50 protein-coding genes (2 of these 50 running past the window's edge) are annotated in these 57,671 nt (G+C 42.7%); 29 read left to right on the top strand and 21 right to left on the bottom strand.

Going from position 1 to position 57,671, the window contains the following annotated elements:
- A protein-coding gene (locus tag F0361_RS17385) for a GNAT family N-acetyltransferase (RefSeq protein WP_154920690.1) crosses the window boundary here: on the bottom strand, positions 1-359 show its 5' portion. The gene continues 118 nt to the left of window position 1, outside the view; only the first 359 of its 477 coding nucleotides appear in the window; its start codon is at positions 357-359; the stop codon falls past the left edge of the window.
- Between the two features lie 61 nt (positions 360-420).
- Between F0361_RS17385 and F0361_RS17380 the strand changes: the two genes are divergently transcribed.
- A complete protein-coding gene (locus F0361_RS17380; RefSeq protein WP_154920689.1) occupies positions 421-1,062 on the top strand; it encodes an O-methyltransferase in 642 nt (213 codons plus the stop codon).
- On the opposite strand, the gene F0361_RS17375 is transcribed toward F0361_RS17380, so the two are convergent.
- The 6 genes from F0361_RS17375 to F0361_RS17350 all read right to left on the bottom strand — a co-directional run bounded on the left by F0361_RS17375 (position 1,028) and on the right by F0361_RS17350 (position 6,551).
- Complete coding sequence (locus F0361_RS17375; RefSeq protein WP_154920688.1) at positions 1,028-1,600, bottom strand: phosphatase PAP2 family protein; 573 nt, start codon at positions 1,598-1,600, stop codon at positions 1,028-1,030. The genes F0361_RS17380 and F0361_RS17375 overlap by 35 nt on opposite strands.
- Before the next feature lie 8 nt (positions 1,601-1,608).
- Complete coding sequence (locus tag F0361_RS17370; protein ID WP_154920687.1) at positions 1,609-1,947, bottom strand: Sec-independent protein translocase subunit TatA/TatB; 339 nt, start codon at positions 1,945-1,947, stop codon at positions 1,609-1,611.
- Positions 1,948-2,027: 80 nt separating this feature from the next.
- Positions 2,028-4,337 carry a M1 family metallopeptidase gene (locus F0361_RS17365; protein ID WP_154920686.1) on the bottom strand — a complete coding sequence of 770 codons (2,310 nt, stop codon included), beginning with the start codon at positions 4,335-4,337 and terminating at the stop codon, positions 2,028-2,030.
- A 60-nt stretch (positions 4,338-4,397) separates the two neighbouring features.
- Positions 4,398-4,904: a DUF6702 family protein gene (locus tag F0361_RS17360; protein WP_154920685.1), complete on the bottom strand. Its 507-nt coding sequence runs from the start codon at positions 4,902-4,904 to the stop codon at positions 4,398-4,400.
- 140 nt (positions 4,905-5,044) lie between these two features.
- A complete protein-coding gene (locus tag F0361_RS17355) occupies positions 5,045-5,818 on the bottom strand; it encodes a hypothetical protein (protein ID WP_154920684.1) in 774 nt (257 codons plus the stop codon).
- Positions 5,808-6,551, bottom strand: a complete 744-nt coding sequence (locus tag F0361_RS17350; RefSeq protein WP_154920683.1) for a carboxypeptidase-like regulatory domain-containing protein — start codon at positions 6,549-6,551, stop codon at positions 5,808-5,810. The genes F0361_RS17355 and F0361_RS17350 overlap by 11 nt, the downstream gene beginning before the upstream one ends.
- A gap of 390 nt (positions 6,552-6,941) precedes the next feature.
- Between F0361_RS17350 and F0361_RS17345 the strand changes: the two genes are divergently transcribed.
- The 5 genes from F0361_RS17345 (at position 6,942) to F0361_RS18805 (ending at position 13,927) form a co-directional block, all read left to right on the top strand.
- Positions 6,942-10,736: a bZIP transcription factor gene (locus F0361_RS17345; RefSeq protein WP_154920682.1), complete on the top strand. Its 3,795-nt coding sequence runs from the start codon at positions 6,942-6,944 to the stop codon at positions 10,734-10,736.
- 3 nt (positions 10,737-10,739) lie between these two features.
- Entirely contained in the window at positions 10,740-11,900 is a 1,161-nt protein-coding gene (locus F0361_RS17340) for a gliding motility-associated C-terminal domain-containing protein (RefSeq protein ID WP_154920681.1), read from the top strand.
- A gap of 162 nt (positions 11,901-12,062) precedes the next feature.
- A complete protein-coding gene (locus tag F0361_RS17335; protein WP_154920680.1) occupies positions 12,063-12,791 on the top strand; it encodes a M15 family metallopeptidase in 729 nt (242 codons plus the stop codon).
- A 40-nt stretch (positions 12,792-12,831) separates the two neighbouring features.
- Positions 12,832-13,599: a M48 family metalloprotease gene (locus F0361_RS17330; RefSeq protein ID WP_154920679.1), complete on the top strand. Its 768-nt coding sequence runs from the start codon at positions 12,832-12,834 to the stop codon at positions 13,597-13,599.
- Between the two features lie 160 nt (positions 13,600-13,759).
- Positions 13,760-13,927, top strand: coding sequence for a DUF6747 family protein (locus F0361_RS18805; protein ID WP_162850219.1), 168 nt, complete (start codon positions 13,760-13,762; stop codon positions 13,925-13,927).
- A gap of 99 nt (positions 13,928-14,026) precedes the next feature.
- Here the strand turns inward: F0361_RS18805 and F0361_RS17325 are convergent, their stop codons facing one another.
- Both F0361_RS17325 and F0361_RS17320 read right to left on the bottom strand, forming a co-directional pair.
- Entirely contained in the window at positions 14,027-14,413 is a 387-nt protein-coding gene (locus F0361_RS17325; RefSeq protein ID WP_154920678.1) for an ankyrin repeat domain-containing protein, read from the bottom strand.
- Positions 14,414-14,697: 284 nt separating this feature from the next.
- Positions 14,698-15,090 (bottom strand): ankyrin repeat domain-containing protein, encoded by a 393-nt coding sequence (locus F0361_RS17320; protein ID WP_154920677.1) that lies wholly within the window; start codon positions 15,088-15,090, stop codon positions 14,698-14,700.
- 229 nt (positions 15,091-15,319) lie between these two features.
- On the opposite strand from F0361_RS17320, the gene gpmI reads away from it, so the two are divergent.
- From gpmI to F0361_RS17305, 3 genes are all read left to right on the top strand, one after another.
- Positions 15,320-16,840 (top strand): 2,3-bisphosphoglycerate-independent phosphoglycerate mutase, encoded by a 1,521-nt coding sequence (gene gpmI / locus F0361_RS17315; protein WP_154920676.1) that lies wholly within the window; start codon positions 15,320-15,322, stop codon positions 16,838-16,840.
- Positions 16,841-16,871: 31 nt separating this feature from the next.
- Complete coding sequence (gene map, locus F0361_RS17310) at positions 16,872-17,690, top strand: type I methionyl aminopeptidase (RefSeq protein WP_154920675.1); 819 nt, start codon at positions 16,872-16,874, stop codon at positions 17,688-17,690.
- A gap of 71 nt (positions 17,691-17,761) precedes the next feature.
- A complete protein-coding gene (locus F0361_RS17305) occupies positions 17,762-18,526 on the top strand; it encodes a class I SAM-dependent methyltransferase (protein WP_154920674.1) in 765 nt (254 codons plus the stop codon).
- Here F0361_RS17305 and F0361_RS17300 read toward each other — a convergent pair whose 3' ends face one another.
- The 8 genes from F0361_RS17300 to F0361_RS17265 form a co-directional block, all read right to left on the bottom strand.
- Positions 18,527-19,525 (bottom strand): FAD:protein FMN transferase, encoded by a 999-nt coding sequence (locus F0361_RS17300; RefSeq protein WP_154920673.1) that lies wholly within the window; start codon positions 19,523-19,525, stop codon positions 18,527-18,529.
- The gene (locus F0361_RS17295; RefSeq protein ID WP_138259381.1) at positions 19,525-19,890 is read right to left on the bottom strand and encodes a Na(+)-translocating NADH-quinone reductase subunit F; all 366 of its coding nucleotides are present in this window, start codon (positions 19,888-19,890) and stop codon (positions 19,525-19,527) included. The genes F0361_RS17300 and F0361_RS17295 overlap by 1 nt, the downstream gene beginning before the upstream one ends.
- A 164-nt stretch (positions 19,891-20,054) precedes the next feature.
- The gene (gene nqrF, locus F0361_RS17290) at positions 20,055-21,362 is read right to left on the bottom strand and encodes an NADH:ubiquinone reductase (Na(+)-transporting) subunit F (protein WP_138259380.1); all 1,308 of its coding nucleotides are present in this window, start codon (positions 21,360-21,362) and stop codon (positions 20,055-20,057) included.
- A gap of 5 nt (positions 21,363-21,367) precedes the next feature.
- Positions 21,368-22,129: an NADH:ubiquinone reductase (Na(+)-transporting) subunit E gene (gene nqrE, locus F0361_RS17285; protein ID WP_154920672.1), complete on the bottom strand. Its 762-nt coding sequence runs from the start codon at positions 22,127-22,129 to the stop codon at positions 21,368-21,370.
- 22 nt (positions 22,130-22,151) lie between these two features.
- Positions 22,152-22,799, bottom strand: coding sequence for an NADH:ubiquinone reductase (Na(+)-transporting) subunit D (locus F0361_RS17280; protein WP_138259378.1), 648 nt, complete (start codon positions 22,797-22,799; stop codon positions 22,152-22,154).
- 1 nt (position 22,800) lies between these two features.
- Complete coding sequence (locus tag F0361_RS17275) at positions 22,801-23,550, bottom strand: Na(+)-translocating NADH-quinone reductase subunit C (RefSeq protein ID WP_154920671.1); 750 nt, start codon at positions 23,548-23,550, stop codon at positions 22,801-22,803.
- Positions 23,551-23,552: 2 nt separating this feature from the next.
- Complete coding sequence (locus tag F0361_RS17270; RefSeq protein WP_138259376.1) at positions 23,553-24,815, bottom strand: NADH:ubiquinone reductase (Na(+)-transporting) subunit B; 1,263 nt, start codon at positions 24,813-24,815, stop codon at positions 23,553-23,555.
- 3 nt (positions 24,816-24,818) lie between these two features.
- Positions 24,819-26,171, bottom strand: coding sequence for a Na(+)-translocating NADH-quinone reductase subunit A (locus F0361_RS17265; protein WP_154920670.1), 1,353 nt, complete (start codon positions 26,169-26,171; stop codon positions 24,819-24,821).
- Positions 26,172-26,323: 152 nt separating this feature from the next.
- Here F0361_RS17265 and F0361_RS17260 point away from each other — a divergent pair, with 152 nt between their 5' ends.
- The 5 genes from F0361_RS17260 to F0361_RS17240 all read left to right on the top strand — a co-directional run bounded on the left by F0361_RS17260 (position 26,324) and on the right by F0361_RS17240 (position 31,467).
- On the top strand, positions 26,324-27,574 hold the full coding sequence (locus F0361_RS17260; RefSeq protein ID WP_138259374.1) for a type IX secretion system plug protein: 1,251 nt from the start codon (positions 26,324-26,326) through the stop codon (positions 27,572-27,574).
- A gap of 32 nt (positions 27,575-27,606) precedes the next feature.
- Positions 27,607-28,737, top strand: coding sequence for a DUF3667 domain-containing protein (locus tag F0361_RS17255; RefSeq protein WP_154920669.1), 1,131 nt, complete (start codon positions 27,607-27,609; stop codon positions 28,735-28,737).
- Positions 28,738-28,742: 5 nt separating this feature from the next.
- Positions 28,743-29,129, top strand: a complete 387-nt coding sequence (apaG, locus tag F0361_RS17250; protein WP_138259372.1) for a Co2+/Mg2+ efflux protein ApaG — start codon at positions 28,743-28,745, stop codon at positions 29,127-29,129.
- 86 nt (positions 29,130-29,215) lie between these two features.
- Positions 29,216-30,844, top strand: coding sequence for an L-glutamate gamma-semialdehyde dehydrogenase (gene pruA / locus F0361_RS17245; protein ID WP_154920668.1), 1,629 nt, complete (start codon positions 29,216-29,218; stop codon positions 30,842-30,844).
- 107 nt (positions 30,845-30,951) lie between these two features.
- Positions 30,952-31,467 carry a DinB family protein gene (locus F0361_RS17240; RefSeq protein ID WP_138259370.1) on the top strand — a complete coding sequence of 172 codons (516 nt, stop codon included), beginning with the start codon at positions 30,952-30,954 and terminating at the stop codon, positions 31,465-31,467.
- A gap of 264 nt (positions 31,468-31,731) precedes the next feature.
- Here the strand turns inward: F0361_RS17240 and rsmG are convergent, their stop codons facing one another.
- Positions 31,732-32,367, bottom strand: a complete 636-nt coding sequence (gene rsmG / locus F0361_RS17235; RefSeq protein ID WP_154920667.1) for a 16S rRNA (guanine(527)-N(7))-methyltransferase RsmG — start codon at positions 32,365-32,367, stop codon at positions 31,732-31,734.
- A gap of 119 nt (positions 32,368-32,486) precedes the next feature.
- On the opposite strand from rsmG, the gene F0361_RS17230 reads away from it, so the two are divergent.
- Both F0361_RS17230 and F0361_RS17225 read left to right on the top strand, forming a co-directional pair.
- Complete coding sequence (locus F0361_RS17230) at positions 32,487-33,587, top strand: fatty acid desaturase family protein (RefSeq protein WP_138259368.1); 1,101 nt, start codon at positions 32,487-32,489, stop codon at positions 33,585-33,587.
- A 13-nt stretch (positions 33,588-33,600) separates the two neighbouring features.
- Positions 33,601-34,791: a pyridoxal phosphate-dependent aminotransferase gene (locus F0361_RS17225; RefSeq protein ID WP_138259367.1), complete on the top strand. Its 1,191-nt coding sequence runs from the start codon at positions 33,601-33,603 to the stop codon at positions 34,789-34,791.
- 80 nt (positions 34,792-34,871) lie between these two features.
- Here the strand turns inward: F0361_RS17225 and F0361_RS17220 are convergent, their stop codons facing one another.
- Both F0361_RS17220 and trkA read right to left on the bottom strand, forming a co-directional pair.
- Positions 34,872-36,365 carry a TrkH family potassium uptake protein gene (locus tag F0361_RS17220; RefSeq protein WP_154920666.1) on the bottom strand — a complete coding sequence of 498 codons (1,494 nt, stop codon included), beginning with the start codon at positions 36,363-36,365 and terminating at the stop codon, positions 34,872-34,874.
- Position 36,366: 1 nt separating this feature from the next.
- Positions 36,367-37,716, bottom strand: coding sequence for a Trk system potassium transporter TrkA (gene trkA / locus F0361_RS17215; protein ID WP_154920665.1), 1,350 nt, complete (start codon positions 37,714-37,716; stop codon positions 36,367-36,369).
- Between the two features lie 327 nt (positions 37,717-38,043).
- On the opposite strand from trkA, the gene ubiE reads away from it, so the two are divergent.
- Positions 38,044-38,772, top strand: coding sequence for a bifunctional demethylmenaquinone methyltransferase/2-methoxy-6-polyprenyl-1,4-benzoquinol methylase UbiE (ubiE, locus tag F0361_RS17210; RefSeq protein WP_154920664.1), 729 nt, complete (start codon positions 38,044-38,046; stop codon positions 38,770-38,772).
- A 29-nt stretch (positions 38,773-38,801) separates the two neighbouring features.
- On the top strand, positions 38,802-39,530 hold the full coding sequence (gene porT / locus F0361_RS17205) for a type IX secretion/gliding motility protein PorT/SprT (RefSeq protein WP_154920663.1): 729 nt from the start codon (positions 38,802-38,804) through the stop codon (positions 39,528-39,530).
- A gap of 15 nt (positions 39,531-39,545) precedes the next feature.
- On the opposite strand, the gene F0361_RS17200 is transcribed toward porT, so the two are convergent.
- Positions 39,546-40,268 (bottom strand): TrmH family RNA methyltransferase, encoded by a 723-nt coding sequence (locus F0361_RS17200; RefSeq protein WP_154920662.1) that lies wholly within the window; start codon positions 40,266-40,268, stop codon positions 39,546-39,548.
- A 75-nt stretch (positions 40,269-40,343) separates the two neighbouring features.
- Between F0361_RS17200 and tamL the strand changes: the two genes are divergently transcribed.
- The 11 genes from tamL to F0361_RS17145 all read left to right on the top strand — a co-directional run.
- Complete coding sequence (tamL, locus tag F0361_RS17195) at positions 40,344-42,884, top strand: translocation and assembly module lipoprotein TamL (protein ID WP_317131747.1); 2,541 nt, start codon at positions 40,344-40,346, stop codon at positions 42,882-42,884.
- A gap of 61 nt (positions 42,885-42,945) precedes the next feature.
- Positions 42,946-44,013: a class II fructose-bisphosphate aldolase gene (fbaA, locus tag F0361_RS17190; RefSeq protein ID WP_154920660.1), complete on the top strand. Its 1,068-nt coding sequence runs from the start codon at positions 42,946-42,948 to the stop codon at positions 44,011-44,013.
- A gap of 30 nt (positions 44,014-44,043) precedes the next feature.
- Entirely contained in the window at positions 44,044-44,913 is an 870-nt protein-coding gene (gene accD / locus F0361_RS17185) for an acetyl-CoA carboxylase, carboxyltransferase subunit beta (RefSeq protein ID WP_138259394.1), read from the top strand.
- A 100-nt stretch (positions 44,914-45,013) separates the two neighbouring features.
- A complete protein-coding gene (rpsO, locus tag F0361_RS17180) occupies positions 45,014-45,283 on the top strand; it encodes a 30S ribosomal protein S15 (protein ID WP_138259359.1) in 270 nt (89 codons plus the stop codon).
- Positions 45,284-45,483: 200 nt separating this feature from the next.
- A complete protein-coding gene (locus F0361_RS17175; RefSeq protein ID WP_154920657.1) occupies positions 45,484-47,706 on the top strand; it encodes a polyribonucleotide nucleotidyltransferase in 2,223 nt (740 codons plus the stop codon).
- A 152-nt stretch (positions 47,707-47,858) separates the two neighbouring features.
- Positions 47,859-48,722 (top strand): sigma-70 family RNA polymerase sigma factor, encoded by an 864-nt coding sequence (locus F0361_RS17170; RefSeq protein WP_073180565.1) that lies wholly within the window; start codon positions 47,859-47,861, stop codon positions 48,720-48,722.
- Between the two features lie 209 nt (positions 48,723-48,931).
- Positions 48,932-50,914: a type I pullulanase gene (gene pulA, locus F0361_RS17165; protein WP_154920655.1), complete on the top strand. Its 1,983-nt coding sequence runs from the start codon at positions 48,932-48,934 to the stop codon at positions 50,912-50,914.
- 6 nt (positions 50,915-50,920) lie between these two features.
- Positions 50,921-51,133: a VF530 family protein gene (locus F0361_RS17160; protein WP_154920653.1), complete on the top strand. Its 213-nt coding sequence runs from the start codon at positions 50,921-50,923 to the stop codon at positions 51,131-51,133.
- A 159-nt stretch (positions 51,134-51,292) separates the two neighbouring features.
- Positions 51,293-53,935 (top strand): c-type cytochrome, encoded by a 2,643-nt coding sequence (locus F0361_RS17155; protein WP_246160926.1) that lies wholly within the window; start codon positions 51,293-51,295, stop codon positions 53,933-53,935.
- Positions 53,936-54,005: 70 nt separating this feature from the next.
- Entirely contained in the window at positions 54,006-57,128 is a 3,123-nt protein-coding gene (locus F0361_RS17150) for a WD40/YVTN/BNR-like repeat-containing protein (RefSeq protein ID WP_246160925.1), read from the top strand.
- 2 nt (positions 57,129-57,130) lie between these two features.
- A protein-coding gene (locus F0361_RS17145; protein WP_154920651.1) for a tetratricopeptide repeat protein crosses the window boundary here: on the top strand, positions 57,131-57,671 show its 5' portion. Its footprint extends 443 nt past the window's final position; only the first 541 of its 984 coding nucleotides appear in the window; the start codon lies at positions 57,131-57,133; its stop codon lies beyond the right edge, outside the window.

Below are 57,671 nucleotides of genomic sequence, written 5' to 3'. Positions count from 1 at the left end.
AGGCCCTTGGACAATACCCAGCTTTTAAGTCCCTCGATGATTTTTCCGTTGATACCTTTGCCCCTAAATTCGGGAAGCGTGTACATAAAACCCAAATAACCATAATGCGTATGGTCCAAATAATGTCGGGCCTCTTTGATAAGGGCATATCCACTGGCAACTACTTGTAATCCGAAACAGGCGACAAGCACTTGGGCATTATCGGAAGTTATCAGTTCTGCAAGATCGTAATAATTGACCTTGCCCTTTCGTATGGTTGAATCCATGGGACGTTCCGCCAAAATGATTTCCTGTTCGAATTTCAAAAGTATGGGCAGATCCTCAATTACCGCTTCGCGAATGACAATTCCGTTATCCATCTTACCGATTTACAAGGTTTAAAAATAATGCTTAAAAAGCTATTTTTGTAAAAAGAAATCCATGCATTTTTTATCGCAGATCCTGGAAGATTACTTGACCGAACACTCCCAGGAAGAACCCGAAATCCTACAAGAACTGACCCGTGAGACCCACCTCAAGGTCATACAACCCAGAATGTTGACGGGCCGCTTTCAGGGAAGGGTGCTAAGCGTGCTTTCCAAAATTATTAATCCCAAATATATTCTAGAAATAGGCACCTATACAGGATATTCCGCCCTATGTCTGGCCGAAGGTCTGCGGGAGAACGGCGAGTTACATACCATAGACATCAATCCTGAACTAGGGGAAATGCAGCGCACTTATTTCAATAAAAGCGGTTTTGGAGAACGTATTTACCCTCATATGGGCAATGCCTTGGAGATCATTCCCAAGTTGGACATTACCTTCGACCTGATATTCATTGATGCCGAGAAAAAACAATACGACAACTATTTGGAAGTGGTGTTGCCCAAAACAAGATCCGGCAGTGTCATTTTATCCGATAATGTACTTTGGTCCGGCAAAGTTGTGGAACCCCTTAAAAAATGGGACAAGGCCACCAAGGTTCTATTGGACTACAACGCAAAACTGAGCAATCACCCAAAATTGGATACGGTATTATTGCCCATCAGGGACGGCCTAACGCTAAGTAGGGTGAAATAAGCAGCAAGTACAATTTGTGAAAAAGTAACGCCGATAGTATTCCGAAGAAAGCCCCTGCAAGAACATCCGATGGATAATGCACGCCCAGGTAGATACGGCTGGAAAGGAATAAAATAGGCCAAAGATAAAAAAGGTAACTCCACCTAAAACGTACTCTAAGGATAGCATATACAAAGGTGGTTACGGAAAAGGATATGGCGGAATGGGCCGAAAAAAAGCTATAGCTCGAGGGATTTGCCAATACCCGGATCCATGGTTTTAAGTATGCATCATTATTGGGGCGTAGCCGTTCCACAACTACTTTGGTAAGGTTGGTACAGGTCTCCACAAAAAAGACCAAAATTCCCAGCATCAATAACAGAACCAAGGCTTCCTTCCAAGGTCTTGACTTGAAAATCAGGAAAAGAAAAAGGATAAAAAGGGGTATCCAGGTTGGATATTTTGTGATGATCCGCCAAAAACCATCAAAGGAGGTTGACCCTAAATTATTGAGGAATATCAGTATTTCTTGGTCCCATTGCAGCAATTGGTCCCACATAGACGCGGCTACTTTCTTTTAACGGTTCCAGAAACGTCGCCTATTTTCTTACCGACCTCACCAAACTCCTTTTTAATGTCCTTGGTAATGCCAGTGTCGATACTTTTTTTGACATCGTTAATATCCTTTTGGATATCCGTAATGACGTTGGTATCTATTCCTTGTTTATCCGCACTGCGTTGGATCTCCCTTTTGATATCATCCGTGGCGTCCCTAAGCTGTCGCATACCCTTGCCCAATCCCTTGGCAATGCCCGGAATCTTATCGGCTCCAAAAACCATCACCACAATAAATAGGATGAAGAATATTTCGGCACCACTAATGAATAAAAAATACGTTGAAATCATACTACAAATATAATCAAGTTTGGATGCGCAATAAAAAAGCCCTGTTAAAGAACAGGGCTTTTTTTCAAAATTATAGTGGATTATTTTCCCTTGATATTTTCCTTGAACTGATCAAAGTCGTTTTGTTCTTCTTTTTTCGGCCAGGAATTGTTAGTGGTATCGATATCCGCCGTTTCCATTTTTGGGTCTACCACGATACCTGTCAGTTCGGTGGAAGAAGAGACAACTATGCTCACCTCGTCATCGTTCTTTCTCCAGATTTCCGCCGGATAGGTAATATTTTTCGTAGTCCCGTCTGCATAAGTATACTCTACGATCAGCGGCATGGGGATTCCTCCCGGCTTATCATACGTGATCTCATAGAAATATTTTGGCTCCTTTACGGCAGCCCTTTCTTCGGCGGTCATATTGTCCATCATAAACTCCTTTAGGGTCTGGGAACTTTCTGAAGGTGATTTTCCTTTCAGATTGGGGTCAAAATCCTCGCTATCCTCTTCGGCCAGATATACCAAGGGTGGGAGATCGGCTTCGGTCATGTTACGGGCCGCCATATATTCCTGCATTTTCTTGGTGGGCTTGTCCGTCACATAGTACTTCTTGATACCTTTTACTCCAATATCCACATAATCCGTGGTATAGAACCAACCTCTCCAAAAGTAATCCAAGTCCACGGCGGAGGCATCTTCCATGGTCCTAAAGAAATCCTCTGGGGTTGGGTGCTTGAACATCCATCTTTGGGCGTAGGTCTTGAAAGCATGGTCGAACAATTCCCTTCCCATCACGGTTTCCCTTAGGATATTCAAAGCCGTCGCCGGTTTGGCATAGGCATTGGGACCCAACTGGTAGACGTTTTCCGGGTTGGACATAATGGGCGAAATGGTACTTTGGTCCCCGCTCATATAGGGAACTATCTTGGCAGGGTCGCCCCTTCTGGATGGATATTTATCGTTGGGGGCAATGGCTTCGGGGTAGGCTTCCCCAAATTCCTGCTCCGCCATGTACTGCATAAAGGTATCCAAACCTTCGTCCATCCAGCCCCACTGGCGCTCATCGGAATTAACGATCATGGGGAAGAAATTATGACCTACCTCATGGATAATCACGCTCATCATTCCGTATTTTACCCGATCCGAATAGGTACCGTCCTCATTGGGCCTTCCATAGTTCCAACAGATCATGGGGTATTCCATTCCCTGATTCTTTGCGTGAACGGATATGGCCTTGGGATATGGATAATCAAAGGTATGTGCGGAATAGGACCTTAAGGTATGGGCAACTACCTTGGTGGAGTATTCCTCCCACAATGGGTTCCCTTCCTTGGGGTACATGGATACCGCCATCACGTCCCTATTTCCAATCTTTACCGCCTGCATGTCCAAAATGAACTTTCGGGAGGTGGCAAATGCAAAGTCACGAACGTTTTCGGCCTTTAATTTCCAAGTCTTTGTTTTATTTGAAAATCCCTTTTCAGCGGCCTCTATCTCTTCTTGGGTTACGATGATTACGGGCTTATCATAGGATTTGGTAGCCTTCTCGTATCGCTGCATCATTTCCTTGGTATAGACCTCCTTGCGATTTTGAAGTACTCCCGTACCGTCCAGAATATGGTCCGCGGGCACGGTAATATCCACCTCGTAATTTCCGAAAGTTAGGGCGAATTCACCACTACCCCAGAACTGATGGTTCTGCCATCCCTCTACATCACTGTATACAGCCATTCTAGGGAAGAACTGGGCTATGACATAGGCGCGGTTGCCATCCTTAGGAAAATATTCATAGCCGGAACGCGCACGGTTTACGGTATGATCGGGAATGTTGTAGTTCCATTTTACGGAAAAGGTATATTGCTCACCACTTTTTAAAGGTGTTGGAATATCCACGCGCATCATGGTAAAATTGATGGTATAGGGCAAGGCCTTTCCCGACGCGTCCTTCACATAGTCAATATTGAAGCCACCGTCAAAGGGTTCACCCATATATTGGGAAGCGAAAGAGCTGGGCTGTTCCGCCAGGGGAACTCCCCCACCGTTACGCAAAGGCGCCTTGGAATCCTTGGCACGCACGTTCTGATCCAATTGCAACCAAAGGTACTCAAGGTCATCTGGGGAGTTGTTGGTATAGGTGATGGTCTCCTCACCATAGATTTTGGCGTTTTTATCGTCCAAGGTAATGTCCATTACATAATCCGCCTGTTGCTGATAGTAATCTGGACCTGGAGCACCCGAAGCCGAACGATAGTTATTTGGGGTTGCAAATTCCTCATACAGTTGCTTGAACTTGCTCTGGTTGTAATGGCCTGGCTCCCTTTTCTGTTGCTCGGTTTCCTGTGCGAAGGAAACGGCGCCTACCAAAAACAAAAGCGAGGCAAAAGTGTACTTGAATAGTCTCATTTTAGTGTTCATTTTAATGCGCGGGAAATTAAAGTTTTTTAAAGAATTTCTTAACATACGTTACAAATTTAACATTCCTTTAGTATCGGATTTTATGAGGACGAAACTCTTCTTTTGACCATTGATCTTGAAATGGACCACGTTCTGTTGATCGTCGAACAAATCCGTAAGGACTTCATTGGTTATGGCAATGCTGGTGACTTTGGGAAGGTTTATTTTGGGTACCTCTATGTAACAGATGACCATATCCGTATCGTATTTCTTGCCCAGAAAGGTATACTCCACTTTTTTGCCGTCAATTTCAACAATGAATTTGGAGCGAAGGTACTTCTCCAAATACTCCCGGTCCATCTCGGATTCAGCTGCCGTGCCCAACTGTGTATCGATACCATAACGCTCCTTTAGAACAGCGTTCATATCGTCCAAAAAAACACGGGTAATGACCTGAAGGGCATCGTCCTTTTCGGAATACCCCACATTGGTTACGCTAATGTAAAATTTATGGGCAGCCGTAAAGGCCAGTAAGGGTAGGATAAAAAGAAACAGTCCTTCTTTAAGGTTCTTCACTTTTCTTGCTTTTTTATTAGGTCAATAGCTTTATTCTTAAACATTTCCTTCTGTAGTGGTATTGGACTTACCATAACAAATCCCTCGATGAGGGTTTCACATTTTTATTGCATTTGAGCAAAGGACATGCCAAAAAGGCGCTAATCCAGATCATTGTTCTTTCGGTAGACCAAACTTCTTCGCTCAAGATATTCCCAAATCCGAATCAGGTCATGGCTATCCACTATGGTTTGAAAAGCTGAATCCACTTCACAAAAATAAAAAAAGTCATCCGTTCGATCCTTGGGAATCTTCAGTTCCGTTTGGTAGAGGGAATCCGCATAAAATTCCCGAACCCGACCGGTACGGCTGTACAGATTATCACGCGCTACACGTTTTTTAAGCATTTTGGTCCTTCCGGAAATTCCATTCAAAATAGGGTTCAAAGGTATACCTATGCTTCCCGAGGTGGCCTCGTACAATTCCCGCTCCGCCTTGGTAGGAACTTTTACAAAAGCATTTGGCAGGCCCAAGGTGGAAGCAGTTACTACGGGCTCCGTATTCAAAATTTTCAGGTCCTTGGAAATATTCCCGGATAGGTTGTACGGGGTAACGACCACCTCGTCCAATTCTTCCAAGGCCTCGTCCAAGGGCACTTCTATATTGGAACTGCCAAAAATAGCGGGTGTGATTACAATTTGTTTTTTCTTGAACTGGACGGCCGAAAAAACCAAGGTATCGTTCACACGCACCGGGATGCTAAAAAACCCATTGACATCCGTGATACTGGCCTTTTGCGTGCTAATGTTCAACACGTGCGTCGCGGCGACATCACCATCCCTACTGGTAACCCTACCTTCCAAATTTTTGGTTTCCCCGGTTTGTGAAAAAACGAGAGCGGGAAAAATGAACACTAAAAGGAACTCACTCCTCATTCGAGGTCTCTCGGAAAGATTTACTGAGATTCACCAGGGAATCGATCAATTGAAATTCGTTCTCCTTGCGCAAGAGGGACCGTGCGGGTAATTTTTGGTCACAATAGGTCAAAAAGGGTTCGATCTGACTCTGTTGCAATTGCAGGTCCTCCATAAAAAAGCGGTTGTCATAGATCCTGCGTAGCACATCGCTCACCGCTACCTGCGGGCCTTCATCGGGCGCATCTGCCTTGGCCTTGAATATGGCCTTAAAGATGTTCACAAAGTTAAGTCCGTCTTGCATGCCACGGTCCGTTTGGGAAAGGGCGATATTTTCAACTTCCGTACCCCTGTCAATTTCATATTCCACCTCTTTGAACTCCTCGTTCCGTAATTGCAAAAAGCGCTCCTCGTCTTCGGGGGTGACAACCACCTCGTCCAGTTCCGTAATTTTTTCGTTTACGGTCACGATGATTCGATTTTTTTCCAGAATCTCCGGCGTAATCTTTACAATCTGGTACTGGTAGTTTACTGCCGTAAATACCAACTCGTCACCTTCCTTCACCCGAATGGCGAACTCGCCGTCCTCGTCCGTTTCCGTCGCCTCCTCACTGGTAGAATTGATTACATATTCGTTGGGCACGTCCACATTTTTATACAAAACGTGTCCGTAAATAATTCTTCTACCATCGTCTTGGGCATACGAGAAAAAGGTGGAAAAGAACAAAAGCGCTGCAAGTAAACTCTTGGCCATAATATATAGGTATGAACTTGTCAAAGATACACAAGTCCTGTTTAGTGCTCATAAATTACGTACATGTGCACATTTTAAAAAAAATCCAGCAAATAAACTTTTGTTAATTTATTGGGTCGGAGGAGGGATTCCATGTGCCGAAGTCCGCCATGTTAAGGCAAATATCTTTCGTTAACATATTTTACGGGCTTTTTCCAAGAAAGTTTACCTGGGTTTCCTTGGAAAACATCCAAACCGCTATGCCCATGCATACTATATAAATAAGTTCGCTTTAACCGAATTAATGTACCTTTTATCCGTACGGGCTATCTTTTTAACTATAAAAAAAGGTTTGGCCTAGAGATAATCCTATTTTTGTTTTTCCACTATTTTCAAGTCAAATAGCGCCATATGAAACGTCTCAGTATCCTATCCCTTGTTTTGTCAATGATTGCTTCCGTAGCCATGGCACAGATAAAAATTGGCGACAATCCACAGACCCTAGACCCGAGCTCCTTATTGGAACTGGAAAGCAATTCCAGAGTGTTGGTCATTTCCAAGGTAAGCACGGCCCAGATGGAGGCCATTGCCCCACAGCGCGGGGGTATGGTCTACAATACGGATACGGAATGCGTCCATTATTTCAATGGTGCCCAATGGGTAAACCTATGCGATGCCGTAAGCTTTACCATTACGAACGACCCCATTGAAAACCTTAGAAGTACCATTGCCATTACCCAGACCCAGGGCAACTATAACCTAGAAGTGGCAACCAACAGTATACGTACGGAACAAATTGCCGATGGTGGTATTAATGGCGTGGATATACAGGATAACTCCATTGGAAGGAACAAACTGGGGGATGCGGCCGTAGGCCCGGATGAACTGGCAACGGAATCCGTGGATTCCGATGCCATCATAGACGGAACCATACTGCCCCGTGATATTGGGTCCAGCCTTCCCAACCACGTGCTCGCTACCGATATCAATGGGACTGTATTGTGGCAAGATCAGAACGACGTTTACGAACTGAGTTTTGACAAGGACACCAATACCTTGGCCATTGTGCCGGCGACGGGCTTAGGGAGCAATAGTATCAATTTGGAGGCTTTGGTAGGGTCAGATGATCAAACCTTAACACTAACGCCGGACAACCGTTTGCAGATCGAAAATGGTAATGAAATCGATTTGAGTTTTTTTAACAATGCCGGTACGGACAACCAAACAATTTCAACGGACGATACCCCTGGAAATATTGCAATTCTGAATGGCAATGAAATTACCTTAAACGTTAACGATGCGGATGCCGAACCCGATAACGAACTTCAAAATATCAATGAAGTTTTAGCGGACGGGAACGATGCGGGTGGCTTATTAATCAAAAACATAGGTACACCAGTGGATGACCAAGATGCTGTAACCAAAGCTTATGTGGATGGTGCAATAACGGGAGTTGGAGGAAATATTGTAAGTACGCAACCAGGTAACCTAATCGTAAATAATGCCGGTGCATTTTATGCTGACCCAGATAATGATTCGACCAACGAGATTCAGGACCTGGAACTTACCACCGACATACTTACGATTACAAACAACGCGGCGGCGACTCCGATTGACCTCAGCCCGTACCTTGACAATACTGACGATCAGAATGCAAGCGGGGTGGAGGTAACAGCAACGCCAACTAACTACACTGCAGGAACTCCAGACGTTGAGGCGCACTTGGCCGGAATCGACGCAGCCCTTGCAGGTGGTGGGGGTTCTACTGAATTAGCCGATCAAATTACAATTACGGGAGATGGAACTTTAGGAAATGAATTTACAGTAGGTACTATTGGTTCAGCTCAAATTACCAATGGCACTATTTTATTGGAAGATATCAATCAAAATGGGGCAGCAGACGGTCAAATTATTAAATGGGATGCCACGGCCAATGCAGGTACAGGGGCTTGGATTGTAGCAGAAGACAGAACCGATGGTACTGGAGTTCCGGTATTAACAAATGGCACCATATTGATAGGTGATGTCACGGACTTACCACAAGAAAGAGTATTAAACGGTGATATTTCCATGGACAATACCGGTTTGGCAACCATTGCAGTAGACGCCGTTACTTCAGCAGAAATCGCTGATTTGTCCATTGCTACGGAAGACTTGGCAGATAATAGCGTAACCATAGAAAAAATAGCTGAAGGATTGGATGGACAAATCCTTACAACCGATGGCACTGATGTTATCTGGGCTGACAATACCTTAACAATTTCTAATTTGGCAACTGACGATCTTACCCAAGACAATGAAGATCGCATTTACAATTTTGGTGCCAATGCCCTAACTTTTATTGGAACAGGAACCATTGGGATTTCACAGAACCCTGCTTTTAATGCCTCCGCAGCATTACATGTAGATGGAACTACTTTGAGCAATGGTTTCGCAACAGCTAGTCCCCTAGGTTTTTATCTTAATGGCGATTTGGATACGGGACTACATTTTGATGAATTTACCCCGGATTTGGTAAGTCTTACGGCTGGAAATATAAGGGCTTTGACTGTTACAAATACAGCCGGAACCACGAATGTTTTGGTTCCCGAACGTCTACAACTGGGTGGATTGGTAGCCGATAATACAAATGCCATTGGAACAAATGGGCAAGTTTTGACCTCTACCGGAACCGGGGTGGCATGGCAGGATGTACCCGGAAGTTTAACAGGTATTACCGGATCAATATTTTTTGCCGATGCAACTGGTGCGCCTACTGAGAATAATGTACAATTGTTTTGGGACACTGCGAACAATTATCTTGGAGTTGGGACAAATACCCCCGACAGAAAACTTGATGTAGAAGGTGAAATTAGAGGTAATCAATTTTCTTCAACAGGAGGAACAGAAGCAGAACCAGCATATAGTTTTAGTACAGGCGATGATGCCAATACGGGTATGTTTAGACCAGCCGCAGATGAAATTGGCTTTTCAGTTGGTGGAGAGGAAGCCCTAAGAATAGAGGAAGACGGAGGCAATACGAACGTTACTATATTTCAAAGTCTAACCTTGGACAACCTACTTTTGGATAAAGATGGTGATGCCGGAACTCCAGGCCAAATATTATCTTCAACAGGTACACAAACGGACTGGATTGATGCTCCTGCAGTTGGAGCGGCTGATTGGTCAACTTTGACAGGAATACCAGCGAACCTTGACCTTGACGTCAACGATGACTTCGACGGTGAATGGGCAAGCTTGGCCAACAGGCCGGCAGGTCTGGACGACGGAGACGACGATACGGTCTACACCGCTGGGGCAGGGATTACCATTTCCGGAACAAACGAAATCAGCTTCGATGGTGGTACAATAGCCGTGGACTGGACAAACCTTACCGGTATACCTGCGGACCTTGACCTTGACGTCAACGATGACTTCGACGGTGAATGGGCAAGCTTGGCCAACAGGCCGGCAGGTCTGGACGACGGAGACGACGATACGGTCTACACCGCTGGGGCAGGGATTACCATTTCCGGAACAAACGAAATCAGCTTCGATGGTGGTACAATAGCCGTGGACTGGACAAACCTTACCGGTATACCTGTGGACCTTGACCTTGACGTCAACGATGACTTCGACGGTGAATGGGCAAGCTTGGCCAACAGGCCGGCAGGTCTGGACGACGGAGACGACGATACGGTCTACACCGCTGGGGCAGGGATTACCATTTCCGGAACAAACGAAATTGGCTTCGATGGAGGAGCTATACCTGCAGGAAGTATACCAGGATCCGCAGTGATTCCTGATTTTGGCGGTCAAAATATAATAACTGGGGGTACAATAAGTTCAACTGGAAATATTATAACTGATGGTGATTTCGTTGATACTACACCTGATTACGTCTTTCAAAAATATTTTACGGGAACATCTCCTTTAAACGAAGGTTATACATTTAAGAGCCTTTCTGAAATTGAACAATTTGTAAAACAGAACAAACATTTACCGGGAGTACAATCTGCAAAAGAAATCAAAGCACAAGGATTTTGGAATCTCGGAGAGGCATCCAGAATTAACCTCGAAAAAATCGAAGAGCTCTTCCTTCATACCATAGAACAGGAGAAAAAGATAGAAGCGCTACAGGAAGAGAATTTGGAACTTTCCAAAGAATTGGAAGCGTTAAAAACCCAAGTGGAGACTATAAAAAAAATGCTCTCCAAAAAGGAATAGCCCATGAGAATCCTTGTTTTTATATCGGTTCTTTTTGGATTGGGAGGGCTAACCGCCCAAACGGCACTATACAACAATGGAAACCTCCGCATCCATGACGGAGGTAGCCTAGGTTTTCATACAGACCTGATCAACGATGCCCCCTTTGACGAAAACCTTGGCCTCGTTGGTTTTTATGGGGACAACGTTTCGGTTTTTGGAACGGTAGTGCCCTTGTTCTACGATGTGGAAGTGGCCGTTGAAAACGACCTCATTCTCACTTTGGGTCTGGATACCCGTAACAACACCAATTTCATTTTCGGGGATATTTTTACCCCAAAGGCGAACCCTGCCGTGTACTACAACTTCTTGGCGGATGCCTTTTACAACGGGGAAGGCAACCTTCAAAAAATAAACGGCTATGCCGCCATCACCAACAAACAGGATTTTATGTTTCCCGTGGGCAGCAACGACGCTTTGCGGCCACTGACCTTGAATTCTGAAAGCGTAAACCCCTTTGCCAAGTGTGCCTATTTTTTCCAAAATCCAAGTACACAGTCGGTCATACCGGGCGACTTCAACATTGAGGTATTGGACGTGGATATTGCCGCCGTTTCCAATATGGAATTTTGGCGCTTGGAAGGCAGCGTTCCTTCCACAATTTCCATCTCTTGGAACAGGGAAAGCAACATGGCCAACCTAACCGATGATGCCACGACCATCATTCCCGTGGGGTGGAGCAAAGTGTCCCAACGGTGGATCAACTTGGAGGCCACTTTTGTTACGGGCGATTTGGAGCAGGGGTTTACAACATCGGCCACTTTTGTTCCCAACGATTATGAAATCATAACCTTAGGGGTGTCCCAAATACCATTTGAACCTTTGGAAAAAGAAGTGCTTACCTTGGACAACTTTTTTGTTTCGCCCAACGGGGACGGTATCAACGACCGCTTTTTTGTGGAGGAGTTGGCGGAATCGCCCAACAATATGGTGCGCATCTACGACCGTTTTGGGCTAAAAGTATTCGAACAGGCGAACTACGTGGATGAATTCGAAGGATTTTCCAATGTTGGCAACATTGTATTCGGTCGGGAGGATGGCCTACCCATTGGGGTTTACTTTTACACGATAGACATGTTGGATCTAGATTTGAAGTACCAAGGCTTTTTATACCTCGCTAGATAGTTTCGTAATCTTTCCAAATAGCTATTTCAGAAATAAAAAAAGGTAATATTTCGAAGGCTTTGTACGTTATGTATTCATTGTGTTGTTCGATGAAAATCGGTCTGCACACTATTTTTAAGTAATTTTAATGGGTATTGTTAACCCATCGGAAAAAAACAAAAAATGAAGAGAAGATCCTTTATCCAAAAAAGTAGCGGAGCGGCCTTGGGGCTTTCCTTGCTTCCTAACCTAATCATACAGGACATGGGTTATTCCACGGCAGAATTGATGGGAAAGGCGAACATTGAACTATTTGGAAAGGATATCAACCTTCGAAAAGAAGCGCACGACGCTTTTTTGGAAATGAAAAAGGCGGCCTATTCAGATGGCATCGACCTTAAAATAGTTTCCAGTTTCCGGGATTTCAGTAGACAGGAAGGTATTTTTGAACGCAAGTACATTACCTATACCGATGAAGGTATGGAACCCATGGCGGCCATTGAAAAAATAATCGAGTATTCGACCATTCCCGGGACCAGCAGGCACCATTGGGGCACGGATGCCGATATAATCGATGGTTACAGGAATGTGGAGGGCGATGTACTCGACCCTGAAAAATATGGCAACGGCGGTCCTTATGAGGACTTTAAGTTATGGATGGACAAGAATTCAGAAACCTACGGTTATTACTTGGTCTATACGGACGACCCAAAAAGAAGGGGATTCAAGTATGAGCCCTGGCATTATAGCTACGCTCCTTTGTCCATACCCATGTTGGAAGCCTACCGGGGCATCAATGTGGTAGCCCTACTTGAAAAAGAGGAGTTTTATGGCGCGGAACACTTTACACGGGCCTTTTTGCGCAGTTATATCCAAAACAATATTTTGGACATCAATAGAGCACTTCTGTAACTCTTTTGTATATTAGGTTCTACTATAGAACACTAACATTATGAGAAGAGGAAGTTGGAAAATCCGAATTTTTATCGGTTTGGCCATAGTGGCTTTCGCCTTTATCCAAAAATGCAACAACAAGGAGGAAAACCCGTATACTGGCCGTACCCAAACCATTAACATGTCCCCGGAGCAGGAAATCGCCATTGGATTGCAAAGCGCTCCGGAAATGACCCAACAGCACGGCGGACTCTACCCCGATGAAAAATTACAGGCCTTTGTGGATGCCGTTGGAAACCGCTTGGTGAATAACAGCATCGCCCAACAAACACCCTATAAATACGATTTTCATCTGTTGGCCGATGACCGCACGATCAATGCCTTTGCCTTGCCCGGCGGACAGTGTTTTATTACCTATGCCCTATTCCGCCAATTGAACGAAGCCCAACTTGCGGGGGTTTTGGGCCATGAAATCGGGCATGTGATCGGTAGGCATTCCGCCGAACGGATCGCGGAAAGTACCTTCTGGCAAACAGTGACGATGGGAGCCTCCGTAGGTGCGGATATGGGCGATATTGTAGGCAGCATTGGACAGAATACCCTTTTGACCAATGGTAGGGACGACGAATTGGAAAGTGACGAACTGGGCGTTTTGTTCATGATACAATCCGGCTATGACCCCAATGAAATGATCAAGGTCATGGAAATATTAAAGGCGGCCGCCGGTCCAAACCGGGTCCCTGAATTTCAGAGTACACATCCCGACCCGGAAAACAGGATCGAAAAAATAAGGGAAGCCATAGAAAAATATAGGAACGAAGGTTAAACGTTAAATTTTGCGTATAATCGGATTTATATACTAATTGCCCTATCCTTTTTACTATATTTATGATTCCCGAATCGCTTTAACTACTAAAATTTGACCCTTATAGCTTTGATTTAGTAATACATGCCGATGTTTATTGGTATCTAAACAAGACACTATAATGGGAACACTTACACACTTCAAGAATCTTTATGTTGGCGCATTTGAAAACTGCAAACCGGAAATATTGGTGGTGATCTTAAAGGTCTATTCCGTATTCTGCGCCCTGATGTTATTTATGGCCATTTATGCCTTCACGCATAGGGCTTTAAACGGTTTTGAATTTTAATTGGTACTCTTTTACTTGAACACTATTTAGAGTATATTATGAATAAAAAGGCCCATCGAAACCGATGGGCCTTTTTTCTAATTCAAATAATCAAAAAAATTATGAATTGGAATTTAGTACTTCCAATACGTCCGTAGCCTTGGACATTTCCGCATACTCCTTTACCGTATAGCCCTGGTCGCTTTTTATGTTCAAATTGGCCTGGTTCAACAATAATACCTTCATCACTTCTGCTTTGTTGTACCTTGCCGCGTACATGGCAGGTGTCATACCCAAGGACTTTTCGTTTACGCTTTCACCGGTGGCGATCAAGCTTCTTACTTTGTCCACATCCCCTTGCATGGCCGCTTTACATAATGAACTGATATTATCGTTTACGGGCGTCACGATTGTATGGTTTCTAGGGGCGTCCGCATGGACTTTTGCATAGGAGCTGGAAAAACCCAAAACTCCCAATGACATGGTTAATACAATTATTTTTTTCATAATAAGGTTATTAAATTGTTATTCATTTTTATAATATCCGTAAAATTAAACATCTTATTTTACGGATATTTCATTTTAAGAAAACAATAATAAAAAATTAACAATGGGAAACTTTTTCTTAACACCGCGCTTCCAATCGCAATTCCCTTTTTAAAAAAATTGGATATGACCGTTCGTTTTTGGCCGACCATTAAACAAAACATCATTTTTAGGAAAGAAAAAAGGCCTGTTCCATCCAATAAAGGAACAGGCCTTTCGTCTTTTGATTGATGGTTTGTTGCACCTTAGCTACCGCTAGCGCCCTCCAAAACAGCAAGTGCATCGGTGGCATTTGAAAGTTCCGCATACTTGGCCACGGAGTATCCTTGGTCACTCTTTGCGGATAAATCGGCCCCGTGATCAATAAGCAATTGAAGTACTTCCGCTTTGTTGTAACGTGCAGCGAACATTGCGGGGGTCATGCCCAAGGATTTTTTGTTAACGTCCTCTCCCAATTCTATCATTCGCTCTACGGTTTCAATGTCGCCCTGCATTACCGCTTTACAAAATGAACTAAGGTCATAGTTCGCTTTGCTTTTTTCCAATTTGATTTGATTTTTGATGGGCGTTGCGTTGGCCAAAAGACCAGTGCCCATGAACAGAACCGCCATGGACAAAGCTAGGATTGTTTTTTTCATGATGAATGAATTTTTAATTGATGAATAGATTGTTATTATATAATTATAGACGGGCCTTATAAGCTTATGTTACAGGATTAACACTTATATAACTAAATTTTAACAAAAGCCGTAAATTAAAGTAAGACTCTCTAACAATTTCGCATTCTCTCGCAAAAAGAGTATTCAAGTTCTAGTTATACTTAGGGAATCCTAGTATTTTTGACACATACTATTTAACGACCTACAAATGAACAAGAAAGTTATCTTAATGATATTGGATGGATGGGGCAAATCCCCAGACCCAAAAGTTTCGGCAGTTGACAAGGCCAACACCCCTTTTATAGACAGTTTGTACAAAGATTATCCCAATGCAAATTTACTCACGGACGGGATGAACGTTGGGCTTCCGGAGGGGCAAATGGGCAATAGCGAAGTAGGGCACATGAACTTAGGAGCGGGTAGAATCGTCTATCAGGACTTGGCAAAAATTAATTTGGCCGTGAAGGAGAATTCCTTAAAGGACGAACCTGCACTGAAGGATGCATTCCAATATGCGAATACGAACGATAAACCAATTCATTTTTTGGGTCTTTTGAGTGATGGTGGGGTGCATAGCCATATTGACCATTTGAAGGGGCTTATATCCGCAGGTTCGGAATCCGGAGTAAAAAATATGTTTATCCATGCCTTTACGGATGGTAGGGATGTAGATCCCAAAAGTGGTAAAGGGTTTTTGCAGGATTTGGTTTCGTTCTGTTCAGGAACAAATGCGCAATTGGCATCCATTGTTGGTAGGTATTATGCCATGGACCGTGACAAACGCTGGGAACGGGTAAAAAAAGCCTATGATGTAATGGTCAATGCCGAAGGGGAAAAATCCATGGATATTGTTCAAAGCATCCAAAACAGTTATGACAACAATGTAACGGACGAATTTGTGGAACCCATCGTTATGGTGAATGATTCAGGCCATCCTGTTGGGCAAATCAAAGAGGGCGACGTTGTCATATTCTTCAATTTTAGAACGGACCGAGGTAGGGAACTTACCCAAGTGCTCAGTCAGGAGGATATGCATGAGCAAAACATGCACAAACTCGATCTTTATTACGTGACCATGACCAACTACGATGATTCCTTCAAAGGCGTCCATGTAGTATATGACAAGGAAAATATAAAAGAAACGTTGGGAGAAGTCCTTGCTAATGCCGGCAAGACCCAGATACGGATTGCGGAAACGGAGAAATACCCCCATGTGACATTTTTCTTTAGCGGTGGTAGGGAAGTACCCTTTGAAGGAGAAAAGCGGCTGTTATGTCCTTCTCCAAAGGTAGCCACCTACGACCTACAACCGGAAATGAGTGCTTACGATATTCGGGACGCCATTGTACCAGAACTTAAAAAAGGGAAAGTTGACTTTGTATGCCTCAATTTTGCCAATCCGGATATGGTTGGCCATACCGGGGTTATGGAGGCAGCGATAAAAGCTTGTGAAACGGTGGATGCATGTGCCAAGGATGTTATTACCGCAGCCATCGAAAACGATTATTCCGTGTTGGTCATTGCCGATCATGGAAATTGTGAGACGATGATAAATCCGGATGGAACACCCAATACCGCCCATACCACCAATCCTGTACCATTAATTCTGGTAGACAAGGATGTTAAGCATATCAAGGATGGCGTTCTTGGGGATATCGCGCCCACTATATTAAAATTGATGGGCGTGGCACAATCCCCCTTTATGACCCAAAAATCCTTGGTGGACTAGCTTAATCCAAAATAAGCGTACTTTTGCACCTATGGTAAAAATAAAATCGGCAGAAGAAATAGAACTCATGCGCGAGAGCGCCCTGATCGTATCCAAAACATTGGGCATGTTGGCATCGGAAATAAAACCAGGAGTCAATGCCCTTTATTTGGATAAATTGGCAGAAACCTTTATTAGGGACCACGGCGCTTCCCCAGGCTTTTTGGGAATGTACGATTTCCCAAATACCTTGAACATGAGCCCAAACGCACAAGTAGTCCACGGAATCCCAAATGGTGAACCGCTTAAAGATGGGGATATTATTTCGGTGGACTGTGGTGCCCTTAAAAATGGATTTTATGGGGACCATGCGTATACCTTTGAAGTTGGCGAAGTGGCCCCAGAGGTAAAACAATTACTGAAAGTGACCAAGGAATCTCTTTACATTGGTATTCGCGAATTCAAAGTAGGCAACAGGGTTGGCGATGTAGGTTTTGCCATTCAAAATTATTGTGAAAGCCATGGGTATGGTGTGGTACGTGAACTTGTTGGCCATGGACTGGGCAAGAAACTGCATGAAAGTCCGGAAATGCCCAATTATGGAAAAAGAGGGCGCGGGAAAAAGTTTGTAGAAGGTATGACGGTGGCCATTGAACCTATGATCAATATGGGGACAAAAAACATTAAACAACTTAAGGATGGTTGGACCATTCTCACTGCAGATGGAAAACCCAGTGCGCATTTTGAGCATAATGTGGCCATTGTAAACGGAAAACCAGAGCTGCTATCCACATTCCAATACATTTATGATGCTCTGGGTATTGTATCAGATGAGGAGCTTGAGTTTAGGCAGGCTAAGCTACAATCTTAAATATTATTAAAGAGCAATTTAGAGACAATCCGATTTCTATTGGAAAATACCAACGCTCGCTTTTCGGGTAGATGAAGAAAATTTTCAAATTTTTTCTGAACCTTATACCAAGACCAGTGCTTATCAAGCTAAGCTATTGGGTACGGCCTATATTGTCCTTTTACTATTCCGGGAATACGTACCAAGATCCCATAGATGGGAAAAAATTCCGTAGTTTCCTTCCCTATGGTTATGAAAATCCAAGGGAAAATGTGCTTTCTCCCTCTACCCTTTCGTTGGAAAGACACAGGCTTTTATGGCTTTTTTTGAAAAACGACACCAATTTTTTTCAGGATACCCTAAAGGTATTACACTTTGCCCCGGAACAGGCCTTTTATAAAAGATTTAAAAAGCTGAAAAATCTTGCGTATACCACAACCGACCTAAACTCGCCTTTGGCCGATGTTAAAGCCGACATCTGTAACCTACCTTTTGAAAGTAACAGTTTTGATGTTATTCTTTGCAATCACGTGCTGGAGCATATTCCAGATGACACCAAGGCCATAAATGAACTTTTTAGGGTTTTGAAACCGGGCGGTTGGGGTGTTTTCCAAATACCCCAAGATTTAAGTAGGGAAATAACTTTTGAAGACCATTCCATCACGGACAAAAAAGAAAGGGCTAGAATATTCGGTCAATACGACCATGTACGCATCTATGGTAGGGACTTTTTTGAAAAGTTAAGGTCTGTAGGTTTTAGGGTTTACGAAATAGACATGACCTTTAAAATGCCCCCAGAGGACGTCGATAAATACAGATTGGCCCAGGGAGAAATTATCCCTTTGGTCAAAAAATAACTATTCCACCAAAAGTTCCTTAAATCCTTTGGTGAGAAATTCTTGGGTAACTCCCTTTTCATCCAAATAAATAATATACGCTTCAAGGTCTTTGTTATAATTAATGACTTTAAAGGCCTCGTGCAGGTCCATCGCCATAAATGCCGTAGCGTAGGCATCTGCCGTTGCACAGTCATTCGCGAGAATGGTCACCCCCAGTGTATTTGAATTTTTAGTGTAACCTGTAATAGGGTCAATAGTATGGACATATTTTTTTCCAGAAATACTATCCACCCTGTATTTCCGATAATTTCCGGAGGAAGCCAAAGCCCTATCGGACATATTTATCAACAATTTCATTTGTCTACCCATTTCCGCTTGGGGATCATCGATACCCACCACCCAGGGTTTTTCCTTTTCAAGGTTAATCCCTTTTGCCACTACTTCCCCACCAACTTCCACCAAGTAATTCTCAATACCTTTATTGTCCAACATAACGGCCAACCTATCAATTGCATATCCTTTGGCGATGGCATTAAAATCGAAATAAATATTCGGGTTTTGCTTAATGACCCTATTCTGAGGTGAAATGGATACTTTATTGAAGCCTACATACTGCAATAAACTATCCACGGTAAGGCTATCCATGGAAATCTGTTCCCCAGGCCCAAAGCCCCATGCGTTTACCAAAGTACCTACCGTTGGGTCAAAATATCCTTTGGTCTGTTTGTGTACCTTTCTGGAAAGCTCAAAAACCTCTTGAAACATTCGATCTACTACAACCAGGCTATCACCCCTGTTTATTCTCGAAATATCCGAATCAGGAATATAGGTCGATAAGGATTTATTGACCACTGTGAAGACGGAATCGATTTCAGCTTGGAAGTCAAGCTTTTCATTCCCCAAATAAATAATATTGTACGTAGTTCCAAGGGCCTCGCCCCTAGTCTGATTCCTAACGATCCCTCCCGTGCAGGAGAATAGTAGGAGCACTCCTGCCAAACACATCCATTTACCCATTATTCAATTTCAATTAAACCGTCATAATCCACGATATATTCCTCGTTCAGGTACACTGGTAGATTGTAATCCTTTGCATTTACCAAGCCAACCGGCGCATAAAAGGTTTTCGCTTCAAATTTTAAGGCATGGTCCCTCATTTTGTTTAAATCGGCCCTAAAAAAATCCAAATCTTGCGGATCTCCTGGGTACTCAATGGCCTTCACCACCACAAAACTCATTTTTGTTTCCTTTATACAAACGAATTGAGGGTTCTTTCGAAGTTCACTGTTGACCGCTAGAAATTCATATCCATCTTCCACAAGCTGCTTCCCCACCAAATTCATGGCTAAATTATGAAGTTCCTGTTCCGATAATGGTTGCATGTATTCAAAGTTTTATTCCTCCTATTTGAAAGTTATTTTCAATGGCATTTCTAAAGGTAATGAACTATGTGTTTTTCCGATTAAGAAGAAACGATAAATCCCACCCCAAAAAAAACCGACATGCATGCATATCGGTTTTTACATATTCTTGTTTTCCTTTTTTACTAGCCTCCGAAATCGTCAAATCGAATGTTTTCATCAGGAATACCAAAATCCTCGCCCATTTTCTGAACCGCTTTGTTCATTAACGGGGGACCACAGAAATAAAGTTCAATATCCTCGGGTGCCTCATGCTTACTCAAATAATTGTCTATCACACAATTGTGAATAAATCCAACGAAGCCGTCCCCTGGTGCATCGATATCTTCCTTGACCTTCCAATTATCCTCTTCCAAAGGCTCGGAAAGGGCCAAATAAAATTTGAAATTCGGGAACTCCTTTTCCAACTGGTAAAAATGGTCTAAGTAAAACAACTCTCGCTTAGACCTACCTCCATACCAATACGATACCTTTCTTTTTGTCTTTAATGTTTTGAAAAGGTGATATAAGTGGGAACGCATCGGGGCCATTCCTGCACCTCCACCAACATACAACATCTCGGCATCTGATTCATTTATGAAGAATTCTCCGTAAGGACCTGATATAATACAATCGTCACCTGGCTTCAGGTTAAATATGTAAGATGAAGCAATACCGGGATTTACATCCATCCAACCATTTTTATTGCGATCCCATGGCGGTGTGGCAATACGGACGTTCAGCATAATTTCGCGTCCTTCAGCCGGGTAGGAAGCCATTGAATAGGCCCTTTCTACCGTTTCCGGATTTTTCATCACCAGAGGCCATAGATTGAACTTATCCCATTCTGCCTTGAACTTATCAGGAGTTTCATGTTCCTCTGGGTGGGCCGTGATATCGATATCCGCATATTTGACTTCACACTCCGGAATCTCTATCTGAATATATCCTCCAGCCTTATAGTTCATATCTTCTGGAATTTCAACTACAAATTCCTTAATGAAAGAGGCAACATTGTAATTTCTAACCACCTTGGCATTCCATTTCTTAATACCGAAAACCTCTTCAGGTATGGTAATTTCCATGTCCTGTTTTACCTTCACCTGACAGGCCAAACGCGCTCCATGATTCAATTCCTTTTTTGAAAAATGAGGTGTCTCGGTCGGTAGTGCTTCTCCACCACCGGAAAGCACATGGCATTCACATTGAATACAAGTTCCACCACCACCACAAGCGGATGGTAAAAATATTTTCTGATTTCCCAATGTAGAAAGTAAAGAACTACCCGATCCCACTTCTATCTTTTTTTCACCATTGATTGTAATGGTTACGGGACCTGAAGGGGATAATTTTTCCTTGGTGAACAATAATAAAGCCACTAATATCATCAGTAGAATTAAAAAAGCGACTACTGTAATCAATATTGTTCCGCCTGTGCTTGCAGCTAAAATCATGCTAATTATTTTACGTCGTTATAGGAGATTTCCTTTTTGTCGATCTCAGAATTATTTTCAGTTACCTCGTGGTTGGTCACTTCCTTTTCTTCGCTCTTTGGAGTTTCGATATTTACGGTTTCCTGAGCATCTTCGGCTGCGTCATCCCCACCGGTCAACATACCACCGAAACTTTGAAAACCAATTCCCATTAATCCGGTTATGATAAAGGTTATCCCCAATCCCCTCAATGGTGCTGGAACATTGGAATAACGGATTTTTTCACGGATGGCCGCGATGGCCAAAATGGCCAAAAACCAACCAATACCGGAGCTTAATCCGTAGTTAAACGCCAATCCAAAGGTTTCGATTTGCCTGGACTGCATAAAAAGTGATCCACCAAGTATGGCACAATTTACCGCAATCAAGGGCAAGAAAATCCCCAAGGAATTGTAAAGTGACGGTGAGAACTTTTCCACTACGATTTCCACAAGTTGTACCATGGTTGCAATGGTAGCAATGAACAAGATAAAAGAAAGAAAGCTTAGGTTATAATCCGCATACTCAGGTCCCAACCAGGCCAATGCTCCATCTTGTAATAAATATTTATCCAAGAGCCAGTTCATGGGAACTGTTACAGCAAGTACGAAAATGACTGCTGCCCCTAGTCCTACGGCCGTGGCCACTTTTTTGGAAACCGCCAAATAGGAGCACATCCCCAGGAATACGGCGAATACCATATTATCAATAAAAATGGACCTAAAAAATAATTCTATATGCTCTAACATAATATTGTGTGTAAGTGTATTCTTAATTCTCTTCTACCAATGCAGGATTTCTAGATCGCTGCACCCAGATAATAATTCCAACAACAATGAGGGCCGCAGGAGGTATAATCATGAATCCATTGTTTTCATAGCCAATAGAATAAAGGCCAGTCTTTTCAATTGGATCACCCAAAACTGGAAATCCAAATAAGGTTCCTGAGCCCAAAAGTTCCCTAAAGAAACCTACGATTACCAAAATAATTCCATAACCCAAGGAGTTCCCTATTCCATCCAAGAATGATCTCCAAAGACCATTTCCCAAGGCAAAGGCTTCAAAACGTCCCATGATGATACAGTTGGTAATAATCAATCCTACAAAAACGGATAGTGTTTTACTTAGTGGATAAGCAAATGCCTTTAACACCTGATCCACTACAATTACCAAGGTGGCTACCACTATCAACTGTACGATAATTCTAATCTTGGAAGGGATTATATTTCTCATAGCCGATATAACTACGTTTCCCACACCCAAAACGAACATAACCGCGATGGCCATAACCACGGAAGCCTTTAGTTCTGCGGTAATTGCCAAAGCCGAACAGATACCCAATACCTGAATAGTAATCGGGTTGTTATCCGCCAGGGGATCTTTTATAAGATTCGCATCCTTTTTTGATAAAAGTGCCATATTAATTGGTTCTAATTGTTTGTAAATAATCCTTGTAAAGATTTACGGTCTCCTTGATCATGGCCGCAACCCCATTGCCGGTAATGGTTGCACCTGCCAAAGCGTCTACTTCATTATCGTCCTTGTCATTGTTCAGGGGATCATTGTTTCCTTTGGCAACATTTATGCCCGCATACTTAGTACCATCCATAATACTTTCACCTGAAAAGTCATCCATGAAATAGCGTTGGTTAATATTGGCTCCTAATCCGGGAGTCTCCCCTTTATGATCAAAGAATACCCCTTGAACTACCATTTCACTATCCAAGGCGATGTAACCCCAGATATCATCCCAAAGACCTTTTCCGTACATGGGGATCACATAAAATTTCTTTCCTTCCTTTTCACCAATAAACAATGGCAACTCTGGAGTTTGACCCTTTTTAGCCAAGGCCAGTTGCTTTTTCATATCGATCAAATAAGCTTCCTTGTTTTCAACGACCTCATCCCCCTTGATAACAATTTGCTCGGTTATGTATTGGGAGAACTCACTCTCAACTTCATCTGTTGGGACAAAATTAACGCTCCCTTCGTCGGCATTTTCATTGACACCCATTGCATAGAGTATATTTTGCTGTTTCTCAAAACGCATATTTTCGTTGATTCTACCGCTTAATCCTGTAGCTAGAAAAGCAAGTATTGAACCTACAACGACCACCATGACCGAGGCAAAAACCACGGTATACACATTTTTATCTGTATTTATTGCCATAATTAAACCGTTTCTACTTTTAATTCTTCAGCCTTACCGTCCGTATCCTTTGGTAGTACAACGGCATTCTTAAATCGCTTCATTCTTCGTTTTACGTTTGCCTGTACCACGTAGTGATCGATGGTGGGCGCAAACACGTTCATCAACAATATCGCCAAGAAGACACCCTCTGGATAGGCGGGATTGAAAACGCGAATCATTACAGATATAAAACCAATGAAGAAGCCATATATCCATTTACCGCGATTGGTCTGGGAACCTGTAACAGGGTCAGTGGCCATATAAACAATACCAAAAGCCAGACCGCCCACAATCAGATGCTTCCAAAATTCAAAGCTCATTAAACCATAAAACTTACTAGTTTCGGTAATCCAACCCATTTCGACCACTTGGTTGAAAATTAGACCCATAACCAAAGATCCAATTACGGCACTAAGCATTATCCTCCAGCTGGCAATCTTACTGAAAATCAAAAAGAGGCCTCCAATCAATATCAAAAGTGTGGAAGTTTCCCCAACAGAACCCGGAATAAAACCGAAAAACATATCGGACACTGAATAACTCACCTCGGCATTTTGGGCCAAGGAACCTAAGATTGTTTCACCTGAAATGGCATCCGGACCACCTGCTCGTTCCACGGCACCATGCACCCAAACCTTATCACCACTCATCCATGTAGGATACGCGAAAAACAGGAATGCACGTATTGTTAGGGCAGGGTTCAAAATATTCATTCCGGTACCGCCGAATACTTCCTTGCCAATTACAACTCCAAAAACGACGGCAACGGCCAACATCCACAACGGGGTATCAACGGGAACGATCAGGGGAACCAACATTCCGGTTACCAAATAACCCTCTTCGACCTCATGCCCTTTAATTACGGCAAAAATGAATTCCACAATAAGTCCTACCCCATAGGAAACAACGACCAAAGGCAAAACTTTGATTATGCCAATCCAGAAATTGTCCCATGTCAAAAAGTTTTCGAAAAAAGACAATGACCTTGGAGTTCCATTGGCCGCATCAATGGCTGCATAATGCTGATAGCCCGCGTTGAACATGGAAAACAGCAACACAGGAATAAGCGCCATTATCACAGTGTTCATGGTCCTCTTTAAGTCGTCAGCAGCCTTTACATGCGTACCGCCATGGGTAGTTTCATTGGGAGTGAACAAAAAAGTATGAAAGGCATTGAAAGCAGGCGCCATCTTTTTGCCTTGATACTTCATTTTCAACTCATGCATTTTACTTTTTAAACTCATATCTTATCCTATTTCTTTTTGCAATAAATCCAATCCTTCACGAATAATTTTTTGATGGGGTTGTTTGGAAATACAAATGAATTCAGTTAGAGAAAAATCCTCAGGTGCAACTTCATAAAGCCCCAATTGTTCCATTTCATCCAAATCCTTCACCATACATGCTTTTAGCAATTGTAGGGGATAAATATCCATTGGAAAAACTTCCTCATATTGCCCTGTTACCACAAATGCCCTATGTTCACCATTAGTGTTTGTGGTCAAATCATATTTCTTTTTAGGCTGTAACCAAGAAAAAGTCAAGGCCCTGGTAGTTGAAACTTTATTAAACACAGGCTTGTTCCATCCGAACAACTCATAATCATTACCTTCCGGAATCACAGTAACCGTATTATTATAAAAACCTAAATGACCATCTGGGGCACTTTTGGATCCGGTTAGCACATCGCCGTTAATGACTCTAAAGTTTTCATCGTTTACACCACTAGCATAGAGGAACGTAGAGATTTCAGCACCGATTTTAGTACTATAATATTTAGGAGATTTAACGGACGATCCAGCCAATGCCACGATTCTTTCCGCATTGAATTTACCCGTATTGAGATACTCCCCGATGATGACCAAATCTTGGGGAGAAACGGTCCAAACCAACTCGCCTTTGTTAATAGGGTCAATTTTGTTTATCTGTGTCCCGACCAATCCAGCAGGATGTGGGCCGGATACTGTATGTAATTCGATTCCTTTTAAACCCGACAATGGCGAATTTCCGGAAGCACCCACGGAAACATGTATTTTTCCGGGAGTAAGTTTACCTAAAGCAGTTATCGCTGTCTGCAACTCCTCCTCCTTGCCTTTCAAAACATAATCCAAATCAGCGGCCAATGGAGCCGTGGCATAGCCAGAAATAAAGATAGCTTTTGGAGTAGTGTTAGGGTCGGCTATAACATCATAGGGACGTTGTTTTACGAAAGGCCAACAGCCGGATTTCAATAAGGCATCCTTAATATCTTGACCAGAGGCCTTTACCAGATCCAGTTTTTTGTGCTCAACAACTTCTTGGGTCTTATCGGCCAAAATCTTCAACCTGAGTATCCTTCTACGCGCGCCCCTCTCAATTTCCACCAATTCACCACTTACCGGAGAAACGAACAACATTTTCTCATTGGCTTTACTGTAAAACAATGGCTCTCCAGCTTTTACCTCGGCCCCTTCCTTCAACAACATTTTAGGAGTTATTCCGTGAAAATCATCAAGCTTTATTGCGTAAACATTGCTTAGGACGGCTTTTGAAGTAGACAACTCGGAAGCTCCTACCAAATTGATGTCCAGTCCTTTTTTAATTCGAATGTCTTTTGACATATTATTGTAGACCTTAGGTTAACAAAATTTGCTGCGAATTTACTACTAAATGAAAAGTTTTCATAATAATTAACCATAAATTAGGCATTCTATCGAGGTAAATTTTTTAGGCATCCTTTTTGTTTACCTTTAACCCAAATATTAATTGTTAAATGCGATTTTTCCTTAAACAAATAATTGTTGGCCTTCTCTGTATTCAAGGCGCGTTGGCCCAGATACAAGAGGAAATCAATCCCCCGGACCATATTAAGTCGGTCATATTTAGAGGACCAACGGACGATCAATTTCCTGTAGTTCAGATTGGGGAAACCCTTCGATTGGAATTCGATGACCTATTGGCAAACGAACAGGATTATTATTATAAAATAGTCCATTGTGATTATGACTGGACCCCATCGGACCTTCTTAAATCCCAATATCTGGACGGTATCGATAATCAACGAATCATAAATTACGAAAATAGCTACACAACGTTGGAGACCTATTCCAACTATCAGCTTACCATACCAAATGAAAATGTACGTTTAAGGGTTACCGGTAACTACCTAATCGAAATCTACAACAGTAGTTACGAGCTCCAATTCTCAAGAAGGTTCATGGTTTATAAGGATGTCGTAAAAGTTGGTGCCGAGGTAAAGCGTTCGCGGGATTTCAACTTTTTAAATGAAAAGCAGGTGGTTCATTTTAGGATCAATCCAGGTAATTTTCAATTGGTAAATCCAAAACAGGAAGTCAAAGTTGCCATTATCCAAAACAATTATTGGGAAAATGCCATCTACAATATAAAGCCACAGTTCACCTTGGGGGCTGAACTGGTGTACCGGTATGATCAGGAAACCGCATTTTTTGGGGGCAATGAATATTTGTTGTTCGACACCAGTGACCTAAGGGCCCCGAGTTCCCAAATCGCAAGAATAGAAATAGGGGATCGCCTTTACAATCATTATCTATTCAGTGACAATTTTAGGGCGAATGAACCCTACACCTACTTTCCGGATATCAACGGGGACTTTGTGGTTAGGACCTTGCAAGGGGACGATGCCTCTAGGGAAGCGGAATACACCAAGGTCCATTTCAGCCTACCATATACAGAAGCATTAGGACTTGACGATGTATACATTTTTGGGAAATTCAATAACTATGCCCTATCCGAGGAAAATAAAATGACCTACAACGAGAATAACGGAATGATGGAAGCCACCTTGATTTTGAAGCAAGGTTTTTACAATTATAAATACGTTACAAAAAACGAAGCTGGCAAAATAAATTTGAATACCGTTGGCGGAAATTTTCATTTTACGGAAAACAACTACATGATCTTGGTATATTACAGAAATTTTGGAGACCTTTACGATAGTATTATAGGAGTGGGCTCCGCAAATTCCAGAAACATCAGTAACTGATTTTATCGGGTCCCTGTAATCTAACATATTCCATGGAGACCAAACCAAGTGTTAATACAAAAGGGCGTTACCAGCTTCGGTACAGGGGAGTGGAATGCCTTAATTGTGGTCACCCTTTGGACATAAGCGATAAATACTGCCCACATTGCTCGCAGGCAAACAGCACTAAAAAACTAACCTTAAAGGATTTTTTCGAGGAGTTTTTTTCCAACATTATTTCCTACGACTCAAGACTACTTAGAACCCTAGCGGCTTTGCTTTTACGGCCCGGTAGGATTACCGCAGACTATATCATGGGCAAAAGGATGTCCTATACCAATCCATTTAGGTTTCTGTTAAGTTTGGCCATCATTTATTTTTTGCTCATTGGACTTTCGGGTAATTTTGATCAATTGAACCGTTACGGTTCCAACTCCAAGGACTTGCCTATAAATTTTGGTAGTTCCATGGTAGAAGATTATGATTTTGGGGATAATGAGGCCGATAAAAAAGAAGTCATGGCCCAGCTGGATTCCCTGAACATAAATGGACTTATTTCGGAAAGGATTAGGATACGGGATTCCATCATTATGAAAGATCCAAAAAAGCAAGTGGAAGCGGCCAACCAGAAACCATTTTTTGAATCACTTTTTCGGAAACAGGAAATTTTCACAACGTTGATCGAGAAGGATACTTTTTACATATTTGAAGAAGCAAAGACAAAATATGGGTTAGAGGACACCTGGCACAATAATTTTTCCTTCAATACAGCGCAAAGTTTGATACGGGTAAAAAGACAGCCGGGGGCCTATATAAGTTCCGTTTTTTCCAAATTGCCTTTTACCACATTTTTCTTTTTACCGGTCTTCTCGCTCTTCATTTGGTTGGTATATATCAGAAAAAGATATACTTATACCGATCATTTAATCTTTAGTTTCCACAATCAATCATTGTTCTTTATCTTGCTCATTATTAGCTATATGATCGATGCCGTTTTTGGAATTGACACTAGTGCTATATTTATCCTGATTTTCGCCGTTTACCTCTATAAGGCAATGCGGAACTTTTACCAACAGGGCAGATTTAAAACTATTGTTAAATATATTTTCCTAAATACAATTTTCGTTATTTTAGCTGGTATAGGAGCTGCACTATTGTTTGCAGGTAGTATGTTTACCTATTAGATATTATGACAACACAAGTTACCAAAGGCATTAAGATTTCCGTTAAAACGAATTTTGAAGGTACTTTCTTCAAAAATTACAAGATGCATTATGCTTTTGGATATACCATTACCATCGAAAACCAGAGCAAGGATTCCGTTCAACTTACGTCACGCCATTGGAGAATCTATGACTCTTTGAACGATGTGGAAACCTTGGATGGTGAAGGAGTAATAGGGAAAAAACCTGTTATTAAACCCGGTGAGTCGCACACCTATAATTCGGGATGTCTTCTAACCTCTCCAATTGGAGCTATGAAGGGACATTACAACATGATAAACTTTACCACCACGGAAAATTTTAGGGTGTATATCCCAACATTCAAGTTTAGTGCCCCATTTGCCCTGAACTAAATAGGTTTTAACCTCAATTTAGTTTTTATAACAAACCCCTTTTAGTACTTTTGGTCAACTACTAATTTTAAAAATAAAAATTGACCATGGGCAAAGGATTTTTCCAAGTACCGGCCGCCATAAATGAGCCAATAAAAAGTTATGCTCCAGGAACTCCTGAGCGCGAACAGGTATTAAAGCAATACAAAACCTATTACACTAGCACGGTAGATATACCAATGTATATTGGCCCCAAGGAGGTGCGTACCGGAAACACCAAACCGATGTCGCCCCCACATGATCACCAACATATTTTGGGCAACTACCATCTTGCTGAAAAAAAACACGTTGAGGAAGCAATTTCCAACTGCCTAGAATCCAGGGAGGCTTGGGCAAACTTGACATGGGAGCAGCGTGCTGCGGTTTTCCTAAAAGCGGCCGAACTTATTGCAGGTCCTTATCGTGCAAAAATAAATGCCGCGACCATGTTGGCGCAATCAAAAACTATACATCAGGCCGAAATTGATTCGGCTTGCGAACTCATAGACTTTTTGAGATTCAATGTGGAATATATGTCACAGATCTACGAAGAGCAACCCTATTCGTCCGAAGGCATTTGGAACCGCGTGGAATATAGACCTCTCGAAGGATTCGTATATGCCATTACACCCTTCAACTTTACGGCAATTGCAGGAAATCTGCCTGCAAGTGCGGCCATGATGGGGAACGTGGTGGTATGGAAACCAAGTGACAGCCAAATATTTTCCGCAAAGGTCATCGTAGATGTATTCAAGGAAGCAGGACTACCGGATGGGGTAATCAACGTTGTCTACGGAGACCCGGTAATGATAACGGAAACAGTTTTGGCGAGTCCAGATTTTTCCGGCATTCACTTTACGGGATCAACTCATGTATTTAAGGAACTTTGGAAACAGATAGGAAACAATATTCATACCTACAAAACATACCCTAGAATTGTTGGCGAGACCGGCGGAAAGGACTTTATCATTGCGCATCCCACAGCAAAACCTCAACAAGTTGCCACGGCGATTACGCGGGGCGCTTTTGAATTTCAGGGGCAAAAATGTAGTGCGGCATCCAGGGTATACCTACCTAAATCCACGTCCAAAGAAATATTGGATTTGGTTAAAAAGGATGTGGCCTCTTTTAACAAACCGGGATCGCCCGAAGACATGGGGAACTTCATCACCGCTGTCATTCATGAAGCCTCATTTGATAAACTTGCCAAATACATTGACCAAGCAAAAAATGATAAAGAAGCGGAAATTATCGTTGGAGGTGGTTACGACAAATCTAAAGGCTACTTTATAGAACCGTCGGTTATTGTAACGACCGACCCACATTATGCCACAATGGAGACGGAACTTTTCGGACCAGTGGTAACCGTTTATGTTTATGAGGATGCGGACTGGTCCAAAACGCTAAAGTTGGTAGATAGCACTTCTGAATATGCCCTAACGGGAGCCGTACTTTCACAAGACCGTTATGCGATTGACGAGGCTACCAAAGCCTTACAAAATTGTGCAGGGAATTTTTATATAAACGATAAACCTACGGGAGCGGTCGTGGGCCAACAACCTTTTGGTGGAGCAAGGGCATCCGGGACCAATGACAAGGCGGGCTCTGCTCAAAACCTATTGCGATGGGTATCCCCACGCCTGATAAAGGAGACTTTTGTGACCCCGGAAGATTATCGATATCCTTTTTTAGGTTAAGTGTCTGAATTTTAACAAGCTAAAGTTACAGTCATAAAGATTTTGATTACTTTTAAGGGTGTTCCCGGAAAATCCGGGAACACCCTTCACTTTTAAACAGCACTAAAATGAAAAAATTAATTTCAATACTCTGTCTGACAGGTTGCGTATTGGGTATCCAAGCACAGGAAAACCTAACACAAAACACCATTCAGGGATTGTTACAGGGAAATCAAGCTCAAGTAATCCAGTTGGCGGAGGCCTTTTCTGAGGAACAATATGATTGGAGACCTATGGAGGGCGTTAATTCGGTGGCGGAAGCATTGCTCCATGTAGCTGGAGCCAACTATTTCATTGGGTCCAAGATGGGCTTTGCACCTCCAGAAGATGTCGATATTATGGGGCTGACCAAAATAACGGGTAAAGACAATATTATTACGGCCCTAAAAAAATCCAATGCATGGGTGTTGGACAAAGTAGGTGAAGTGGAAAGCGGTGAATTGGGAAATGAAGTTGATTTTGGGTTTATGAAAATGAACAAGTTAGGAGGTCTATTGATCATCATGGAACACAATGGAGAGCATAAGGGCCAACTTATTGCTTATGCAAGAACTAATGGCGTGGTGCCACCCTGGAGCGAATAATCTTTTTCACAAACTAAATTTAAAGCGCCTTACCGGCGCTTTTTTATTTCCAAAAACATCCAATTGAACAATTTCAATGTAAATTTAACGTTAATTAATTGTAAATTAAATGTTTTTTGCAGAATTTTGAATGGATATGAACTTGATTTTCAGAACATATAAGCTTTGTAGGATGTACATACTCTGTACTCGGATACATTATTGGAATCGGTTAAAGGAATATGCAAAAAAAAGTCGGAAGGTTTATAAGACCATTTATAGTCTTTAGCCTTTAAATTTCATGGGAAGATATACGACCTTTTTGGTATCAAAAAAATCCTCCTTAAAATAATCAGTAAGGTCAAATATTTCAGCTGTGCGATAGCTTTCCAATTCCTCCTGTAAATCCCCTCCCTTCAGGTACAGAATACCGTTTCTTCTTTCATGTTGCGACTCCTTTTTTATTTTTCCCTTTACCCAATGTACGAACGTAGGCATGGCCGCGACCGCCCTACTGACTATAAAATCAAATTGATTTGGAACCTCCTCCACTCTTGAATTAACGGTTTGGACATTCGTGAGGCCAAGCCCCTCCACTACCTCATTGACGACCTTTATTTTTTTTCCGATGGAATCCACCAGGGTAAAATTCACTTCAGGAAATAAAATTGCCAAGGGAATACCCGGAAATCCACCCCCAGTACCTACATCCAAAATTTCAGATCCATCCTTAAATGTTTGGACTTTGGCAATCCCAAGCGAGTGGAGCACATGTCTTAGGTACAGTTCGTCAATATCCTTTCTAGAAACCACATTGATCTTTTGGTTCCAATCTTTGTAGAGCTCCTCTAATGAATTTATATGTTTTTGCTGCTCTACTGTTAAATTGGGGAAATATTTAAAAATGGTTTCGGCTGTCATGCGTATATTTGTAGAATTAGAAAAAGAATACATTATTTTTTGCAAAGATTTCTATTTTGGGCAACCTACCCAACAAATAAAAATTTATTTGCTCGATTTTTAAAAAAAGATTATCGGTTATGGAGAACAAAACCATCAGATTTCCCCGAAGAGATTCAACACAATTTTTCAAGACCCTGAACGCTAGGGTCAATGATTATTTTAAGAACAACAAGATCAAGAAAACAGGCAACTGGAAATTGCACTTAAAGACCCTAGTAATGTTTACCCTATTCTTGGCTCCCTATTTCCTAATTTTAACCTTGGGACTACCAACTTGGGCCAATATATTGCTTACCATTGTCATGGGCGTTGGAATGGCCGGTGTGGGCATGAATGTAATGCATGACGGAAATCATGGGTCTTATTCCAATAAAAAATGGGTGAATAAAATCATGGGAAGTAGCATTTACATTCTTGCTGGCAACGTTTACAATTGGCAAGTGCAGCATAATGTGCTCCACCACACCTATACCAATATCCATGAACACGACGAGGATATGGAAGCAGGAAGGATATTGCGCTTCTCCAAGCATGCGGAATGGAAGCGCTATCACAAGTTCCAACATTATTATTCCATCTTCCTTTATGGGTTATTGACCTTTAACTGGGCCATAACTACAGACTTTATGCAGATGTATCGATATATGAAGCGTAAACTTTCCTATGGCAAGTTGCCCAGCGCGACCATCAATTGGAGTACTTTGATAATCACCAAAATCCTTTATGTGACGATTTGGATCGTATTGCCTATGTTGATTTTGGACATCGCTTGGTGGAAAATCCTCATTGGATTCTTTCTGATGCATTATGTTGCAGGAGTAATTTTAAGTGTGGTTTTCCAATTGGCACATATCGTGGACCATGCCGATACGCCCCTACCCGATGATCACGGCACCATGAAAAACACCTGGGCCATCCACCAACTGTTTACAACCGTGAATTTTAGCACCAAAAATAGGATTGTAAATTGGTTCACCGGTGGTTTGAACCATCAAGTGGAACATCATATTTTCCCGAATATCAGTCACATCCATTACACAAAAATTTCAAAAATTGTGAAACAGACTGCAAGGGAATTTAATTTACCATATCACGAATATGAAACTACTAGAAAAGCTATAATTTCGCACTTCAAACATTTAAGGGAATTAGGCAAGCAGCCTACTTTACAGTACTAGTAATTTTATTGATATGAACAATCAACTTTCGGACAGGATAAATAGCCTTACTCCTTCCGCTACACTTGAAATGGCCGCGAAAGCCCGTGAACTTAGGGCGGCTGGAAAAGATATTATCGGGTTGAGTTTAGGGGAACCTGACTTTAATACCCCGGAATACATCAAAGATGCCGCTATACAGGCAATCAACGACGATTACAATGCGTACACCCCGGTGGATGGATACGTGGAGCTAAAGAAGGCCATCATCACAAAATTTAAAAGGGACAATAATCTTACGTACGAACCCTCCCAAATCGTGGTTTCTACAGGAGCCAAACAATCCTTGTACAATGTTGCGCAAGCGATGATCAACAAGGGCGATGAAGTAATTCTACCCTGCCCCTACTGGGTCAGCTATGCGGATATTGTTCAGTTATCCGATGGTGTTCCAGTGGAAGTGCCAACTTCATTGGAGAACGATTTTAAAATGACCCCAGAGGAATTGGAAGCCGCCATTACGCCAAAAACCAAAATGCTCTGGTACAGTTCTCCTTGCAACCCTAGTGGTTCTATCTATAGTAAGGAGGAGTTGAGGGCATTGGCCGATGTACTTCAAAAATATCCACAGATTATTGTGGTCAGCGATGAAATTTACGAACACATAAACTACGGTGTTACCAAACACGCCTCCATGGCAGAATTCGAGGACATGTATGACCGTACCGTTACGGTAAACGGGGTAGCGAAAGCCTTCGCCATGACAGGATGGAGAATTGGATACATTGGAGCTCCTAGCTATATTGCCCGGGCGTGTAATAAATTACAAGGTCAGGTGACCAGTGGTGCCAACTGTATTGCGCAGAGGGCCGTAATAACCGCCTTGGAAGAATCTCCCGACCGAATTCAGTATATGGTGGATGAATTCAAAAAACGCAGAAAGCTGATTCTGGATTTGCTGAACGATATCCCAGGATTTAAATGCAATGAACCGGAAGGGGCATTTTATGTATACCCAGATGTAACCGCCTATTTTGGGAAAACCTTGAACGGTACAAAAATCAATAATGCTTCGGATTTTGCCATGTACTTATTGGAGCATGCAAATGTGGCCACGGTCACAGGTGACGCTTTTGGCAATGGAAACTGCATCAGGATTTCGTATGCGGCATCGGTCAAGGAAATAGAGGAAGCGATAGCAAGAATTAAAAAAGCACTTTTATAAATCTAACGAAAAGGATATTTACAAAAATCCCGCATTTTCATAATGCGGGATTTTTGTTTTCAAAAGAGTTGATCAATAGTTTAAGTCCTTTTCCAAAAATAAGGATTCAATAATATCAAAACGGTAAAAAGTTCCAACCTACCGGCCAACATTAAAAACCCGCACCACCATTTAGCCAAAGCAGGCAGGCTATTAAAATTGCTAACGGGATTTAAACTGCCCAAGGCAGGACCCACATTGCCCAAGGATGAAGCCGACCCACCAATGGCCGATTCAAAATCAAGACCGAGCATCCCCAATACCAAGGCCCCAATAATGAACAACAGCATATACAGCACAAAAAAGCCAATGATATTGTAGACAATCTTTTCCTTTACCGTTTTGTTGTTGTACCGTACAGGGATGATGGCATTGCTGTGCAAGGTCCTTTTGAATTCCAATAGTCCATTCTTTATGATCAAAAGATGTCGCATGATTTTGATACCCCCGGATGTAGAACCTGCAGATCCTCCCATAAAGAACAAACCGAAAAAGAATATTGTCAAAAATGGGGTCCACTGGGTAAAGTCGGCACTAACGAATCCGGTAGTTGTTATAACGGAAATAACCTGGAACAGGGCATGCCTTATGGAACTTTCGGCCTTTCCAAGTACCATGGGATAACCTGGGGTATCCTGGGTAATATTGGCCTGAAAATAAATGACCCCTGCTACTACTACGGTAAATATCAAAATAGCGAGCGAATAATATTTCCATTCCTCATCCCTTAAAATTCGCTGTACCTTGCCCTTAAAGGCAAAGTAGCTCATTACAAAATTGCTTCCGGCCAAAAACATGAAAAGGATAATGATATACTGTATCAATGGCTGATCGTTCCAATACGCAATACTGGCGTTCTTGGTAGAGAAACCTCCTGTGGAAAGCGTTGCCAAGGCATGGTTGATAGCATCAAAGAAGGACATTCCGGCAAACTTCAAAAGTATAGTTTCCGCTATGGTATATCCCAAGTAGATCAACCACAACCTTTTTGCGGTATCAGTAATTCTTGGATGTAATTTATCGGCACTAGGTCCGGGTGCTTCGGCCGAAAATAGCTGCATGCCTCCAATACCCAAAAGAGGCAAAATAGCTATGGCCAATACAATGATACCCATACCGCCGATCCAATGCGTAAGGCTTCGCCAAAAAAGGATTCCTTCTGGCATGGATTCAATATCGTCCATAATAGAGGCCCCGGTAGTCGTATAGCCCGAAACCGTTTCAAAAAAGGCATTGGTAATATCTGGCACCGCACCGGAAAAAATATAGGGAAGCGTTCCTGAAATGGACATGACCAACCATCCAAAAGTAACTATGATATAGCCTTCTTTTTGCTTTACCTCTTTACGGTGTCCCCTCGTGTAATACATGGCAAAAACCCCTACAAACATGGTTGCCACGGAAGCCAAGGTAATACTAAGGGTCGCCCCGTCATCGTAGATGCCACTTACCAAAGCGGCCAAAAGCATAAATCCGCCATTGCAAAGAAGCAATAGCCCCATCAGATGAAAAATAATTCTTGAATTCAAGCGCATGCTAGAGGAACATTCGTTCTATTTTAGGGATTTGCTCCGGATGGCAACAAACGACCACCCTGTCCCCAGCTTGGATCGTAAAGCCACCCAAGGCAATGATTCCTTCACCGTCCCTTACCACACCACCAATCGTGGCATCTTTGGGAAAGTTCAATTCCCGGATGGTGGAACCGGTAACCTTGGAATCCTTTTTTACGATAAACTCCAAAATTTCCGCATTCAGATTGTTCAAGCGCATCAAGGCCACGACTTCGCCCTTTCGTATATGACGGAAAATATTGTTGGCAGCCAAGAGTTTTTTGTTGATCAAGGTATCGATACCAATGGAATGGGACAGCTGAAAATAATCCATATTCTCCACCAAGGCGATGGTTTTCTTGATATGCTTGGATTTAGCCACCAAACAGGACATGATATTGGTTTCTGAATTTCCAGTTACCGCGATGAAGGCATCCATGGACTCCAGACTCTCCTCGTCCAACAATTCCACATTTCTTCCATCTCCATTGATGACCAAGGCATTGGGAAGGTCATCGGCCAAATCAAAGGCCTTTTCCTTGTTTTTTTCTATCAATTTAACATTAAAACGTTTGGAGCATAGATCCCGGGCTGTTTTGAACCCAACCTTACTCCCACCAAGAATCATAACGTTTTTAATTTCCTCCTTTTTCTTGCCAGTGAGCTTATAGAGCTCGTCCACCCCTTCCTTAACCGTTATAAAGTAGACCTGATCACCTTCCTTGAAATAGGTGTCACCACGTGGTATCACCGTATATTGTGTCCCCAGTCTTTGTAGGGCGATTGGCATGAAGTGTAATTCCGGAAATACCTTGGCAGCCTCCTTGACCATTTTACCAACAAAAGGTGCCGACTTGGGCAGGGATACCCCCACCATTATCAACTCCCCGTCTTCAAATTCGTAGGTGTCGTTAAATGCCGATTTGTTCAACAATAACTGAATCTCTGTAGCGGCGAGCTCTTCCGGAGAAATAAGCTCATCAATGCCCAATTGGGAAAATTTCAACAATTCCTTGTTATCAACGAACTCCGTATTGGAAATTCTGGCTATGGTTCTTTTACAGCCCAATTGTTTGGCCAACATACACAAGGTCAAATTCGTGGTCTCCGAAGATGTTACACCAATAACGAGCTCGGAATCCTGTACCGATGCATCCTTTAAAATGGAAATGGAAGTGGCATCGCCCCTGAGCACCCTAATGTCCAAATGGTTGTCCGCATATGCCAGACTCTCCTTATCGGTATCAATTAAAGTAATATTCTGGGATTCGTAGGAGAGTAATTTCGCCAAATGAAATCCAACCTCACCAGCTCCAGCAATTATTATTTTCATTTAAAATCTTAAGCTAGCTTCCCTGGAAACGTGTCTTCACCTCCAGGTCCTAACCCTCATTGGGTCAATAGCTATGTTCTACAAGTAAGTGAATTAATGGGTACAAAATTACATAATTTTATGAGGTTTCAATTTATTTTCAAGCTTTTAAGAAGGATTTAATCGATACCTAAACCAACCTTATTGTTAGTCCTAATGGCATTTAAAGAAAAAGAATCTCGGTCTTGAAACGGTATTGGATTTCCATGCGCTTCGACGCTACCAATGAATTCCGTAAAATTTGAAAGAACCTCTTGCTATATTGTATCTTTGCCCAAAAATTTGCAAATGGCCAAAAAGGTTACCCCATATAAGGACTCCAACTTAGGGAAAAAAGAACAGGTCACTAAGATGTTCGATACCATTTCTACGGATTATGATGGCCTAAACCGCGTAATTTCCTTTGGTATAGATGTAAAATGGCGAAAAAAGGTAGTGGCTATTCTAAAGGAGGAAGCTCCCAATACCATTTTGGATATTGCAACAGGAACCGGGGATCTTGCGATAGCCATGGTAAAAACGGGGGCAAAAAAAATTGTGGGTTTGGATATTTCCCCAGGCATGCTTGCGGTTGGGGAAAAAAAAATCAATGAAAAAAACCTATCCCCCATTATTGAAATGGTGGTGGGCGACAGTGAAAACCTAAGCTTCGAAACCAACTCCTTTGATGCCGTAACCGTTTCTTTTGGGGTCCGTAATTTCGAAAACCTTGAAAAGGGTCTGGCCGAAATCCTCCGTGTTTTAAGGCCAGGTGGCACCTTGGTGATTCTTGAAACATCGGTACCAACCAAAACACCCTTCAAACAAGGTTATACCATTTACACAAAATACATCCTCCCTTTGATTGGAAAACTGTTCTCTAAAGACAATTCTGCGTATGGCTACCTAAGCGAATCTGCCGCTGCCTTTCCCCATGGAGAAAACTTCAACAATATTTTACGGGAAATCGGGTTTATAGATGTAGCGAACAAACCTCAAACTTTTGGCGTATCGTCAATATACATCGCCAAAAAATAAGGGTATTACAACGATTGACATTTGAGTAAATGAAAAAATGGTTTTTCACATGTTTGGGTATCCTTATATTGACCCCGAACCTTTATGGCCAGTTCAACGAAAACCCCGTTCTAAATAAGGAGAACGAAGATAAAAAATTCCTGAACTGGGGATATTTTTTAGGTTTGAACCAGTATGACTTTAAGTTTGAATACGAGGACGATTTGGGGTTCGATGCCAACGGCAAGGATCTTACCAACGTACAAGTTGCCAAGTCATTGGGATTCAACGTAGGATTAATTGGGGAAATGCGTATTAACGAATTTCTGGACGTACGGTTGGAACCGGGCCTTCACTATACTTCAAGACTTTTAGGTTTTCCCTCCCCATTATTGGAAGAAGAAAGGGATGCACTAAGAGAGGTAAAATCGACCTACATAAACTTTCCGTTACTTTTAAAAGTAAGCACCCGAAGACTAGGTAACTGGAAACCGTTTTTAATAGGTGGTGGTTCAGCGTCCCTAAATTTGGGTAGTAACGAAGCTAGCTTGGACGATAACCTTTCCCGTACCTATAGAATGACCAAATGGGTCTATAATTATGAGTTGGGCTTTGGTATCGATTTCTATCTGGAGTATTTTAAATTCAGCCCGTCCATAAGAGGGGTATTTGCACTTACCGATGAATTGATAAGGGACAACGATCCCAACAGCCCCTGGACAGGGAATATCGCCTCCATGAAATCCCGAGGCATCTTTATCAATTTCACTTTTGAATAGAGGTGGATAAGCTTGCTACTTGCGTTTAATTTCATTCAAAAATATGGCCGTGGCAGTGGCCACGTTCAAACTTTCGGTGGTTTTTTTCCCGAATTGCGGAATACTAACTTCATAATCGCACAACTTTCGAACGGTATCTGAAATACCGTTTCCTTCATTTCCAAGAATCAGGATGCCATTTTCCGGCAATTTTGTTTTATGGATATTTTCTCCTTCCATGAAAGCGCCGTAAACAGGTACTTTGGTAGCGTTTAGAAAGTTTGTCAAATCCTTATAGAAAATATTGACACGGGCAATGGAGCCCATGGTGGCCTGCAATACCTTTGGATTATAGCAATCCACGGTCTCTTTGGAACAGATGAGGTTCTCGATCCCAAACCAATCGCACAACCTGATGATAGTACCCAAATTACCTGGGTCTTGCACTCCGTCCAAAACGACCGTCCACCCATCCACCTTTAAATCGGTAGTTATTTTCTTATGGAAAACCCCCATAACACCGTTAGGATTTTTTAAACTGCTAATCTGCTTTAGCTCCTTCATGGAAATCGGTTCTACTTCAAAAGCTTTTGAACCTTGCAATTCTTGTCCAGTCGTAAAGATTTTATAGGCCTTAAATCCAGACTCCAAAAGTTCCTCCACCGCCTTTTTACCTTCCATCACAAAAAGGCCATTTTCATTTCGGTATTTTTTTTGCTGTAGGTTTTTTATAAGTTTCAATTCACTTTTCACAACCATTCAAATGATGTATTTTTGATTTCTATGAAGACGGTAGCATGCTATAAATACCACATAGCTAAAATAAGCTTAATCTTGCTACTGGCAATAGGTTCCACATCCTGTAATTCGCTCAAAAAGGTTGAGGAAGAAGAGTATCTGATCGTGAAAAACACCATCTTGGTGGATTCTGTGAAGGTAACGAACGAGGACGTTCAAAGTCTCATTTATCAGAAGACCAATACCGCTATTTTAGGATATCCCTTGCGACTGAACCTCTATAACCTGGCAAAGGAAAATCCGGATTCCCTTTATCAGGCTTGGCTCAACAAAAAACCGAATAGGCAGAAGCGTCTCGAGAAACTGCTCTCCAGAAAACAAGTGGACCGTTTGGGCGAGTCTTTTCTGGTAAAAGGTCTAAGTGTATGGCTCAAGGATGTGGGCGAGGCCCCGGTAATTTTGGACACCACCCAAACCAGACGAAGTTTGGAACGGCTGAGTGCCTTCTACAACAGCAAAGGGTATTTTAACAACAGTACCACCTACCTCATTGATTCCACGAACGGAAAAAGAAAGGTGGCGGTAGATTACAGGATCAATTTGGGTAAGCCTTACTACATAGATTCCCTTTCCAATGATATTTCCTCAAAAGCGATCGATTCAATTTATTTTTTACATGCCGATGCGTCCCTGGTGAAGAAAGGAGAACAATTTGACCTGAACAATTTTACCCTGGAGCGGGAACGATTGACGGGGATTTTCAGGAACAGTGGCATTAGAAATTTTCAGGAAAGTTCCATCACATTTGATATTGAAAGGGATACCGTAAGGGCATCGAACGATCAAAAGATGAATATCAATCTTAATATTGGCGATTTAAGGAGACGGGGCGAAAATCAAGTCACCACATCGGAATATAGGGTAGAGAAAATCAACAAAGTAAATGTCTTTACGAATTTTTTATCGACGACGGAGAGTGCCCCCTTGGATTCCGTACGATACGAGGACCTTAATATTTACTACTCCGGAAAATTCAAAATCAAGCCAAAGACCCTGGCCGATGCCATTTTCTTTGAAAAAGACAGTATCTATAGAGACCTGGACAAGATCAGAACATCCAGACAGCTGAACAGTCTTAACATTTTTAAATATCCCAATATTATTTTTGAGGAGGACAGTATCCAAAATTTGGTCAACACCAATATCTATCTCGCACCAAAATCAAAGTATTCCTTGGGTACAAATTTTGAGGTAAGTCGGTCGAATTTACGTCGCATCGGTGTGGGTATGGGTGCCTCTTTATTGATACGAAATATTTTTAAAGGCGCTGAAAATTTAAGCATTTCGGCCGATGGCACCTTTGGCCTTTTAAGTACCGATATTTTCCCCGATGATTTTTTCTCCGAAATCGGTGGGGACATCTCACTTGACTTTCCAAGAATATGGTTTCCGTTTGTAAACAGGACCAACCTAATACCTGACTATTCCCTGCCAAAAACAAGAATTTCGGCGGGTACCAGTTTTCAAAAAAATATTGGTTTGGACAAACAGACCCTCAATGCAATACTAGGTTATAATTGGTCCCCCAATGATTTTAAAAAACACGCTATCGAACTATTAAATATCCAATTCGTTAGAAACGTGAACAGGAATCGTTTTTATGATGTGTATAGAACAACCTACAATCAACTAAATGCAATAGCAGCCAATTCCAATGTGGTGAATCCAGATTATTTTGATGAGAACGATAACCTCACCACCGTAACCACGAGCACTAATGATACCATTGGTACTTCTAGCTTTATAAGGGACGTAATTTCAGGTGAAATAAACGATCTCAATCAAGAACAGATTGGCGATGTGAGAAGTATCGCCGAGCGAGAACAACGTTTAACGGAGAACAACCTAATTTTCACTACCAACTACACGTTCAATAAGAATAACCGAAATGGTATTTTGGATAACAATTTTTATCAGTTCCGGTTCAAGGTTGAAAGTGCCGGGAACTTACTCTCCGGTTTTTCCAATTTTATCCCTTTTAATGAAAATGATGATGGACAGCTTTTGGTTTTTAACGTACCCTTTTCACAGTATATAAAGACCGAGTTCGACTATGTGAAATATTGGGACCTGTCCCGTTCTAATGTACTGGCGGCCAGAACCTTTTTTGGTATCGCCATCCCTTATGGAAATTCAGATAACATACCCTTTGTACGTAGTTATTTTGCCGGAGGCTCGAACGACAACCGGGCCTGGTTCCCGTATTCCCTAGGGCCTGGACGCACCTCCGCCCTAAACGACTTTAATGAAGCTAATTTAAAATTGGCCTTAAACCTGGAGTATCGGTTTCCACTGTTTGGCGATTTAAACGGCGCCTTATTTGCGGATGCAGGAAATATCTGGAATGTTTTTGACGATGTGGAGAACGAGGATGCCACCTTTAACGGACTGGAATCCTTACGGGATATTGCCTTGGGCTCGGGTTTTGGGCTACGCTATGATTTCACCTACTTTTTATTCCGGTTAGACCTTGGATTCAAGACCTATAATCCCGCTGAAATTCCTTCAAAAAGATGGTTTCGCGATTATAATTTTGCCAATTCAGTTTTGCAAATTGGCATAAACTATCCCTTCTAAGTATATTTGTTTTATTACTTTTGTTGCACATTTTTAGAAACTAATTAGACCCACAAAGATTATGGCTCACAATATTAAGCCGGGCGTAGCTACCGGAGACCAGGTTCAGGAAATTTTCAAATATGCAAAAGAAAAGGCATTTGCATTACCTGCCGTAAACGTAATAGGTTCCAACACCATAAATGGAGTACTTGAAACCGCCTCGAGCTTGAACGCACCGGTCATCATCCAATTTTCAAATGGTGGTGCCCAGTTCAACGCAGGAAAAGGACTTTCCAATGAGGGGCAGAAGGCGGCCATATTAGGAGCGGTTGCCGGTGCCAAACATGTACATCAATTGGCTGAAGCGTATGGAGCCACGGTAATCCTGCATACGGACCATTGTGCAAAAAAACTATTGCCATGGATCGATGGACTTTTGGACGCCAGTGAAAAACATTATGCCGAAACTGGAAAATCCCTGTTCAGTTCGCATATGATAGACTTATCAGAAGAGCCTTTGGAGGAAAACATCGAAATCTGCAAGCAGTACTTGGAGCGCATGAGCAAGATGGAAATGACCTTGGAGATAGAATTGGGAATTACCGGTGGAGAGGAAGATGGTGTGGATAATTCTGATGTGGACGATTCTAAACTGTATACCCAACCGGAAGAAGTAGCATACGCTTATGAGGAGCTCTCCAAAGTAAGCCATCGATTTACCATCGCAGCGGCCTTTGGGAACGTACACGGTGTATACAAACCAGGAAACGTAAAGCTTACCCCAAAAATCCTTAAAAATTCCCAAGAATTTATTTCGGAAAAATACGGCGTTGGGCACAACCATATCGATTTTGTATTCCACGGTGGATCCGGTTCTTCCGTTGAGGAAATCAGGGAAGGCATCAGCTATGGGGTGATAAAAATGAATATCGATACAGATTTGCAATATGCCTTCTTGGCGGGTGTACGAGATTATGTCCAGGACAACAAGGATTATCTACAATCCCAAATAGGGAACCCAAAAGGAGCCGATGAGCCCAATAAAAAGTTTTATGACCCAAGAGTTTGGTTGAGAAATGGCGAGACCTCCTTTGTAGAGCGCTTAAAGAAAGCCTTTGAGGATCTCAATAACGTGAATACGCTATAATTTTAGTCGATAACTTTTTAAATGGAAGACATGACGGCTTGGTTTAAAAGAAAGGAAAAAGGAATCCAGACTTCCACAGAGGAAAAAAAGGACACCCCTAAAGGACTTTGGTATAAATCTCCTACCGGTAAGATCGTAGAATCTGAGGATCTTGCCAAAAACTTTTACGTAAGTCCGGAAGATGATTACCATGTACGTATTGGCAGCAAGGAATATTTCCAGATTTTGTTCGATGACAACAAATTCACCGAATTGGATGCCAAACTTTCTTCCAAGGACCCTTTAAAATTTGAGGACACTAAAAAATACGTTGACAGGTTAAAGGCCGCCCAAAAGAAAACAGGTCTTACCGATGCAGTTCGTACCGGGTTCGGTAAATCCTTAGGAAAGGATATCGTAATCTGCTGTATGGACTTTGCGTTTATTGGGGGATCCATGGGTAGCGTCGTAGGTGAAAAAATCGCGAGGGGAATTGATTATGCCATTAAGAAAAAGGTTCCCTTTGTCATGATTTCAAAATCTGGGGGCGCGCGAATGATGGAAGCTGCCCTTTCCTTGATGCAGTTGGCCAAAACCTCGGCCAAACTTGCGCAATTGGCAGACGCTGGCCTACCCTATATTTCGCTTTGTACGGACCCAACTACGGGTGGCACCACGGCTTCCTATGCCATGTTGGGCGATATCAATATATCGGAGCCCGGGGCCTTGATCGGCTTCGCGGGACCAAGGGTAGTAAAAGATACCACAGGTAAAGAATTGCCGGAAGGTTTCCAGTCCGCCGAATTTGTTTTGGAACACGGGTTTTTGGATTTTATCTCACACCGAAAGGACTTGAAGAAGAACATCAATCTATACATAGACCTCATCCAAAATCAACCCATCCGAAAGGCAAAAGCCTGAGCATTGTAAAAATGTTCGTCGGGTATTGAAAAAAGACCTATCTTTGCACCCTGATTTACAAAAAATCGGATACATAAAAATCATTTAAAACAATATTGGAATGTATTTAACCAAGGAAATTAAGGCCGACATCTTTAAAAAGCATGGCGGGAAAGCGGAGAACACAGGTTCTACCGAGGGACAAATCGCTTTGTTCACACACCGGATCAATCACTTGACCGGACATTTAAAAAACAACCACAAAGATTATAACACCGAGCGGTCTTTGGTAAAATTGGTAGGTAAGCGTAGAAGCTTGTTGGACTATCTTAAAAATAAGGATATCGTCAAGTACAGGGAGCTTATCAAAGAACTTGGTATTAGAAAATAAACACAAAAGGGGATGGTTGACCATCCCCTTTTTTTAAAATATACTCCATGTCTAAGGAGCCAAAAAAATAGACAAACACAAAAAGCTACACACAGTTTTTCATTGGTCCACACAACAACACAACAACACCCGACCATACAAAACGTCGGAGAGACCATTGTTTAACGAACCTGAAATGATTCGGGTTTTAATCACATTTTATGATTCCAAAAGTATTTAGAGAGGTCATTGACCTTGGGGACGGTAGGGAGATTTCTATCGAAACCGGAAAATTGGCAAAACAGGCACATGGTTCTGTTGTTGTTCAATCTGGAAAATGTATGCTGTTATGTACAGTTGTTTCCAACTACAAGGCAAGCGATGTGGATTTCTTGCCACTAACGGTGGATTACCGTGAAAAATTTGCCGCCGCGGGGCGTTACCCTGGCGGATTTTTCAAGAGAGAGGCGCGTCCCAGCGATGGAGAAGTTTTGACCATGCGTTTGGTGGATAGGGTTTTGAGACCCTTGTTTCCAAAGGACTATCATTCCGAAACTCAAGTAATGATTCAGTTAATGTCCCATGACGAAAACGTAATGCCGGATGCTATGGCCGGTTTGGCAGCTTCTGCTGCTATTCAGTTATCTGATTTCCCTTTTGAATGCCCAATTTCAGAAGTACGTGTAGGAAGGGTCAACGGTGAATTCGTAATCAACCCTACGTTAGCTCAATTGGCGGAATCCGATATCGATATGATCATTGGCGCATCTGCCGATTCTGTAATGATGGTGGAAGGGGAAATGGATGAAATTTCCGAAGAGGAAATGACCGAGGCCATTAAATTTGCCCACGAGGCCATAAAGGTACAGTGTGCGGCCCAGGTTCGGTTGGCAGAGGCATTCGGAAAAAAAGAAACCCGTGAGTACGAACCGGAAGCAGAGGATGAATCGTTGGCGAAAAAAGTACACGATCTTACTTACAGTAAGGTGTATGAAATAGCGAAAGCCGGTTCTGCTAAACATGAAAGAAGCGCAGCTTTTGAGGCAATCAAAGAGGAGGTGAAAGCCTCTTTCAGCGAAGAGGAGCAGGAAGAATTTGGTGGATTGATCTCCAAATATTTCTATAAGGCCGAAAAAGCAGCAGTAAGAGACCTTACTTTGAACGAAGGTCTGCGATTGGACGGTCGTAAAACTACGGACATACGGCCTATTTGGTGCGAAGTGGATTATTTACCATCCACACATGGTTCTGCTATATTCACCAGGGGAGAGACACAGGCATTGGCTACGGTCACCTTGGGTACTTCTAGGGATTCCAATCAAATAGACATGCCATCTTTTGAAGGAGAGGAGCGTTTTTACCTACATTATAATTTCCCTCCTTTTTCAACGGGAGAGGCTAGACCGATCCGTGGCACTTCCAGAAGGGAAGTCGGTCATGGCAACTTGGCACAAAGAGCCCTAAAAGGCATGGTTCCTGAGGATTGTCCATATACAGTAAGGGTAGTATCCGAAGTGTTGGAGTCCAACGGTTCTTCATCCATGGCAACAGTTTGTTCGGGAACTATGGCACTAATGGATGCCGGTGTCCAATTGAAAAAACCCGTTTCAGGTATTGCCATGGGATTGATTACCGATATGGAATCAGGTAAATATGCCGTGCTTTCCGATATTTTGGGAGATGAGGATCACCTAGGGGATATGGACTTTAAAGTAACCGGTACGGCCGATGGTATCACTGCTTGTCAGATGGATATCAAAGTAAAGGGACTTTCTTATGAAATCTTGGTCAAGGCCTTGAAACAAGCCCGTGACGGACGTTTACATATATTGGAAAAATTGGTGGAAACTATTGAGGCACCAAGAGCGGATGTGAAACCGCATGCACCTAAAATGGTTACACGAATCATCCCGAACGAGTACATAGGTGCCTTGATCGGACCTGGAGGAAAAGTAATCCAAGAGCTTCAAAAAGAGACCAAAACGACGATCGTTATCAACGAAGATCCGGTTACCGAAGAAGGTATCGTGGAAATTCTGGGTACGGACCAGGCGGGAATCGACGCAGTAATTGCAAAAATCGATTCTTTGATGTTCAAGCCGGAAGTTGGGAGCGTTTACGAAGTAAAGGTTATCAAAATGTTAGATTTTGGTGCCGTAGTGGAATATACCGAAGCACCGGGCAACGAAGTATTGTTGCACGTTTCTGAATTGGCATGGGAGCGTACTGAAAATGTATCTGATGTGGTAAACATGGGCGATGTGTTTGATGTGAAATACTTCGGTATTGATCCAAGAACTAAAAAGGATAAGGTTTCCCGTAAGGCTCTTTTGCCAAAACCTGAAGGTTTTAAGGAAAGGCCTCCGCGCGATAACAATCGTAGGGACGACCGTCGTGGAAACGACAGAAACCGCGATCGCGATAGAAAACCAAGAAGGGATTAAAAATCCTTAAAATTTAGAGCCCCGACCAATGGTTGGGGCTTTTTTATTCACTTAATCGATTATTTGAAGTTTTTTATACCCAATTGTAACATTCTGGAAAAATCTACGTATAAGTATATGCAGTCTATGCAAATTGAACTTAATTTACTTTAATGAGACAGCTTAAGATTACAAAACAGGTCACCAATAGGGAGACCGCATCCTTGGACAAGTACTTGCAAGAAATTGGAAAAGTGGACTTGATTACCGCTGATGAAGAAGTAGAGTTGGCACAACGCATCAAGGCAGGCGACCAGATCGCTCTTGAAAAACTAACAAAGGCCAACCTCAGATTCGTGGTATCGGTTGCGAAGCAATACCAAAACCAAGGGCTTACTTTACCGGATTTGATCAACGAGGGAAACCTTGGTCTGATCAAAGCTGCACAGCGTTTTGACGAAACGCGGGGATTTAAGTTTATCTCCTACGCCGTATGGTGGATCCGTCAATCTATATTACAGGCATTGGCGGAACAGTCTCGTATCGTTCGTTTGCCTTTGAATAAAATTGGTTCTATTAACAAAATTAACAAGACGTTTGCCTTCTTGGAGCAAGCGCATGAACGGGTTCCCTCTGCAGAAGAAATTGCCAAGGAATTGGATATGACCGTTGAGGACGTAAAACAATCCCTGAAGAACTCTGGTCGTCACGTATCCATGGACGCCCCTTTAATTGATGGAGAGGATTCCAACCTGTACGATGTTTTACGTAGTGGTGAGTCCCCAAATCCGGACAAGGAATTGCTACATGAGTCGCTTCGTACAGAAATTGAACGCGCATTGGAAACCTTGACTCCAAGGGAAGCCGATGTTATCAGACTTTATTTTGGCCTTGCAGGGCAACACTCCATGACCTTGGAGGAAATTGGTGAAACTTTTGACCTTACTAGGGAAAGGGTACGACAAATCAAGGAAAAAGCCATTCGTAGGTTAAAACACACCTCTAGAAGTAAGATTTTAAAGACCTATCTAGGTTAAACGTAAAAATTACACGTGAAACTTATGTTAAATTGCAAATTTGGCATATAAGTTGTAATTTTAAGGTTACAAACAGTTTATCATGACTGTTCGTTTTTTGATTGATGAATAAACTCCGGCTGATTACCGGAGTTTTTTCATTTTAGACACTTTCCTTAATAGTGTAACCCTACTATATATTTTCTATCTTGTTAAAAAGAATTCTCTTAATGAAATACGTTTTTATCCCTACCATTTTGATGTTATTGACCACTTCTTGCCGCAAGGGTTTTGATAAATCCCACTACCACGCCTACCCTACCGCCCAAAATGCAAACCTTTGGACACAGTATACCAAGGAAGCTACGGAATTTACTTTATGGGCGCCGACAGCAAAGGGGGTAAAAGTCAATCTCTACGAAAACGGCAACGACTCCCAAATAAAGGAGAGCCACTTGATGGAAAGTTCAGAGAATGGCGTTTGGATAAAAAAACTAACAGGAAACCTGAACGGCACGTATTATACCTTTCAGGTTAAAACAGATTCGGGATGGTTGTTCGAAACCCCAGGTATTTATGCCCAAGCGGTTGGAGTCAACGGTAACAGGGCCATGGTACTAGATTTGGCAACTACCAACCCTCAAGGCTGGGAAATGGACAAAGGGCCCAAACTTGAAGCACCCAATAAAGCGATAATCTACGAGCTGCATGTACGGGACATGACCCTACATCCACAATCGGGAGCGGAACAAAAAGGAAAATTTCTCGGGTTGGTGGAACAGGGCACCAAGGGGCCGGGGAATATAAAAACAGGTATTGATCATCTACAGGAACTTGGCATTACCCACGTACATTTATTGCCTTCCTTTGACCACTATTCCATTGACGAAACAAAACTGGATACACCTCAATTTAATTGGGGCTACGATCCCAAAAATTACAATGTACCGGAAGGTTCTTATTCGACCGACCCTTATGACGCATCGGTGCGAATCAAGGAATTCAAACAAATGGTGAAATCCTTTCATGAAAACGGTATCGGGGTGATTCTAGATGTTGCTTACAACCACACGGGCAAGACGGAAGAATCGCTGTTCAATCAGGAAGTACCCGGCTATTATTACCGTCATAACAAAGATGGCAGCTATTCAGATGCGGCCGCCTGTGGGAATGAAACGGCATCGGAACGAACCATGATGCGAAAATTCATGTTGGAGTCCCTTTTATATTGGACAAAGGAATACCATATCGATGGATTTCGGTTCGACTTAATGGGCATCCATGATATTGAGACCATGAACGAAATCGCATCGGCCCTAAAAAAAGTAAATCCAGACATCCTCTTATATGGCGAAGGCTGGACTGCCAAGGACTCCCCGCTCCCTGAAGAAAAGAGGTCCCTAAAAAAACACATGCAAAAACTGCCGCAAATTGCGGCCTTTAGCGATGATATTCGGGACGGTTTAAAGGGTTCCGTCTTTGAAGATTTGGACACCGGTTTCGTAAATGGTGGAACCAAAAAGGAGGAATCCATAAAGTTTGGAATTGTGGGCGGCATCCAACATCCTCAAATCGATTATGAGGGTGTAAATTACTCCAAGGCCCCATGGACAAAAGCCCCTTGGCAATCCATATCCTACACCTCCTGCCACGATAACCACACCTTATTTGATAAACTAAAAATTTCGAATCCGGCCGCTGGTCAAGAGGAATTGATTGCCATGCACAAACTGGCCAATGCCATTGTTTTGACTTCGCAGGGCACCCCGTTTTTACATGCAGGTGTTGAATTTTTGAGGTCCAAACAAGGCGAACATAACTCCTACAACCTACCGGATAGTATCAATCAAATCGATTGGAACTTGAAAAATATACACCAAGATGTTTTTACGTATTACCAAAATCTAATTCGTTTACGAAAGTCGCATCCAGCCTTCTCCATGTCCAATGCCAAGGCGGTCAATGAAAACCTAAAATTTCAATTCGTAGCCGATGGCCTTATTTCATATACTCTGGAGAATTCCTACAATAATGATTCTTGGAAGGAGATTCTGGTCATTTATAATGCCAAAAAAGAAGCTTTTCGGTATCCATTGAAAGAAGCCTATAAATTGGTAGTATATAAGGATATGTTTGATTTCAGCGGCTCCAAAACCATACAGGAATACATCGATGTTCCTCCCATATCCATATTGGTCGCCTATAAAGATTAAGAATTCATGGAACAAAAAAACAACCCGCTACATGGTGTAAAATTGGTCGATATCCTAGAACACCTTACACAAATTTACACTTGGAAAGAATTATCGAAAGAAATAAATATCAACTGCTTCAAGAACGACCCGTCCATAAAATCGAGCCTTACCTTTCTTAGAAAAACTCCTTGGGCCCGGAAAAAAGTAGAAGCACTTTACTTAAAAAGCTTGGACTAATTACCGGAAATTTTGAACCCTTTTTAGGGTAGGTGCCAACCTAGCAAACTTATAGGTGATTTATCTATAGTAAATCAGGCAGTCTAAAAAAATAACTATTGAATTTTTTAGTACAAGTTTTGTATCTTTTACCTATTCGTAAAACCAACTTTTTCATCCATGAACAGTTTTTTCCTCAGATATATCGTGATGGCCCTTAGTATCACGATATTAATTTCTTGTAAGGACGATACCCAAAACGAAACAACGACACAAGATTCCGAAATCAAGTTAAATATTCCAGATGGGTTCTCGTTGGAGGAAATCTATCATCCCAGTGCCCATGATCAGGGCTCTTGGGTGTCTTTGGCCCAAGGTCCCAATGGCATTATCTATTCCTGTGACCAATATGGTAAAATTTATTCATTTACCCCTCCTAAAACCGGGGAGCAACTTTCCAAAGAGGATATTATTCCGTTGGCTATTGAGATTGGACAAGCTCATGGATTACTTTGGGCATTCAATAGCTTGTATGTGTCCGTAAATAAAAGATGGGAGGAAGATTCCAATTTTGGTAGCGGTATTTACAGAATTGAAGACACCAATGGCGACGGGGTTTTGGACCACAGCAATATGCTCTTGAAACTGCAGGGCGACGGGGAGCACGGGCCGCACAGTTTGGTTTTATCCCCTGATGGAAATGAAATTTACTTCATTGCCGGTAACCACACCTTGGTTCCGGATACTATAAAGAACAACAGCAGGTTGCCCAACAACTGGAACGAGGACAACTTGATACCTACCTACTTGGATGCCAGGGGCCATGCCAACGATATTAAGGCACCAGGGGGTTGGGTAGCTAAATTCAAACCTGATGGTACCGAATGGGAATTGATTTCGGCAGGCTATAGAAACCCTTTTGATATTGCGTTCAATAATGACGGGGAATTGTTTACCTATGATTCTGATATGGAATGGGACATTGGTATGCCTTGGTATAGACCTACGCGTATTTGCCACGTGGTGCCGGGAAGTGAATATGGATGGCGTACAGGTTCTGGGAAATGGCCTGCTTACTACCCGGATAATCTTCCGGCCGTACATAACTTGGAGCAGGGCTCGCCTACGGCTGTCCTTTCTGCAGCGTCCTTAAATTTCCCCACGAAATACAAAAACGGGCTATTGGTAATGGATTGGAGTTTTGGAACGGTGTATTTTATAGATTTAATTCCCAAAGGCAGTAGCTATGAAGCCAAAAGGGAGCAGTTCTTTTCAGGAACTCCATTGCCCCTTACTGATATGATTTCCGGTTCTGACGGTAACCTGTACTTTGCCACCGGAGGGCGTAACTTGGATTCACATCTTTATCGTTTATCCTATGAGGGTGAAGTCATGGCCGAAACAGATGTAGCGGTCAATGAGGACAACAAGCAATTACGGGAACTTCGCCAAACTTTGGAATCCTTTCAAAAAAACACCAACGGGGAAGGTGTGGCCTTAGCTTGGGAAAACTTGAACCACGACGATCGTTTTATACGATATGCTTCGCGTATGGTCCTGGAGCATGCCGATTTCAATGCTTGGAAAGACCTATTTACATCAGAAACCGATGCTACAAAGCTTATCAATGCAAGTATTGCCCTAGCTAGAACGGACGAACCACAAAACCAACAATTGATTTATCAAAAATTGGAACCGCTTAACCTGGAAACTCTTTCCGAAGAAAATCGATTGGCCCTTCTGCGTGCCTATTCCCTATCCTTTATCAGAATGGGCAAGCCGGCCGCTTCTACGGTAAATGCCATAGCCAAAAAACTAAATCGCTACTTTCCCCATACCAACAACAGCGTAAACAAGGAATTAAGTCAAATCCTTCTTTATTTGGAAGCAGATGGGATTACGGAGGGGTTGGTCAAACAACTACTTAAACATACTGAAGAAAAAACAGTTTCGGATGGTATCGAACTGTTGGACGAGGAAACCACCCTCAGGAGCGAACAATATGGGGAAATCATTAGGGAGGTCGTAGCACAAATGCCCCCAAGTGAGGCCATTTATTATGGCATGCTTTTGAGCAATGCCGATAAAGGATGGACAAAGGATTTACGGGAAACGTATTTTAGATGGTTTTATGATGTTCTTGACAGCAAAGGAGGTATGAGCTTTAAGGCATACATGGAAAACGTACGTCAAAGAGCCATGTCCCATGTACCCGAAGCAGAAAAGGCCTATTTCAAGGAAATTTCGGGCGAATATTCCCCAACCGATGCCGTAGCGGATGTTCCCCAGCCCAAGGGACCTGGAGGCATCTATACCGCTGGAGACATTCAGAATATTGTTTGGAACGAAGAAATGAATGGGGGTGATTTTGAAGCAGGAAAGCGAGCCTTTGAAGCGGCCATGTGCGTTTTATGCCACAGAATTCGGGGCGAAGGAGGGGCCGCAGGACCGGACCTTACCCAAGCCCATACGAAATTTGGTACTTATGACCTCATCCATGCAGTTCTCAGTCCCAATGATGAAATATCGGATCAGTATGCCCACACCTTGTTGGAGCTGGCGGATGGCAAAAATCTGGCGGGTAGGATACAATCAGAAAACGAGGAAGAAATTGTATTAATGCCCAATCCCTACAACGAAACGTACACGGTAACTATCAAAAAAGAAACGGTAGTCCAACGCGGACCTTCGCCCATTTCACCAATGCCCGGAGGTTTGTTGAACCGACTCAATCCGCAAGAAATTAAGGACCTGTTCAAATATTTACAATCGGGTGGGGATGAAAACCATGAATCCTATAATGAAAATGAAAGTCAGGATTAAGTGGCCTTTCTTAAAATTCAAGCAATATCTTAGTCAATGTCTACTCACATAATTTAAAACTATACCAAAAATGAAAACCAACACACTAATGAATCTGAAGTATAAATTTCCGTTGCTCTTTATTTTCATTTTATGTTTTACGCTGGGTTTTTCACAAACGGAGGAGCTTCCCATCGATCCATCGTTTTACGAAAAACTGGAATGGCGCAATATTGGCCCTTCACGCGGAGGAAGGTCTTTAGGTGCCGCTGGAAGCCCTTCCAGACCCAATGAATATTATTTTGGGGCCACCGGTGGTGGCTTATGGAAAACTACGGATGGAGGCAATGAATGGAAACCTGTTACAGATGGTCAAATAACCAGTTCTTCCGTAGGTGCCGTGGCCGTGGCCGAAACAAACCCGGATATCGTGTACATTGGCATGGGCGAAGTTCAGTTACGGGGAAGTATCACCCAAGGGGATGGGGTCTATAAATCTACGGATGCCGGTGAAACCTGGAAACATTTGGGACTTGAGGAAACCCAGGCCATTTCCAGGATCCGTATTCATCCCACAAATCCGGATATTGTATACGTAGCCGCCCTGGGCCATCCGTATGGGGACAATGAGGAACGAGGTGTTTTTAAAAGCACGGATGGGGGGGGCACTTGGAACAAGGTACTTTATGTAAGTCCAAAGGCCGGAGCCGTAGACTTGATCATTGACAGGAACAATCCAGATGTGCTGTATGCAAGTACTTGGCAGGTATACAGAAAAGCTTGGAAAATGTGGGGCGGTGGACCGGATTGTAAGTTGTGGAAATCGGTCGATGGCGGAGAAACCTGGACGGACCTTTCCAAGAATCCCGGTATGCCAAAAGGTCCCTTGGGTAAAATTGGCGTCACCGTTTCACCAGTTGACTCCAACAGGGTCTGGGCCATAGTGGAGGCCAATGAAGGTGGAGTATTTCGTTCCGATGATGGCGGTAAGACTTGGGAACTTACCAACAACGAGCGTAAATTGAGACAAAGGGCTTTCTATTATTCCAGAATTTATGCCGACCCGGTAGATAAGGAAACGGTATACGGACTCAATGTCGATTTTTGGAAATCTACCGATGGCGGAAAAACCTTCGATACCGAAATAAAAGTGCCACACGGGGACAACCATGATCTCTGGATCGACCCAAATGACCCTAACCGAATGATTTCTTCCAATGATGGCGGGGGAATCGTAAGTATCAACGGGGGAAAGACCTGGACAGAAGAAGATTACGTAACCACACAATTTTATCATGTTATGGCCACCAGTGATGTCCCCTATCACGTAGCAGGTGCGCAACAGGACAACAGTACCTTGGCTATGCCCAGCGATGGCTGGGAACACATGCAGGCAAGAGGCCCTAACCATGGGTGGTATTATGCCGTGGGTGGCGGGGAAAGCGGATGGATAACCCAACATCCTACCGATCCAGATATTTTTTATGCCGGTAGCCAAGGTGCCCTTTTGACCCGCTACGATCGCAGCAACGGACAGATACGCGATATACAGGTATATCCAAGATTTTTCTCAGGAGAACCCGCAAGTGCCCTTCCGGAACGTTGGCAGTGGACCTTCCCCATTATGTTCGCTCCCCAAGACCCCAATGTCATGTACACCTGTTCCCAACACGTGTGGAAAACCACGGACGATGGGCAATCATGGGAAAAAATCAGTCCTGACCTTACCTATGCCGACCCGTCCACGTTAGGTAAAACCGGAGGTGTTATAACGATGGACATGAACGGACCTGAAATATATGCGACCGTATTCGCCCTTGCACCTTCAAACCACGATATCAATACCATTTGGGCCGGCTCGGACGATGGTAAAATACATATTACAAGGGATGGCGGAAAAAACTGGGAAGATATTACGCCAGCAGGCCTGCCGAAATTCTCAAGGGTCAGTATTATAGATGAATCGGTACACAACCCAGGCACCTTGTATGTCGCGGCAAACCGATATCAGGTCGATGATAGACAGCCCTATGTTTTCAAGACCCATGATTATGGAAAAACATGGACCAAGATTATCAACGGAATTTCCGACGGACATTTTGCAAGGGCGGTACGGGAAGATCCGGTTCGGGAAGGCCTTTTGTTCCTTGCCACGGAACATGGTGTCTATTTCTCAATCAACGATGGGGATTTATGGCAAAGTCTCCAGTTAAAACTCCCTGACACACCTGTAAGGGATTTGGTCGTTAAGGACAATGATGTTGTACTTGGAACCCACGGCCGTGGATTTTGGATCTTGGATGATATACAACCTTTACGGCAGTACACGTCTGAAATGAAGGATCAAGATGCCGTTCTCTTTAAGCCAACAAACGCCATTCGTGGCATTTCCGATGCAACAATCCAATATTATCTCAAATCCGAACAGGACACGATTACTTTCGAAATATTGGACGCAAATAATATGATTATTGACACTTTTACGGGTAGTAAGCCTAAATATGAAAAAGACCCGGACGCACCTTGGTGGGAACGAGGTGGATCGTCCAAACCCACGACGGCAAAAGGCCTAAACACGTTCAAATGGGATTTACGGTATCCTGGCGCCACGGTTTTCGACGGAATGATCATTTGGAGCGGACGCCCCCAACGAGGACCTAAAGCTCCCTTAGGGACATACAAGGTGAAAATGAAAACGGGCGACTATGAAGAAATATATACTTTCGACATAGAAATGGACCCTAATTTAAAGGGTATAACCAAAGCAGATCTTCAAGAACAATTTGAACTAGCCAATAAGATTATGAATAAGACCAGTTCCGCCAATAAAGCTGTCATTAAAATACGAAAGGTTAGAGAACAATTGAATGCGCATAAAGGGTCCCTTTCGGGTTCCACTTACAAGCGGAAACTCGCTCCATTTTTGGATAAGTTGACGGCTATTGAAGAGGAATTATATCAAGTAAGGAACCAGTCCCCACAGGATCCCTTGAATTTTCCGATCAAGTTAAACAACCGTTTGGCCTCCTTACGTAGAAGTGTTGAGACCGGTGATGCAAAACCTACTGACGGGGCCTATAAAGTTTTTGAGGAGCTTTCTGCCGAACTTGAAACCCACTTGTCTAATTTGAATAAAGTAATGGATTCTCAATTGCCCGTGGTAAACGCCATTTTAGAAAAAGCCGGGAAAAACGCCGTTCAAATTGGGGAATGAACATGAGTAAATTCAGAATAACAGTAGGCCAGGTATTTTTGCTATTGGGTTTTTTGATGGTTTTTTCCGGTTGCCAAGAAATCAAAAAGGAAAAAACAGAAACTCCAGAGACGGTATCCAATGCCTTGCAAACACCTCATAGATTCACAACGCCCTTGGGCAAGGAATTCAGTATACCTGAACCTTCCGAAAAAATGATTGCCCAATACCAAGAGGCGAAGCAAGCATACGAAAGCAATCCCGATAGCGCCAATGCACTGATTTGGTACGGGAGGCGGACCGCCTATCTTGGAAAGTATGAAGATGCCATCGATTTATACTCCAAAGGAATCGAGAAATTCCCTGAGGACGCCCGTTTTTATCGCCATCGCGGACATCGGTACATCTCTATCCGGGAATTCGAAAAGGCAATCTCAGATTTGGAGTTGGCGACAAAACTCATTGAAGGAAAGCACAATGAAATCGAACCCGATGGAATGCCCAATGCCATGAACATTCCTGTAAGCACACTACACGGAAATATTTGGTATCACTTGGGTTTGG

It is taken from the genome of Maribacter flavus (assembly GCF_008386635.1).
GTDB classification, from domain to species: domain Bacteria; phylum Bacteroidota; class Bacteroidia; order Flavobacteriales; family Flavobacteriaceae; genus Maribacter; species Maribacter flavus.
This window is presented reverse-complemented; position numbering and strand designations above follow the sequence as displayed.

Excerpts from the sequence above, each read along its gene's own strand:
- F0361_RS17380 (WP_154920689.1), top strand. The coding sequence starts at position 421 with ATGCATTTTTTATCGCAGATCCTGGAAGATTACTTGACCGAACACTCC.
- F0361_RS17375 (WP_154920688.1), bottom strand. The coding sequence starts at position 1,600 with ATGTGGGACCAATTGCTGCAATGGGACCAAGAAATACTGATATTCCTC.
- F0361_RS17370 (WP_154920687.1), bottom strand. The coding sequence starts at position 1,947 with ATGATTTCAACGTATTTTTTATTCATTAGTGGTGCCGAAATATTCTTC.
- F0361_RS17365 (WP_154920686.1), bottom strand. The coding sequence starts at position 4,337 with ATGAGACTATTCAAGTACACTTTTGCCTCGCTTTTGTTTTTGGTAGGC.
- F0361_RS17355 (WP_154920684.1), bottom strand. The coding sequence starts at position 5,818 with ATGAGGAGTGAGTTCCTTTTAGTGTTCATTTTTCCCGCTCTCGTTTTT.
- F0361_RS17350 (WP_154920683.1), bottom strand. The coding sequence starts at position 6,551 with ATGGCCAAGAGTTTACTTGCAGCGCTTTTGTTCTTTTCCACCTTTTTC.
- F0361_RS17345 (WP_154920682.1), top strand. The coding sequence starts at position 6,942 with ATGAAACGTCTCAGTATCCTATCCCTTGTTTTGTCAATGATTGCTTCC.
- F0361_RS17340 (WP_154920681.1), top strand. The coding sequence starts at position 10,740 with ATGAGAATCCTTGTTTTTATATCGGTTCTTTTTGGATTGGGAGGGCTA.
- F0361_RS17335 (WP_154920680.1), top strand. The coding sequence starts at position 12,063 with ATGAAGAGAAGATCCTTTATCCAAAAAAGTAGCGGAGCGGCCTTGGGG.
- F0361_RS17330 (WP_154920679.1), top strand. The coding sequence starts at position 12,832 with ATGAGAAGAGGAAGTTGGAAAATCCGAATTTTTATCGGTTTGGCCATA.
- F0361_RS18805 (WP_162850219.1), top strand. The coding sequence starts at position 13,760 with ATGGGAACACTTACACACTTCAAGAATCTTTATGTTGGCGCATTTGAA.
- F0361_RS17325 (WP_154920678.1), bottom strand. The coding sequence starts at position 14,413 with ATGAAAAAAATAATTGTATTAACCATGTCATTGGGAGTTTTGGGTTTT.
- F0361_RS17320 (WP_154920677.1), bottom strand. The coding sequence starts at position 15,090 with ATGAAAAAAACAATCCTAGCTTTGTCCATGGCGGTTCTGTTCATGGGC.
- gpmI (WP_154920676.1), top strand. The coding sequence starts at position 15,320 with ATGAACAAGAAAGTTATCTTAATGATATTGGATGGATGGGGCAAATCC.
- map (WP_154920675.1), top strand. The coding sequence starts at position 16,872 with ATGGTAAAAATAAAATCGGCAGAAGAAATAGAACTCATGCGCGAGAGC.
- F0361_RS17305 (WP_154920674.1), top strand. The coding sequence starts at position 17,762 with ATGAAGAAAATTTTCAAATTTTTTCTGAACCTTATACCAAGACCAGTG.
- F0361_RS17300 (WP_154920673.1), bottom strand. The coding sequence starts at position 19,525 with ATGGGTAAATGGATGTGTTTGGCAGGAGTGCTCCTACTATTCTCCTGC.
- F0361_RS17295 (WP_138259381.1), bottom strand. The coding sequence starts at position 19,890 with ATGCAACCATTATCGGAACAGGAACTTCATAATTTAGCCATGAATTTG.
- nqrF (WP_138259380.1), bottom strand. The coding sequence starts at position 21,362 with ATGATTTTAGCTGCAAGCACAGGCGGAACAATATTGATTACAGTAGTC.
- nqrE (WP_154920672.1), bottom strand. The coding sequence starts at position 22,129 with ATGTTAGAGCATATAGAATTATTTTTTAGGTCCATTTTTATTGATAAT.
- F0361_RS17280 (WP_138259378.1), bottom strand. The coding sequence starts at position 22,799 with ATGGCACTTTTATCAAAAAAGGATGCGAATCTTATAAAAGATCCCCTG.
- F0361_RS17275 (WP_154920671.1), bottom strand. The coding sequence starts at position 23,550 with ATGGCAATAAATACAGATAAAAATGTGTATACCGTGGTTTTTGCCTCG.
- F0361_RS17270 (WP_138259376.1), bottom strand. The coding sequence starts at position 24,815 with ATGAGTTTAAAAAGTAAAATGCATGAGTTGAAAATGAAGTATCAAGGC.
- F0361_RS17265 (WP_154920670.1), bottom strand. The coding sequence starts at position 26,171 with ATGTCAAAAGACATTCGAATTAAAAAAGGACTGGACATCAATTTGGTA.
- F0361_RS17260 (WP_138259374.1), top strand. The coding sequence starts at position 26,324 with ATGCGATTTTTCCTTAAACAAATAATTGTTGGCCTTCTCTGTATTCAA.
- F0361_RS17255 (WP_154920669.1), top strand. The coding sequence starts at position 27,607 with ATGGAGACCAAACCAAGTGTTAATACAAAAGGGCGTTACCAGCTTCGG.
- apaG (WP_138259372.1), top strand. The coding sequence starts at position 28,743 with ATGACAACACAAGTTACCAAAGGCATTAAGATTTCCGTTAAAACGAAT.
- pruA (WP_154920668.1), top strand. The coding sequence starts at position 29,216 with ATGGGCAAAGGATTTTTCCAAGTACCGGCCGCCATAAATGAGCCAATA.
- F0361_RS17240 (WP_138259370.1), top strand. The coding sequence starts at position 30,952 with ATGAAAAAATTAATTTCAATACTCTGTCTGACAGGTTGCGTATTGGGT.
- rsmG (WP_154920667.1), bottom strand. The coding sequence starts at position 32,367 with ATGACAGCCGAAACCATTTTTAAATATTTCCCCAATTTAACAGTAGAG.
- F0361_RS17230 (WP_138259368.1), top strand. The coding sequence starts at position 32,487 with ATGGAGAACAAAACCATCAGATTTCCCCGAAGAGATTCAACACAATTT.
- F0361_RS17225 (WP_138259367.1), top strand. The coding sequence starts at position 33,601 with ATGAACAATCAACTTTCGGACAGGATAAATAGCCTTACTCCTTCCGCT.
- F0361_RS17220 (WP_154920666.1), bottom strand. The coding sequence starts at position 36,365 with ATGCGCTTGAATTCAAGAATTATTTTTCATCTGATGGGGCTATTGCTT.
- trkA (WP_154920665.1), bottom strand. The coding sequence starts at position 37,716 with ATGAAAATAATAATTGCTGGAGCTGGTGAGGTTGGATTTCATTTGGCG.
- ubiE (WP_154920664.1), top strand. The coding sequence starts at position 38,044 with ATGGCCAAAAAGGTTACCCCATATAAGGACTCCAACTTAGGGAAAAAA.
- porT (WP_154920663.1), top strand. The coding sequence starts at position 38,802 with ATGAAAAAATGGTTTTTCACATGTTTGGGTATCCTTATATTGACCCCG.
- F0361_RS17200 (WP_154920662.1), bottom strand. The coding sequence starts at position 40,268 with ATGGTTGTGAAAAGTGAATTGAAACTTATAAAAAACCTACAGCAAAAA.
- fbaA (WP_154920660.1), top strand. The coding sequence starts at position 42,946 with ATGGCTCACAATATTAAGCCGGGCGTAGCTACCGGAGACCAGGTTCAG.
- accD (WP_138259394.1), top strand. The coding sequence starts at position 44,044 with ATGACGGCTTGGTTTAAAAGAAAGGAAAAAGGAATCCAGACTTCCACA.
- rpsO (WP_138259359.1), top strand. The coding sequence starts at position 45,014 with ATGTATTTAACCAAGGAAATTAAGGCCGACATCTTTAAAAAGCATGGC.
- F0361_RS17175 (WP_154920657.1), top strand. The coding sequence starts at position 45,484 with ATGATTCCAAAAGTATTTAGAGAGGTCATTGACCTTGGGGACGGTAGG.
- F0361_RS17170 (WP_073180565.1), top strand. The coding sequence starts at position 47,859 with ATGAGACAGCTTAAGATTACAAAACAGGTCACCAATAGGGAGACCGCA.
- pulA (WP_154920655.1), top strand. The coding sequence starts at position 48,932 with ATGAAATACGTTTTTATCCCTACCATTTTGATGTTATTGACCACTTCT.
- F0361_RS17160 (WP_154920653.1), top strand. The coding sequence starts at position 50,921 with ATGGAACAAAAAAACAACCCGCTACATGGTGTAAAATTGGTCGATATC.
- F0361_RS17155 (WP_246160926.1), top strand. The coding sequence starts at position 51,293 with ATGAACAGTTTTTTCCTCAGATATATCGTGATGGCCCTTAGTATCACG.
- F0361_RS17150 (WP_246160925.1), top strand. The coding sequence starts at position 54,006 with ATGAAAACCAACACACTAATGAATCTGAAGTATAAATTTCCGTTGCTC.